This is a genomic window from Thioalbus denitrificans, from assembly GCF_003337735.1.
In the GTDB taxonomy this organism is placed as follows: Bacteria; Pseudomonadota; Gammaproteobacteria; order DSM-26407; family DSM-26407; genus Thioalbus; species Thioalbus denitrificans.
This window is the reverse complement of the sequence record NZ_QPJY01000004.1, coordinates 146,658-202,187: the sequence shown is the minus strand read 5'-3', so window position 1 is coordinate 202,187 and position 55,530 is coordinate 146,658. Positions and strand designations below refer to the sequence as shown.

At 69.0% G+C, this 55,530-nt stretch carries 52 protein-coding genes (1 of these 52 cut by a window edge); 28 read left to right on the top strand and 24 right to left on the bottom strand.

Annotated features, from left to right (window positions below; genetic code table 11):
* The 3 genes in view from DFQ59_RS10880 to DFQ59_RS10870 are tightly spaced (at most 22 nt apart) and all read left to right on the top strand, a layout consistent with a single transcriptional unit that may run on beyond the window.
* A protein-coding gene (locus tag DFQ59_RS10880; protein ID WP_114279726.1) for an ABC transporter ATP-binding protein crosses the window boundary here: on the top strand, positions 1-653 show its 3' portion. The gene continues 235 nt to the left of window position 1, outside the view; 653 of the gene's 888 nt are visible here — the last part of the coding sequence; the start codon falls outside the window, past its left edge; its stop codon occupies positions 651-653.
* Positions 628-1,242, top strand: coding sequence for a hypothetical protein (locus DFQ59_RS10875; RefSeq protein ID WP_211314887.1), 615 nt, complete (start codon positions 628-630; stop codon positions 1,240-1,242). The genes DFQ59_RS10880 and DFQ59_RS10875 overlap by 26 nt, the downstream gene beginning before the upstream one ends.
* A 22-nt stretch (positions 1,243-1,264) precedes the next feature.
* Positions 1,265-2,092: an ABC transporter permease gene (locus DFQ59_RS10870; RefSeq protein WP_114279725.1), complete on the top strand. Its 828-nt coding sequence runs from the start codon at positions 1,265-1,267 to the stop codon at positions 2,090-2,092.
* 126 nt (positions 2,093-2,218) lie between these two features.
* On the opposite strand, the gene DFQ59_RS10865 is transcribed toward DFQ59_RS10870, so the two are convergent.
* Complete coding sequence (locus DFQ59_RS10865) at positions 2,219-2,965, bottom strand: glycerophosphodiester phosphodiesterase (RefSeq protein ID WP_114279724.1); 747 nt, start codon at positions 2,963-2,965, stop codon at positions 2,219-2,221.
* A gap of 187 nt (positions 2,966-3,152) precedes the next feature.
* Here DFQ59_RS10865 and DFQ59_RS10860 point away from each other — a divergent pair, with 187 nt between their 5' ends.
* From DFQ59_RS10860 to DFQ59_RS10810, 9 genes are all read left to right on the top strand, one after another.
* Complete coding sequence (locus DFQ59_RS10860; RefSeq protein WP_114279723.1) at positions 3,153-3,404, top strand: hypothetical protein; 252 nt, start codon at positions 3,153-3,155, stop codon at positions 3,402-3,404.
* Between the two features lie 18 nt (positions 3,405-3,422).
* Complete coding sequence (locus DFQ59_RS10855) at positions 3,423-3,935, top strand: RNA polymerase sigma factor (protein ID WP_114279722.1); 513 nt, start codon at positions 3,423-3,425, stop codon at positions 3,933-3,935.
* Positions 3,932-4,705: an anti-sigma factor family protein gene (locus tag DFQ59_RS10850; RefSeq protein ID WP_114279721.1), complete on the top strand. Its 774-nt coding sequence runs from the start codon at positions 3,932-3,934 to the stop codon at positions 4,703-4,705. The genes DFQ59_RS10855 and DFQ59_RS10850 overlap by 4 nt, the downstream gene beginning before the upstream one ends.
* Positions 4,706-4,919: 214 nt before the next feature.
* Entirely contained in the window at positions 4,920-5,660 is a 741-nt protein-coding gene (locus DFQ59_RS10845) for an ABC transporter ATP-binding protein (protein WP_114279720.1), read from the top strand.
* 4 nt (positions 5,661-5,664) lie between these two features.
* Positions 5,665-8,028, top strand: a complete 2,364-nt coding sequence (locus DFQ59_RS10840; RefSeq protein ID WP_114279719.1) for an ABC transporter permease — start codon at positions 5,665-5,667, stop codon at positions 8,026-8,028.
* Positions 8,029-8,032: 4 nt separating this feature from the next.
* The gene (locus DFQ59_RS10835) at positions 8,033-9,226 is read left to right on the top strand and encodes an efflux RND transporter periplasmic adaptor subunit (RefSeq protein WP_114279718.1); all 1,194 of its coding nucleotides are present in this window, start codon (positions 8,033-8,035) and stop codon (positions 9,224-9,226) included.
* Positions 9,227-9,447: 221 nt separating this feature from the next.
* A complete protein-coding gene (locus DFQ59_RS20060) occupies positions 9,448-10,713 on the top strand; it encodes a c-type cytochrome (RefSeq protein WP_245937255.1) in 1,266 nt (421 codons plus the stop codon).
* Between the two features lie 231 nt (positions 10,714-10,944).
* Positions 10,945-11,268 (top strand): PepSY domain-containing protein, encoded by a 324-nt coding sequence (locus tag DFQ59_RS10815; RefSeq protein ID WP_147275229.1) that lies wholly within the window; start codon positions 10,945-10,947, stop codon positions 11,266-11,268.
* 97 nt (positions 11,269-11,365) lie between these two features.
* A complete protein-coding gene (locus DFQ59_RS10810; protein ID WP_114279716.1) occupies positions 11,366-11,815 on the top strand; it encodes a hypothetical protein in 450 nt (149 codons plus the stop codon).
* Between the two features lie 48 nt (positions 11,816-11,863).
* Here the strand turns inward: DFQ59_RS10810 and DFQ59_RS10805 are convergent, their stop codons facing one another.
* Together DFQ59_RS10805 and DFQ59_RS10800 are read right to left on the bottom strand one after the other, a co-directional pair.
* The gene (locus tag DFQ59_RS10805; RefSeq protein WP_114279715.1) at positions 11,864-12,409 is read right to left on the bottom strand and encodes a hypothetical protein; all 546 of its coding nucleotides are present in this window, start codon (positions 12,407-12,409) and stop codon (positions 11,864-11,866) included.
* A gap of 5 nt (positions 12,410-12,414) precedes the next feature.
* Positions 12,415-14,466, bottom strand: coding sequence for an elongation factor G (locus DFQ59_RS10800; protein ID WP_114279714.1), 2,052 nt, complete (start codon positions 14,464-14,466; stop codon positions 12,415-12,417).
* 397 nt (positions 14,467-14,863) lie between these two features.
* Between DFQ59_RS10800 and DFQ59_RS10795 the strand changes: the two genes are divergently transcribed.
* The 5 genes from DFQ59_RS10795 to DFQ59_RS10775 all read left to right on the top strand — a co-directional run bounded on the left by DFQ59_RS10795 (position 14,864) and on the right by DFQ59_RS10775 (position 20,738).
* Positions 14,864-16,006, top strand: a complete 1,143-nt coding sequence (locus DFQ59_RS10795) for a P-loop NTPase family protein (RefSeq protein WP_211314886.1) — start codon at positions 14,864-14,866, stop codon at positions 16,004-16,006.
* The gene (locus tag DFQ59_RS10790) at positions 16,003-17,709 is read left to right on the top strand and encodes an ABC transporter ATP-binding protein (protein ID WP_114279713.1); all 1,707 of its coding nucleotides are present in this window, start codon (positions 16,003-16,005) and stop codon (positions 17,707-17,709) included. Before DFQ59_RS10795 ends, DFQ59_RS10790 begins: the two co-directional genes overlap by 4 nt.
* A gap of 11 nt (positions 17,710-17,720) precedes the next feature.
* Complete coding sequence (locus tag DFQ59_RS10785) at positions 17,721-18,587, top strand: alpha/beta hydrolase (RefSeq protein WP_211314885.1); 867 nt, start codon at positions 17,721-17,723, stop codon at positions 18,585-18,587.
* A gap of 369 nt (positions 18,588-18,956) precedes the next feature.
* The gene (locus tag DFQ59_RS10780; RefSeq protein WP_245937254.1) at positions 18,957-20,174 is read left to right on the top strand and encodes a DNA polymerase Y family protein; all 1,218 of its coding nucleotides are present in this window, start codon (positions 18,957-18,959) and stop codon (positions 20,172-20,174) included.
* Between the two features lie 153 nt (positions 20,175-20,327).
* Positions 20,328-20,738 (top strand): hypothetical protein, encoded by a 411-nt coding sequence (locus DFQ59_RS10775; RefSeq protein WP_114279711.1) that lies wholly within the window; start codon positions 20,328-20,330, stop codon positions 20,736-20,738.
* A gap of 22 nt (positions 20,739-20,760) precedes the next feature.
* Here DFQ59_RS10775 and DFQ59_RS10770 read toward each other — a convergent pair whose 3' ends face one another.
* The 8 genes from DFQ59_RS10770 to DFQ59_RS10735 form a co-directional block, all read right to left on the bottom strand.
* Positions 20,761-22,374, bottom strand: coding sequence for a GGDEF domain-containing protein (locus tag DFQ59_RS10770; protein ID WP_114279710.1), 1,614 nt, complete (start codon positions 22,372-22,374; stop codon positions 20,761-20,763).
* Positions 22,375-22,416: 42 nt separating this feature from the next.
* Entirely contained in the window at positions 22,417-23,244 is an 828-nt protein-coding gene (locus DFQ59_RS10765) for a transporter substrate-binding domain-containing protein (RefSeq protein WP_114279709.1), read from the bottom strand.
* Positions 23,245-23,428: 184 nt separating this feature from the next.
* Entirely contained in the window at positions 23,429-23,953 is a 525-nt protein-coding gene (locus tag DFQ59_RS10760) for a protein disulfide oxidoreductase (RefSeq protein ID WP_114279708.1), read from the bottom strand.
* 76 nt (positions 23,954-24,029) lie between these two features.
* Complete coding sequence (locus DFQ59_RS10755) at positions 24,030-24,419, bottom strand: hypothetical protein (RefSeq protein ID WP_147275228.1); 390 nt, start codon at positions 24,417-24,419, stop codon at positions 24,030-24,032.
* Between the two features lie 424 nt (positions 24,420-24,843).
* Positions 24,844-27,960, bottom strand: coding sequence for an efflux RND transporter permease subunit (locus DFQ59_RS10750; RefSeq protein ID WP_114279706.1), 3,117 nt, complete (start codon positions 27,958-27,960; stop codon positions 24,844-24,846).
* A 24-nt stretch (positions 27,961-27,984) separates the two neighbouring features.
* Complete coding sequence (locus DFQ59_RS10745) at positions 27,985-29,091, bottom strand: efflux RND transporter periplasmic adaptor subunit (protein ID WP_114279705.1); 1,107 nt, start codon at positions 29,089-29,091, stop codon at positions 27,985-27,987.
* A gap of 171 nt (positions 29,092-29,262) precedes the next feature.
* Complete coding sequence (locus DFQ59_RS10740; RefSeq protein WP_147275227.1) at positions 29,263-29,547, bottom strand: hypothetical protein; 285 nt, start codon at positions 29,545-29,547, stop codon at positions 29,263-29,265.
* Between the two features lie 344 nt (positions 29,548-29,891).
* On the bottom strand, positions 29,892-30,503 hold the full coding sequence (locus tag DFQ59_RS10735; RefSeq protein WP_211314884.1) for a LysE family translocator: 612 nt from the start codon (positions 30,501-30,503) through the stop codon (positions 29,892-29,894).
* A 160-nt stretch (positions 30,504-30,663) separates the two neighbouring features.
* Here DFQ59_RS10735 and DFQ59_RS10730 point away from each other — a divergent pair, with 160 nt between their 5' ends.
* A complete protein-coding gene (locus DFQ59_RS10730) occupies positions 30,664-31,101 on the top strand; it encodes an Lrp/AsnC family transcriptional regulator (protein WP_211314883.1) in 438 nt (145 codons plus the stop codon).
* Positions 31,102-31,219: 118 nt separating this feature from the next.
* On the opposite strand, the gene DFQ59_RS10725 is transcribed toward DFQ59_RS10730, so the two are convergent.
* Positions 31,220-32,398 carry a trans-sulfuration enzyme family protein gene (locus DFQ59_RS10725; RefSeq protein WP_114279702.1) on the bottom strand — a complete coding sequence of 393 codons (1,179 nt, stop codon included), beginning with the start codon at positions 32,396-32,398 and terminating at the stop codon, positions 31,220-31,222.
* Complete coding sequence (locus tag DFQ59_RS10720) at positions 32,395-33,285, bottom strand: sterol desaturase family protein (RefSeq protein WP_114279701.1); 891 nt, start codon at positions 33,283-33,285, stop codon at positions 32,395-32,397. Before DFQ59_RS10720 ends, DFQ59_RS10725 begins: the two co-directional genes overlap by 4 nt.
* 405 nt (positions 33,286-33,690) lie before the next feature.
* Here DFQ59_RS10720 and DFQ59_RS20535 point away from each other — a divergent pair, with 405 nt between their 5' ends.
* The gene (locus tag DFQ59_RS20535) at positions 33,691-33,822 is read left to right on the top strand and encodes a hypothetical protein (protein WP_281268251.1); all 132 of its coding nucleotides are present in this window, start codon (positions 33,691-33,693) and stop codon (positions 33,820-33,822) included.
* 95 nt (positions 33,823-33,917) lie between these two features.
* Entirely contained in the window at positions 33,918-34,139 is a 222-nt protein-coding gene (locus DFQ59_RS10715; protein ID WP_114279700.1) for an RND transporter, read from the top strand.
* On the opposite strand, the gene pdsS is transcribed toward DFQ59_RS10715, so the two are convergent.
* From pdsS to DFQ59_RS10665, 10 genes are all read right to left on the bottom strand, one after another.
* On the bottom strand, positions 34,105-36,246 hold the full coding sequence (pdsS, locus tag DFQ59_RS10710) for a proteobacterial dedicated sortase system histidine kinase (RefSeq protein WP_170142130.1): 2,142 nt from the start codon (positions 36,244-36,246) through the stop codon (positions 34,105-34,107). The two genes, DFQ59_RS10715 and pdsS, sit on opposite strands and share 35 nt — an antisense overlap.
* Position 36,247: 1 nt before the next feature.
* Entirely contained in the window at positions 36,248-36,943 is a 696-nt protein-coding gene (gene pdsR / locus DFQ59_RS10705) for a proteobacterial dedicated sortase system response regulator (RefSeq protein WP_114279698.1), read from the bottom strand.
* Positions 36,944-36,951: 8 nt separating this feature from the next.
* Entirely contained in the window at positions 36,952-37,713 is a 762-nt protein-coding gene (locus tag DFQ59_RS10700) for a secretin N-terminal domain-containing protein (protein WP_147275226.1), read from the bottom strand.
* A 73-nt stretch (positions 37,714-37,786) separates the two neighbouring features.
* Positions 37,787-38,299, bottom strand: a complete 513-nt coding sequence (locus DFQ59_RS10695) for a DUF7931 domain-containing protein (RefSeq protein ID WP_114279696.1) — start codon at positions 38,297-38,299, stop codon at positions 37,787-37,789.
* A 335-nt stretch (positions 38,300-38,634) separates the two neighbouring features.
* Positions 38,635-40,005, bottom strand: coding sequence for an adenylosuccinate lyase (gene purB / locus DFQ59_RS10690; RefSeq protein WP_114279695.1), 1,371 nt, complete (start codon positions 40,003-40,005; stop codon positions 38,635-38,637).
* A gap of 99 nt (positions 40,006-40,104) precedes the next feature.
* Complete coding sequence (locus tag DFQ59_RS10685) at positions 40,105-40,959, bottom strand: DMT family transporter (protein WP_114279694.1); 855 nt, start codon at positions 40,957-40,959, stop codon at positions 40,105-40,107.
* 324 nt (positions 40,960-41,283) lie between these two features.
* Positions 41,284-41,916, bottom strand: a complete 633-nt coding sequence (gene hflD, locus DFQ59_RS10680; protein WP_170142129.1) for a high frequency lysogenization protein HflD — start codon at positions 41,914-41,916, stop codon at positions 41,284-41,286.
* Entirely contained in the window at positions 41,913-43,019 is a 1,107-nt protein-coding gene (gene mnmA, locus DFQ59_RS10675; RefSeq protein ID WP_114279692.1) for a tRNA 2-thiouridine(34) synthase MnmA, read from the bottom strand. Before mnmA ends, hflD begins: the two co-directional genes overlap by 4 nt.
* Complete coding sequence (locus DFQ59_RS10670) at positions 43,016-43,606, bottom strand: hypothetical protein (protein WP_147275225.1); 591 nt, start codon at positions 43,604-43,606, stop codon at positions 43,016-43,018. The genes mnmA and DFQ59_RS10670 overlap by 4 nt, the downstream gene beginning before the upstream one ends.
* Positions 43,603-44,229, bottom strand: a complete 627-nt coding sequence (locus DFQ59_RS10665; RefSeq protein WP_211314882.1) for a hypothetical protein — start codon at positions 44,227-44,229, stop codon at positions 43,603-43,605. Before DFQ59_RS10665 ends, DFQ59_RS10670 begins: the two co-directional genes overlap by 4 nt.
* Before the next feature lie 554 nt (positions 44,230-44,783).
* Between DFQ59_RS10665 and DFQ59_RS10655 the strand changes: the two genes are divergently transcribed.
* From DFQ59_RS10655 to DFQ59_RS10640, 4 genes are read left to right on the top strand one after another with little or no spacing between them, the layout of a single operon-like run.
* On the top strand, positions 44,784-46,010 hold the full coding sequence (locus DFQ59_RS10655) for a molybdopterin molybdotransferase MoeA (protein WP_114279689.1): 1,227 nt from the start codon (positions 44,784-44,786) through the stop codon (positions 46,008-46,010).
* Between the two features lie 20 nt (positions 46,011-46,030).
* Complete coding sequence (moaD, locus tag DFQ59_RS10650) at positions 46,031-46,285, top strand: molybdopterin converting factor subunit 1 (RefSeq protein ID WP_114279688.1); 255 nt, start codon at positions 46,031-46,033, stop codon at positions 46,283-46,285.
* A 14-nt stretch (positions 46,286-46,299) separates the two neighbouring features.
* Positions 46,300-47,001, top strand: coding sequence for a transglutaminase-like cysteine peptidase (locus DFQ59_RS10645; protein ID WP_114279687.1), 702 nt, complete (start codon positions 46,300-46,302; stop codon positions 46,999-47,001).
* A gap of 38 nt (positions 47,002-47,039) precedes the next feature.
* Entirely contained in the window at positions 47,040-48,977 is a 1,938-nt protein-coding gene (locus DFQ59_RS10640) for an EAL domain-containing protein (RefSeq protein WP_170142128.1), read from the top strand.
* A gap of 176 nt (positions 48,978-49,153) precedes the next feature.
* Here the strand turns inward: DFQ59_RS10640 and DFQ59_RS10635 are convergent, their stop codons facing one another.
* Entirely contained in the window at positions 49,154-49,489 is a 336-nt protein-coding gene (locus DFQ59_RS10635) for a hypothetical protein (protein WP_114279685.1), read from the bottom strand.
* Positions 49,490-49,777: 288 nt separating this feature from the next.
* Between DFQ59_RS10635 and DFQ59_RS10630 the strand changes: the two genes are divergently transcribed.
* The 4 genes from DFQ59_RS10630 to DFQ59_RS19850 form a co-directional block, all read left to right on the top strand.
* Positions 49,778-51,961, top strand: a complete 2,184-nt coding sequence (locus DFQ59_RS10630) for a type I secretion system permease/ATPase (protein WP_114279684.1) — start codon at positions 49,778-49,780, stop codon at positions 51,959-51,961.
* A gap of 11 nt (positions 51,962-51,972) precedes the next feature.
* A complete protein-coding gene (locus tag DFQ59_RS10625; RefSeq protein ID WP_245937253.1) occupies positions 51,973-53,364 on the top strand; it encodes an HlyD family type I secretion periplasmic adaptor subunit in 1,392 nt (463 codons plus the stop codon).
* A gap of 10 nt (positions 53,365-53,374) precedes the next feature.
* Positions 53,375-54,010: a response regulator transcription factor gene (locus DFQ59_RS10620; RefSeq protein WP_211314881.1), complete on the top strand. Its 636-nt coding sequence runs from the start codon at positions 53,375-53,377 to the stop codon at positions 54,008-54,010.
* A gap of 551 nt (positions 54,011-54,561) precedes the next feature.
* Positions 54,562-55,530, top strand: a 969-nt coding sequence (locus tag DFQ59_RS19850; protein WP_170142127.1) for a retention module-containing protein, incomplete at its 3' end; no start/stop codon positions are given.

Genomic DNA, 55,530 nt, shown 5'->3' with positions numbered 1-55,530 from the left:
CGCAGCTGCCGCCGCCGCTGAAGATGCCGGTGGGCCAGCTCATCCGCTTCGCCGCCAGCGTCTGCGACAGCGATCCCGAGCGCATGCGCGGGATAGCCCGGCGCCTTGGCCTGGATCCGGACGCCTTCCGGCGCCAGCCTTTCGTCAAGCTCTCCGGCGGTCAGAAGCAGAAGCTGCTCATCAGCATCGCATTGGGGCGTGACGCGGACATCCTGGTGCTGGACGAGCCGGCGGCCAATCTCGACCCGGAAGCCCGTCACGTCTTCTTCCAGATTCTCGCCGAGAAGAAGGACCACGCCGTGATGCTCATCTCCAGTCACCGCCTCGACGAGGTGGCCTCCCTGGTGAACCGCGTGGTGGAGCTGGACCGGGGCCGGGTCGTGCTCGACGACCGGGTGGCCGACACCGTGGACATGGACAGCGTGCTGGAAGTGCGCCTGAGCATTGCCCGTCCCGAAGAGGCGTTTGCCCGTACGATTACCGAGTGGGGGTTCCTCGATGGGGGCGATGGCCGGGTCTGGGAGGGGCGGGTGGCCGGCCCCGACCGCCTCCGTTTCCTCGGCATGCTCTCCCGCTATGCGGGGCTGGTGAACGGCATCAACATGGAGGAGGAGGGGGAGGACGCCGATGCGCGCGTCACGCGTCTGGCCTGAGCGCCTGGTCGCATCCCTGCTGCTCTCCGCCGCCTTCGCCATTCTCTCCGCCTGTGGTGGCGATCCCGGTACCGGACCCGCGGAGGTCAAGTGGGACCGGGATATCTGCGAACGGTGCCTGATGATCCTGAGCGACCGGCGTTTCTCCGCCCAGATCCGGGGCTGGCCCAAGGGCGATCGGAGCCGGGTCTACTACTTCGACGACGTGGGCTGCGCCATGCTCTGGCTCGACCAGCAACCCTGGAAGGATGATCCCCGGGTGGAGATGTGGGTCAACGACCACCGCGACGGGCACTGGATCGAGGCCCGCAAGGCCTGGTACGTGCGGGGATTCACCACCCCTATGGAGTACGGGCTGGGCGCCCAGGACGAGCCGGCCGAGGGGGCACTCAACTGGGAGGAGGCAAGGAAACTCGTCTACGAGATAGAGGAGCGTTTCACCCAGGAGGCGGGGGTAAGCCTCGATCCATCCCGGCTGGCGCCCTCCATCTATGGTCGTGATCGGTACGCAGAAGATCCCGAACACGACCATGACCATGACCATGGCCCAGGGGAAGGCGAGCCTGCCGCCCCGCCGGTTCGGCAATGACGTTATTATCCACGGAGCTCAAATGAAAAGTCTCTGGCTCACCGCTCTCGCCGACATCACCGAGTCCCTGCGTGCCCGCTGGTTCATGGTCTACACGGCCATCTTCGGCGGCCTGGTGGTGCTGCTGTTCGTCTTCGGCCTGACCGAATCGCGCATCATGGGTTTCCTGGGGCTCTCGCGCCTGCTGACGGTCTTCATCCAGCTCACCATGGCCATCCTGCCGGTGTTCGTGCTCATCACCACCGTGCGCTCCGTGGCCGGCGATCGCGAGGCGGGAGTATTCGAATACCTGCTGTCCCTGCCCATCACGTTGAGCGCCTGGTTCTGGGGCAAGATCATCGGCCGTTTCACGGTCATCTTCCTGCCGGTGTTCCTGGCCATGGCGGGAGCAGCCGCCTGGGCGACCATCAAGGATATCCCGGTGCCCTGGGACGATTTCTTCTACTACACCGGCCTGCTGCTCGCACTGGCCTGGTGCTTCCTCGGCATCGGCATGCTCATCTCCACCGTGGCCCGTTCCGCCGACGTGGCCCAGGGGGCCGTGTTCATCATCTGGCTGACCCTGGTGCTGTTCCTGGATCTCATCCTGCTCGGCATCATGATCAAGGAGCACCTGCCGCCGGAATCGGCGGTGGCCATCGCTCTGGCCAACCCCCTGCAGGTGTTTCGCATCGCCGCCATGATGATGTTCGATCCCCAGCTGGTGATGCTCGGCCCGGCCGCCTATATCATCCTCGACACCTTCGGCGAACCCGGTTTCATGACCTACGCCATCGCCTACCCGATGGCCCTCGGCACGGTGGCGGCCACAGGCGGCTACCTCCTGTTTCGTCGTGGTGATCTGCCCTGAGGGGAAATCGTTCCAGGTTGCGCGTGGCGAGGATCGGACGGTAGCCGCGCGGCGCGCGCCGACCGGTTCGCTGGCAGCGGGCTGAGGGATATCGGGGGCGGTTGCCTGCAGGGGCGCTGCCCCCGCTCATTTCTGGCGACCCGCAACCCGCAATTCGTCGCGGGCCTTTCCTCCCAACCAGCCCAGTACCCGTCCCGGGTCGTTGCTGAACACGCCGTCGATGCCCATGGCCCGGACCCGTGCCAGGTGCCGGCGCTCGTCCACCGTGTAGACGAGGACCCGCAGTCCCCGGGCATGGGCCTGGCGCACCAGGACCTTGTTGACCAGTGCCAGGGGGATATGCAGTGAACGCGCGTCAAGGCGCCGTTGCAGCGTGCCCCAGTCCACGGGCAGACGGGACACCAGCGCCCCCACCGGGATGCGTGGCGCCAGGCGGTGCAGCCGCGCCAGTTCGGCGTGATCGAAAGAGGAAACCAGGAAGCGGGAGTAGTGCCAGCCGAGGTGGACATACCGGTGCACCAGCGCGGCCACCGCCGCCGCGGTACCCGGGCCCTTCAGCTCGATGTCGAGCCCCCGTTCCGGTCCCAGTGCCTCGATGATCTCCCACAGGAAGGGAATCCGTTCCCCGTCGCCGGCGTCCAGCTGAAGCAATGCCGCCAGTGGCAACGCGGTAAGCGGGCCCCGGCCGTTGGTGGTGCGTTCCAGGGTGGTGTCGTGGAACGCCAGCAGCGTTCCGGCCACGAACTGCACGTCCACCTCTACCCAGTCGGCACCGGCGGCTGCCGCCAGGCGCATGGCCGCCAGGGTGTTTTCCGGTGCGAGCGCGCTGGCGCCGCGATGGGCGATGACAGTGAATCCAGGCGTTCTGTTCATCTTGTTCGTCCGCCTCAATCCCGTTTATGAAAGCATGGACCGGCGCTGTCCGCCTGTCAGGTGCCGCCCGGAAAATAAACCGCCGGGCGGGAATAATTTCTTCACGGAGGCGTCTATACGCTTGAGCAGGCCTGTCCGGTGGGGCCTGCCGGCAGCGATACCAGACCGATAACGCGGAGGATTACCGATGAATAACGTCAAGATCCTGTTGCTGACCCTGGGCCTGCTGGCCCTCAGTGCGCCCGCCCTGGCATTCCACTGCCCGGCGGACATGAAGAAGATCGACGCGGCCCTGGAACAGGGGACCGGTCTGAGCGAGCAGCAGCTGGCCGAGGTGAAGGCACTGCGGGCAGAGGGCGAGGAACAGCACAAGGCCGGCCGCCACGCCGAGTCGGTGGCGACCCTGGCCAAGGCCATGGAGATGCTCGGGGTACAGTAATCCGGACCGGCACGGGGCATGGACCACTTCACCCGGCGCCTGGCCCTGCACGTTCCCCGCCTGCGGCGCTACGCGCGCGCCCTGGCGGGGAACGCTGCGGAGGCCGACGACCTGGTCCAGGACTGTCTGGAACGGGCCTGGCGCCACGCGCGCCAGTGGCGCGAGGCCGAGGACATGCGGCCGTGGCTGTTCGCCATTCTGCACAATGTCTTCGTGAGCGGGGTCCGGCGCCGGGTGCGGGGACCCCGCTTCGCCACCCTGGAGGAGGTCCCGGAACCCGTGGCCGGGGGTGACAGCCGGCCGGAGGGGGTGGCGGCCCTGCGGGATCTGGAACGGGCCCTGGGCGGTCTGCGCGACGAGCAGCGCGAGGTGCTCCTGCTGGTGGCGCTGGAGGGACTCAGCTACGAGGAGGCAGCGGCCGTTCTCGATATCCCCCTGGGTACGGTGATGTCCCGCCTCTACCGGGCGCGTGAGCAGTTGCGCCGGCAGCTGACGGGGGAGGAGACGATGGGATTGCGGAGGATTAAATGAGCCGGAATGCGCCTGCCGTGACCGAGGCCGACCTGCACGCCTACGTGGACGGGCTGCTGGAGCCGGAGCGGTTGGCGGTGGTGGAGGCCTACCTCGCGGGACAGCCCGCGGAGGCGGAGCGGCTCCGCGCCTACCGGCGTATCGGCCGGTTGCTGCACCAGGCCTACGACCCGGTGCTGGGCGAGCCGGTGCCTGCGGCATTGACCACCGGAGCACTGCGCCCCCCGGCGCGCCGCTGGCTCCAGGCCGCTGCCGCCGCCGCGCTGTTCGGCCTGGGCGGGCTGCTCGGCTGGACGCTACACCCACCGGATGCAGGGTCCCAGGCCGAGGCCATCGCCCGGGTGCTGGTGCGCCCGGCGGCCGTTGCACACGCGGTCTACAGCACCGAGGTGCGTCATCCCGTGGAGGTCGGCGCGGAGCAGGAGGCGCACCTGACCGCCTGGCTCACCAAGCGCCTGGGCGCCGAGGTGCGTGCGCCCAGCCTCCAGGCGGAGGGTTATGACCTGGTGGGCGGCCGGCTGCTGCCGGGCGAGGATGGGCGTCCCGCGGCCCAGTTCATGTACCAGGACGGCAGCGGCCGGCGGCTGACCCTCTACCTGCGCACCAGCCAGTGGGACAGCAAGGCCACCGCCTTCCGCTACGCCGAGACCGACGGCAACGGCATCTTCTACTGGGTGGACGGTCCCCTCGGTTATGCCCTGACCGGCCCCGCCGACCGCGCCGTGTTGCTGCGGGCGGCGCAGGCCGTGCACCACCAGCTCAACCCCTGAGCAACCGCCGCCGTGGCGGCAGGGAACGGCCGATCGTTCCCCTGCGTGGCGCATTTCCCTGCGCCGCGGCTGTCCGCTGTGCCAGAATGTTACTGAAGCAAGCGCTGGCAAGGCCCGATCCGACAGGCTGCTAGAGTCAATCCGCCGGGTGCGCCGGCTGCCCGGTGGCAAGTACAAGGGACTGTACCGAAGTGTTCAGGCAGGGCATCTGACCATGCACAGCGACCCGAAAAGGGCTGGTTCCGCATCCGAGGAGTTGGTGTTCGAGGCCCGGGGACTGACCAAGGTCTACACCATGGGCGAGGTCCGGGTGCACGCCCTGCGCGGTGTGGATCTGGATATCTACCAGGGTGAGTTCCTGGTGCTCCTCGGCCCCTCGGGAAGCGGCAAATCCACCCTGCTCAACATTCTCGGCGGCCTGGACGCCCCCACCGCCGGGGCGGTCCGCTACGGTGATCACGATCTCTCCGCCTACGACGACGGGGCGCTGACCCGCTACCGGCGCGAGCACGTGGGCTTCGTGTTCCAGTTCTACAACCTCATCCCCAGTCTCACCGCCCGCGAGAACGTGGCGCTCGTGACCGAGATCGCGCGCACCCCGCTGGCGCCTGAGGAGGCGCTGCGGCTGGTGGGGCTCGAGCAGCGCATGGACCATTTTCCGGCCCAGCTCTCCGGCGGCGAGCAGCAGCGGGTGGCCATCGCCCGGGCCATCGCCAAGCGCCCGGATGTCCTGCTCTGCGACGAGCCCACCGGGGCGCTGGACGTGCACACGGGGGTGGTGGTGCTGGAGGCCATCGAGCGGGTGAACCGGGAGCTCGGCACCACCGTGGTCATCATCACCCACAACGCCGATATCGCCCAGATGGCCGACCGGGTGATCCGCCTCAGTGACGGGCTCATCAGCGAGGAGCGCCGCAATCCGGAGCGGATCGCCGCGCGCGAGCTGTCGTGGTAGAACCATGCGCGCGCTCGACCTGAAACTGCTTCGCGACCTCTGGCACCTGCGCGGCCAGGCGCTGGCCATCGCGCTGGTGCTCACCGGCGGCGTGGCCACCTTCGTCATGTCCCGCAGCACCCTCGACGCCCTGCACGACACCCGCGCGGCCTTCTACCAGGAGACCCGCTTCGCCGACGTGTTCGCCTCCCTCAAGCGCGCCCCCGAATCCCTGCGCGGGCGCATCGCCGCCATCCCGGGGGTGGCGGCGGTGGAGACCCGGGTGGTGACCCAGGTGAACGTGGACCTGCCGGGCTTTCCCGAGCCGGTGAAGGGCCGGCTGGTGTCGGTGCCCGACAGTGGCGCGCCGCTGCTCAATGACGTCTACCTGCGCCGGGGACGCCTGATCGATCCCGCCCGCGACGACGAGGCCCTGGTGAGCGAGGCCTTTGCCGAGGCCCATGGCCTCGAGCCGGGAGACACGCTCGCGGCGGTCATCAACGGCCGCTACAAGCGCCTCACCCTGGTGGGGGTGGTGCTTTCGCCGGAAGTCGTCTACCAGCTCGCGCCCGGCGCGGTGATCCCCGATTTCCGCCGCTACAGCGTGCTGTGGATGGCGCGCCGGCCGCTGGCCACCGCCAACGACATGGATGGCGCCTTCAACGACGTCGCCCTCGGTCTCGCCGCCGGTGCCAGCGCCCGGGCCGTGATCGACCGGCTCGATGCGCTGCTCGCCCCCTACGGCGGGCTGGGCGCCTATACCCGCGAGGACCAGGTCTCCCACCGCTACCTGAACGAGGAGTTCCGCCAGCTGGAGCAGATGGCGGTGATGTACCCGGTGATGTTTCTCGGCGTGGCCGCCTTCCTGCTCAACGTGGTGGTTACCCGGCTGGTGAACACCCAGCGCGAGCAGATCGCCATGCTCAAGGCCTTCGGCTACGGCAACGGCGCGGTGACTCTCCATTACGTGAAGCTGATCCTGGCCATCACGCTGCTGGGCGACCTCGGCGGCGTCGCGCTGGGGGTGTGGATGGGGCAGGGTCTGGGCGATCTCTACATGGACTACTACCGCTTCCCGTTTCTGCTCTACCGCCTCGATCCCGCGCTGGTGCTGGTGGCGGTGCTGATCAGCGCCGCCGCGGCGCTGTCAGGCACCCTGTTCGCGGTTCGCGCCGCGGCACGGCTGCGCCCGGCCGAGGCCATGCGCCCGGAGGCGCCGCCCGTCTACCGGGCCACCCTGCTGGAACGTATCGGCCTGCAGCGGCTGCTGGCCCCGCCCAGCCGCATGATCCTGCGCCACCTGGAACGGCGGCCCTTCAAGGCGCTGCTCTCGGTGGTGGGCATCGCCTTCTCCTATGCCATCCTCATGCTGGGCAGCTTCTTCGGCGACGCGGTGGACTACCTGGTGGACGTGCAGTTCCGCCAGATCCAGCGTGAGGACATGACCGTCTCCTTCGCGGAGACCACCGGGCGCAAGGCGCTGTTCGAGCTGCAGTCGCTGCCGGGCGTGCGCTACGCCGAGGGGGTGCGTGGCGTCTCCGTGCGCCTGCGCAACGGCTACCGCACCTACCGCACCGGCATCCAGGGCCTCGAGCGCAACGGCCGCCTGCAGCGGGTGCTGGACGAGTCACTGCACCCCATCCCGCTGCCGGAAGGCGGTCTGCTGCTGAGCGACTACCTGGGCGAGCTGCTGGGCGTGGGGGTGGGCGACCGGGTCACCGTGGAGATCCTGGAGGGCGAGCGGCCGGTCTACCAGGTGCCGGTGGCGCGGGTGATCACCCAGTTCGTGGGGGTGGCCGCCTACATGGACCGCACGGCCCTCAACCGCCTCCTGCGCGAGGGCGATGTCATCACCGGCGCCCTGCTGGCGGCGGACCGTCACTCCCGCAACGCCATCTACGACGAGCTCAAGGCGCGACCGCGGGTCGCGGGCGTGGAGGTGCGCGAGTACGCCATCGACAACTTCAACGAACTGATGGCCCAGTCCATCAACCTGTTCTCCTTCTTCGTGGTCATCCTGGCGGGCAGCATCGCCTTCGGCGTGGTCTACAACAGCGCCCGCATCGCCCTGGCCGAACGCGGACGCGAGCTGGCGAGCCTGCGGGTGCTGGGTTTCACCCGCGGCGAGATTTCCTACATTCTGCTCGGCGAGATGACCCTGCTCACCCTCGCGGCCCTGCCGGTGGGTTTTCTCATCGGGCAGGGCATGGCCGCGTATATGATCGAAACCATGCAGAGCGAGCTGTTCCGCATCCCCTACGTGCTGGAGGCGCGCACCTACGCGTTCGCCGCGCTGGTGGTCCTGGTGGCCTCCGCTCTGTCCGCGCTCATCGTCCGCCGCCGCCTCGACCGGCTCGACCTGGTGGCGGTGCTCAAGACCCGGGAGTGAAGTCATGAAGTGGCGCCGCAATATCGGAATCCTGCTGCTTGCCGTCCTCGTCGCCGGAGGCCTCGGCTACGGCTTCTGGCCCAAGCCGGTGCCCATGGACATGGCCGAGGTCTCCCGCGGCCCGCTGGTGGTGAGCCTGCAGGAGGAGGGGCGCACCCGGGTGCGGGACCGCTATGTCATCTCCGCGCCCATCGCCGGCTATCTCCGCCGCATCACCCTCGAGGTGGGGGACCCTGTGACCGGTGGCCAGGTCGTGGCGACGCTGGAGCCCCTGCGCTCCACCAGCCTGGATCCCCGCAGCCGCGCCGAGGCCCAGGCCCGGGTCAGCGCCGCGGAGGCGGCGGTGAAGGGCGCCGAGGAGGAGGTGCGGGCCGCCGGCGTCGATGCCGAGCTGGCCCGGCGCGAATACGATCGGCGCAAGCGGCTGTGCCAGGTGGAATGCATCTCCGAGGAGGAGGTGGAGCGGGCCGGGGCCGAGGCGCGGCGCAGCGCGGCACGGCTGCGCTCGGCGGAGTTCAACGTGGAAGTGGCCAGCTCCGAGCTGGAGGCGGCGCGCATGGGATTGCGCTTCGCCGGCACCGCTCCGGAGGGACAGGATGAGCAGGTCGCGGTCCGGGCGCCGGTGGACGGCCGGGTGCTGAAGCGCTACCTGGAGAGCGAGGGGGTGGTCCAGCCGGGCCAGGCGTTGCTGGAGGTGGGCGATCCGGCCGCCATCGAGGTGGAGGTGGATGTGCTTTCCGCCGATGCGGTGGGCATCGCCCCCGGTACGCGAGTCCAGCTGGAGCGCTGGGGCGGCCCGGAGGCGCTGGAGGCCAGGGTACGGCGGGTGGAGCCGGTGGGCTTCACCAAGGTCTCCGCGCTGGGCGTGGAGGAGCAGCGGGTGCTGGTCATCGCCGACATCACTTCGCCGCAGGCGCAGTGGCTGCGCCTCGGTGACGGCTACCGGGTGGAGGCCCGTTTCATCCTCTGGGAGGCGGAGGATGTGCTGCAGGTGCCGGCCAGCGCCCTGTTCCGCGAGGCCGGGGCGTGGGCCGTGTTCACGGTCGAAGAGGGCCGTGCCCGCCGGCGGGGCGTGGAGGTGGGCGAGCGCAACGGCCTCAGCGCCGAAATCAAGTCCGGCCTGAAGGCCGGCGAGACCGTCATTGCCCACCCCGACAACCAGACCCACGACGGCCTGCGCGTGCGATCCCGTTCCTGATTAATGGACAGGATTGACAGGATTGAGAAAAGGACTGTTTAACCGCAGATTGCGCCGAATGGCGCTTACGGATCGATGCGTTATGCTTACAGACAGTCATGGGAGACCGTCCACCAGAGCTTCGGGGCGGCGGTTGGATGCCGGATCCGAGTACTCGGCCGGGTGGGGAAGATCCAGCCCGGGGCGGCCCGCTGACTGGCCCGCACAGGGAGGCAACCAAGATGCGTAAATCGACGCTATTTCTGCTGGGCGCCGCAACGGCTTCCATCGTCCTGAGTGCTGGCGCGCAGGCCCAGGATGGTGCGGCCCTCTATGCCCAGAAGACCTGCATCGCCTGCCACGGCGCAGGGGGCAACAAACCGATCCTGCCCACCTATCCGAGGCTTGCCGGACAGAACGCCGAGTACCTCTACAACCAGATGGTCGACATCAAGAGCGGGGCCCGCAACAACGGCCAGGCCGCGGCCATGAAGGGGGTGATGCACCTGGTGAACGAGGGGGAGATGAAGGTGATCTCCGAGTGGCTGGCCACGCTGCCTGGCGTGGGTGCGGCCGCTCCGGTTGCGGCGGCCCCCGAGCCTGCGCCCGCTCCTGAAGCTGCCGCCGAGCCTGCGCCGGCCCCCGAGCCTGCGCCCGCTCCTGAAGCTGCCGCCGAGCCTGTGCCGGCCCCCGAGCCGGCACCCGCTCCTGAAGCTGCCGCCGAGCCTGCGCCGGCCCCCGAGCCGGCACCCGCTCCTGAAGCTGCCGCCGAACCTGCGCCGGCCCCCGAGCCGGCACCCGCTCCTGAAGCTGCCGCCGAACCTGCGCCGGCCCCCGAGGGATCGGCACAGGGCGATCAGGTCGCCTGGGACGTCCACAGCGGCGAAATCGACGCGGCCCTCAACCTGGAGGGCAACAAGGAAGACGGCCGTGATGTCTACGAGGTCTGCTCCGCCTGCCACCTGCCCGAGGGCTGGGGCACCGAGGACGGTACCTTCCCGCAGCTGGCCGGCCAGCACCGGAAGGTGCTGATCAAGCAGCTGTCGGACATCCGCGCCAAGAACCGCGACAACCCCACCATGTACCCCTTCGCCCTGCCGGAGTCCATCGGCGACGCCCAGGCGCTGGCCGACGTGGTGGCCTACATCGAGACCATCCCCATGAACCCGAAGCCGGGTTATGGTCCGTGGGAGCCGGGCACCCCCGAGTACGCCAAGGGCGAGCAGCTCTACAAGGACAACTGCACCCGCTGCCACGGCGATGCGGGCGAGGGCATTCCGGAGAAGTTCTACCCGCGCATCGGCGGCCAGCACTACAAGTACATCGTGCGCCAGTTCGAGTGGATCCGCGACGGCAAGCGCCGCAACGCCAACCCGGACATGGTCAAGCAGATCCAGGAGTTCTCCGACCAGGACATGAAGATGGTGATCAACTGGGTCTCCCGCCAGCTGCCGCCGAAGGAGCTGCTGGCGCCGTCCCCGGACTGGCTGAACCCCGACTTCGAGTAAGCGGACGGACCCGGTGCCGGGCGGCGGCTGGGACGCCGCCCGGTCCACTGCCCGGATTGATCACGGGAGGCAAGCCTGGCATCCGCGTGACCCGGGAATGGAAGTGCTGCCGGTCCTTTCCGGCCTGACAAGTCCAGTAAATCCTGCCTGCCGGGAATAGACGCCCCTACAACCCCGTGCCGGGAAAAGGTATCCTCCCCGCCCCGGTCGCTGATTGAAGGGAGTCTCCGTTTGGCTATGAAGAACAGCACCATCCGTATCATCGCCCTGGTCGCGGTCACGCTGGCGCTGCTGCTGCTCGTCGGAGTGCAGGGGCTGCGCTGGTTCCTGGAACGCGCCGATGAGCGCAACCTGGAGCGGCTGGCCGCCCTGCAGGTAATCGTGGACCGCGCCGAGCGGGAGCAGGGCGGGGAGGTGGTGGGGAGCCGCCTCGACGACCGGGCCGGGCGGCCGGTGTACGAGTTGACCCTGCGCCTGCCCGACGGGCGGTTGCGGCGGTTGCAGTACGACCTGGACAGCGGCGAGCCGCTCCCGGCTCAGCCCCCGGGAGAATGAGCCTGCGCTGCGGTTCCGTTCAGGGGACGTTCAGGGGTCGGCGGTTAGCCTGACACTGCCTGGAACAGCCAGGCATGTTGAAGCACAGGAGCCGACCATGAAGAAGACCACCGGAACCCTCATCGTCATCGCAGCGCTGGCCGCCGGGGCCCTGGCGCCGTTCAGCGCCAACGCCGGGATCAATGACCGCCAGGAGCGCCAGGATCGGCGCATCGAGCAGGGCGTCAAGAGCGGCGAGCTGACCCGCGGCGAGCGTCGCTACCTGGAGGAGGAGCAGCGGCGCATCAATCGCCTGGAGCGCCGCTTCCGCAGCGACGGTCGCCTGACCAAGCGCGAACGCTCCATCCTCGATGCGGAGCTCGACCGCCTGAGCCGCCAGATCAAGATCATGAAGCACAACCGCCTGGATCGGGACCGTCGGGACGACCGGCGCTACAGCTGGGACTACCGTCCCTATCGCGACTATGACCGCGACCCACGCTGGGATCGCCGCCATGACGACCATCTCTGGTGGTGGTGGCGGCAGTGGGATCATGACCGCCGCTGAATGCCGCCATGGGGCGCGCCCGGCATGCCGGGCGCGCCCCGCCCGGGCTCAGCGCCGGGGAGCGGTGTAGACGATGTAGGCCGAATCGCTGCGCACGGCGCTGGGATTGCCCTCGGGGTAGGTGATCGCCACCGTGAAGGGGGCGCTCTGGAGGCCCATGCCGGCGCTGCGGATGCGCACGCAGCCGTCGCTGGCATGGCCCACGCCCCGGGAGTCGCTGTCGGTGATGATGTCGACCCGGTTGGTCAGGGTCAGGGTGGTGATGTAGTTCTGGCGGGTTTCGCTGTTGCGGATCTCCACGTGCAGGTAGGCGCCGTGACCGGACCCGCCGTTGACGGCGTTGGACGAGCGGGCTTCGAGGCAGAAATCGACGCTGCGATCGTCATGATCGCGCAGCATGGGGAACTTCCAGCTGACCTTTTCCTGCTCGCTTCGCAGCCAGTACCAGCCCTGGTGCGGTTCCATGTCGGCATGGAAGGCGCTCGGGAGCTCCCTGCGGACCGTGTAACCACCGTCCCCGGCCCCGGCCGCGAGCGCCAGGGTTCCGCAGAGGATTGCCGCCAGGTACTGTCCGGGATGGTGGCTGCCGCGCACGGTGATTACTCCGTATCGAAGCGCTCGAAGCGCATGGTGAACTGGCCGCGGCCATGGGTGAGGCTGCGCAGATCGGTGGTATAGCCGAGCAGCCGGTCCAGGGCGCAGGTGCAGCGGGCGGTGGCGGTTCCGCCGTGGATGGCGGAGGCCTGGATGGTGGCCTGGCGGGACTGCAGATCACCGAGCACCGAGCCGAAATTCTCCTCCGGCACCACCACTTCCACGGCCATGATGGGCCGCAGCAGGATCCCGCCGGCGTTCGCCATGGCCTTGCGGATGGCCGTGCTCACCGCCTGGTAGAGGGCGGGCGGCGCCGATGGCGCGCCGTAGAGGGTGACCTGCTCCACGCGGATTTGCACGTCCTGCAGGGGGTAGCCGGCCAGTGGCCCGGTCAGGGCCGCATCGCGGGCGGCCGCGGCCACCGCCTCGGCCTGGAGCGGCGAGAGTTGCTGGCCCTCCGGCAGCACGACCGGGTTGCTCTCGGTGACGAGGCCCGCGCCGCGCTCCAGCGGCGTGACGCTGACCCGCGCATCGGCGCGCAGTTCCAGCTGCCGGTGCTCCTGCTCGAACAGGCGCTGGATGGACGCTTCTCCCTCGGCGCTGCCCGCGAGGGTCTCGCGCCGGACCACCTCCGGCCGCCCGGCGCGTACCCGCAGGCCGAACTCGCGCTCCAGGCGCTCGAATACGATCTGCAGATGCAGCTCGCCCATGCCGCGCAGCACCCGCTGGCCGGTTTCCTGATCCTCGAACAGGCGCAGGGTCGGGTCCTCCTGCTGCAGCTTGTCCAGGGCCTCCAGCAGCTTCTCCTCGTCCTGGGCCGAGGCCGGTTCGACCGCCAGCCCCAGCACCGGTTCCAGGGCCTCGATGCGCTCCAGCGTCAACGGCTCCTCGGGGCAGCACAGGGTGTCGCCGGTGCTGGCGTGGCGCAGGCCCGCGAGCAGCACGATCTGGCCGGCGCTCGCCTCGTCCATGCGGTTCTTCTGGTGGGCGTCCACGTCGAACAGCCGCGCCACCCGTTCCTGGACCAGGCTGCCGTCCGGGCGGGGAATGACCACCGGATCGCCGGGGCGGAGGGTTCCGCGGTAGATGCGGGTGAAGACATGGCGGCGGCCCTCCCACATCTGCACCTTGAACGCCAGCGCCGCCAGGCAGCCTTCCGGCTCCATGGGCAGGGTGACGGTTCCGCCGTCGGTCCGGCGCGCCGTGGCGGGGGGACGGTCCTGCGGCGAGGGCAGCAGCCGCACCACCGCGTCCAGGACCGGCTGCACGCCCAGGTTGCGCAGGGCGCTGCCGCCGAAGCAGGGGTGGATCCGCCCGCCCAGGGTGGCCGTGCGCAGTGCGCTCCAGACCTGCTCCGGCTCCGGCCGGCCGCCGGAGAGCACCACCTCGGCCAGTGCCTCGTCGGCTTCCGCCGCCGCCAGCAGCAGGGTTTCGCGGGCCCCGGCCAGGGACTCCCAGGTCGCTGGATCGCAGGTCTCCCCGGTCATGGTCTCGCCCTGGTCGCCGCCGAAGCCCAGCAGCTCGCCCGTCACCAGATTCACCACCGCGTTGCGGCCGGGGAAGGGCACGGTCACCGGGACCGGCTCTCCGCCCAGCTGCTTGCGCACCGTCTCCAGGGCATGGGCGTAATCGGCCCCGGGGCGATCCATCTTGTTGACGAAGAACAGGGTGGGAAGGTTGAAGCGACTGCGCTGGCGCCACACGGTTTCGGTCTGCGGCTCCACGCCGCGCACGCCGTCGAGCACCACGATACAGCCGTCGAGCACCCGCATGCTGCGCTCCACCTCGATGGTGAAGTCCACGTGTCCGGGGGTGTCGATGAGCTGCAGGACGTGGTCGCGCCAGGGCAGCTTGGTGACCGCCGACATGATGGTGATGCCGTGGGCCTGTTCCTCGGCCAGGTAGTCCATGTGCGCCTGGCCGTCGTGCACCTCGCCGATCTTGTGGGAGGCGCCGCTGTAGAACAGCAGCCGCTCGGTGAGGGTGGTCTTGCCGGCGTCCACGTGGGCGGCGATGCCGATATTGCGCACCCGGGACAGATCGTGGCCCTTGCTCATGGTTTCCCTGATCGAGGTTTGGTGAGTTCGCCACCGCAATGATAGCCACTTGTGTGCCTTGTGGTTAGCTCCGTTGCGCCGGCAGCCGGGATTCGCCATGGAGGGCGCGGAGAGCGCGGTGGGTGAATGGCGCGTCGAGGCGCGGTCCCGGCGGCGATGGCGGGAGTCCCGGCCGGGGTGCGGTCGTCGATCATGTCCGCCCTGGGTGTCCGGCGTGCTTCAAGGCAATTCCCGAGTTGCGTGAGTGGTTAAGGAAAGGTTAAGTCACGGACCCTATCATCCCCCACCATGGAACAACGGCGGAGCAGGATGTAATTCCGACCTTCGCACGTTGTTGTTACGAAGCACCTTTGCGTACAAGACGCAGGGGCCGCGGACCCGGAGAGGATGACCTGACATGAGCAAACCCACGGAACAGGCACGGATGGCAGCCAGGCCCGCTCCCCTGGAGCTGGCCGGTGCGGAAACTCAGCCCCTCGCGCCCGCCCGGCTGGCGCGGGCGAAGAGCGCCTATACCACCCGGCGGGTGCCGCTGGCCGAGACGGCCGCCCTGCTGCTCAGCGGCGATGTGCGGCCCCGCGCCGGCGACCTGGTGCTGGCGGAAGTGGTGCGGCCGCGTCAGCATACCCGCCTGGAGCTCGGCACGGGGCGGCGCGCGCAGCTCTATCCCGGCGACGAGATCGTGGTGTGCTATGGCGATCGCTACGCGCCGGACCAGTTCGAGGCGCACGTCCCGAAGGACCTCGGCCCCTGCCACCTGGTGGCCGCCGGCGGCGTGGCCGCCCTGGTGCGCAGTCGCCACGGCCGGATGAAGCCGGCCACCGAGATCCGCCCGCTGGGCCTGCTGGCGGATGCCGGCGGACGCCGTCTCAACCTGGCCGACTGGTCGCTCGCCGCGCCGGGATCCGGCGGGGGTCAGCCCCGGCCGTTCACGGTGGCCGTGCTGGGTACGGCCATGAACGCGGGCAAGACCACCACCGCCGGCCACCTGGTGCGGGGCCTGGTCCGGGCCGGTCTCCGCGTGGGCGCCGCCAAGGTGACGGGGACCGGGGCCGGCGGTGACGCCTGGTTCCTGACCGACACCGGCGCGCACCACGTCTACGACTTCACCGATGCGGGCGCGGCCTCCACCTACCGGCTGCCGCCCGAACGGGTCGACGCCATTCTCGATACCCTGACCGGCCGGCTGGCCGCGGACGGGGCCGAGGTGGTGGTGCTCGAGGTGGCCGACGGCCTGTTCCAGCCCGAGACCGCCGCATTGCTGGCCTCCCCCCGGTTCGCCGCGGCGGTGGACGGCATCGTGTTCGCCGCCGGCGACGCCATGGGGGCCATGGGCGGCGTGCTGCATCTCGAGCACTATGACCTGCCGGTGCTGGCGGTGAGTGGAGCGCTCACCGCCTCGCCCCTGGCCCGCCGCGAGGCGGAGACGGCCACCGGCCTGCCGGTGCTCGACCTGGAGGCGCTCGCGGCCGCCGACGTGCTGGACCGGCTGCAGGCCCAGCTCCCCGGCCGGGAGCCGGAACTCGCGGTGGCCCTGTGACCCGGGAGCTGCCCGAGATTTTCAGCGGTCGGCGGCGGCGCCTGTTCGCGACCCTGGTGGCCGTGGGCGCCGGCCAGGCGCTGGCCGCGGTGGCCACCGTCCTGCTGGTTCGGACCGGCTTCGACCGGCTCCTGGCCGGCGGCGCCGAGGCCGTGCTGTGGCCGGCGCTGGGCCTGGTGGCCGCGGCGCTGGCGGTCGCCTGGCTGCGCTATGCCGAGCGCGCCGGGGCCGAACGCCTCGGCCAGGACTACGTCGCCGATGTGCGGCTGGTCCTGTTCGACCGGCTCAGCACCCTGGCGCCGCGGGCGCTGCAACGGCGCAGCCGGGGCGGGGTGATGCTGCGCTTCGTGGGTGATCTCACTGCCCTGCGCCAGTGGGTGAGCCTGGGCCTGGCGCGACTGACCGTGGCGGGCATCAGCACCTTCGGTGCCCTGGCGGCGCTGGCGGTCATCAATCCGCTGCTGGGCGGCGTGGTGGCGGCGGTGCTGTGCATCGGCATGGTGACGGCCCTGGGGCTCGGCGCAAGGATGCGTCGCGCGGTCCAGGAGGCGCGCCGGCTGCGCACGCACCTGGCCGCCAATGTGAGCGAGAAGATCGCCACCATGCCGGTGGTGCAGGTGTTCGGCCAGGCCCGGCGCGAGCGCCGCCACCTGGCGCGCCAGAGCAACCGTCTCGGTGCCGCCGAGGTGCGCCGGGCGCGGGTGGCGGGCGGATTGCGGGCGGTCACCGAGGGCACCGCCGCGCTGGCGGTGGCCGCGTCGCTGCTGGCCGGTGCCTTCGAGGCCGCCGCCGGGCAGGCGACGGCCGGCACCGTGGTGGCCGCCATGGCCATCGTCGGTTTCCTGGTCTCGCCGTTGCGGGATCTGGGCCGGGTCTACGAATACTGGCAGGGTGCGCGGGTATCGCGGGAGAAGATCCGCCAGTTCCTGGATACGCCGGCGCTGGTGAACGAGGCGGACGACGCGGTGCGCCTGAAGGCGGGCTCCGGACGGCTCAGCTTCGACCGGGTGCGGGTACGGGGGGCGCTCCGCCGCATCAGCCTGGAGGCGGAGCCGGGGACGGTCACCGCCATCGTCGGCCCGAACGGCGCCGGCAAATCCACGCTGCTGGCGCTGGCGGCGCGGCTCATCGACCCCGATGGCGGGCGGGTGCGCCTGGATGGCCGCAATCTCGCCCGGGTCCGGTTGTCCTCCCTGCGCCGGGAAGTGGGGATGGTGAGCCCCGATCTGCCGCTGCTGCGGGGAACCATCGACCGCAACCTGCGCTACCGGTGCCCGGATGCACCGGAGGCCGAGATCGAGCGGGTCAAGGCCCTGTGCGGGCTGGACACGCTGCTGGAGGAGCTGCCGGAAGGGGCCGCGACCCGCCTGGCCGAGGGCGGTGCCAACCTCTCCCCCGGGCAGCGCCAGCGCATCGCCCTGGCCCGTGCCATCGTCGGTCAGCCGCGCCTGCTGCTCCTGGACGAGGCCGAGTCCAACCTCGACCCCCAGTCCGCGCTGGCCCTGGACCAGGTGCTGTCCGGTTACCGGGGCACGGTGCTGATGGTGACCCATCGCCCCGATCGGCTGGCGACGGCGGACCGGATCTGGCACCTGGAGGACGGGCAACTGGTGGAAGCCGGTACGCCACAGGCGCTGGCGCGCGGCGACGGCCCCACCGCGCGCCTGTTCGGCGCCGGCTGGGCCCTCCGCAATGCGTCCTGAGGGAGACGCCGATGGCCGCAGATCCCCGTGAGTTCATGCCCCGCCCGGGTGCCCCGCAGTCCGCCGGGCGCCGGGGCGCGGTGCCGCTGCGCCACCAGCGGGGACGGGTGCTGTTCCGGCGCCTGGCCGGCGATCGCGGCCAGCACTATTTCCTCTACCTGCCCCGTTCGGGAACCGTCAACGCCCGGGTGCTGGTGAGCGTCCACGGCATATCCCGCAATGCCCGCGAGCACGCCGAGGAGTTCGCCCGGCTTGCCGAGCGGCACGGCGTGGTGCTGGTGGCGCCCCTGTTCTCCGCGGATCGATTTCCCGGCTACCAGCGGCTCGGGCGGCGGGCGGACCGGGCGCTGGAGGCCATTCTCGCCGAAGTGGGGCATCTCACCGGCGCCTTCACCCGGCGCGTCTACCTGTTCGGCTTCTCCGGCGGCGGGCAGTTCGTGCACCGCTATGCGATGGCCAATCCGCGGCGGGTGAGGGCCTATGTCCTGGGTGCGCCCGGCTGGTACACCTTTCCCGACCCGGAACAGAGATACCCGCGGGGCATCGCGCCCGGCGATTCCCGAACGGGGCCGCGCTTCGAGCCGGAGGAGTTTCTCCGGGTGCCGGCGACGGTGGTGGTGGGCGAGCATGACGGCGAGCGGGATCCCAGCCTCCGGACCGATCCCCGCATCGATCGGCAGCAGGGGCTGAACCGCATCGAGCGGGGGCGGCGCTGGGTGCAGGCCATGAACCTGGCTGCCCGGGCCCGGGGCCTGGCGGCCCCGTTCCGCTTCGAGTTGCTGCCGGGCGCCGGCCATTCCTTTGCCCAGAGCGCCGCCGATCGGGGTCTGGAGGAGCGGGTGTTCCGGGCCCTGTTCGGGAAGAACGGGGGCGGATAAAAAACACCCGCACGAGGCACGCGCCGTGTGCGGGCGGGGGAGGAGAAAGGTGGAACGGGTCGCCTGCGTCTGGGCGCTCCGCGGGTGGCGACAGTGGCCACCGGCTCAGGCTACCCGCTGGCATCGCCCGCTTTCTGTGAACGGGTTCTCAGAGTGTGCGAGTGTGTCCCGCCCTTGATAGGGGGGTATTCGCGCCCGATCACTTTTCTCCCGGGGCGACCGCAATGCCGATTCCCGATTGAATGTTCTCTTTTGGTTCTCTATTCTGAAGGGGAGCCGAACGAGAAAGCCGCCATGCCCACAGCCCCGCCGTTACCGGACCCTCCCGCCCCTGATCCCGCCTTTCCCGCCGGCGCGGACGCGTGTCCGGTGCACTGGCCGCGGGCCATCATCCTGGTGGACATGAACGCCTTCTTCGCCTCGGTGGAGCAGCGGGATCGGCCGGAATGGCGCGGACGCCCGGTGGCCATCACCAACGGCCGCCAGGGGACCTGCGTCATCACCTGCTCCTACGAGGCGCGCGCCTTCGGGGTGCGCACGGGCATGCGGCTGCCCCAGGCGCGGCGGCTCTGTCCCGACCTGATCCAGTGTCCCGCCCGGCCGGAGCGCTACGCGGAGGTTTCCACCGCCATCATGGAGGCCCTGGCGGCGATCTCGCCCGACATCGAGGTGTTCTCCGTGGACGAGGCGTTCCTGGACGTCACCCGCTGTCAGCGCCTGCTGGGCAGTCCGGCGGCCATCGCCCGGCTGGCCCGGCGGCGGGTGTTCGAGGCTTCCGGCGTGTTGTGCTCGGTGGGGGTGAGCGGAGACAGGACCACCGCCAAGTTCGCCGCCAAGCAGGACAAGCCCGACGGTTTCACCGTCATTCCCCCCTGGGAGGCGGCCGCGCGTCTCCACGCTGTTCCCGTCACCGAGTTGTGCGGGGTGGCCGAGGGCATCGGCGCCTTTCTCGCCCGGCACGGGGTGCATACCTGCGGCGAGATGGCGCGGCTGCCCATCGGGGTGCTGGCGCGGCGCTTCGGCAACCCCGGCCGGCGCATCTGGTACATGGCCCAGGGGCGGGACCCGGAAAAGGTGCGGACCGGCGTCGCTCCGCCGCAGTCGGTGGGCCACGGCAAGGTGGTGCCGCCGGACACCCGCGATCGGGCCGTCCTGCTCACCTACCTGCTGCACATGAGCGAGAAGGTGGGTGCCCGGCTGCGGCGGCACGGGCTGGCGGCGCGTGAATTCTTCATCGGCCTGCGGGTCCGGGGCGGCTGGGAGGGGGCGCGCCTGCGCACGGCCATGCCCACCGACGACGGCCACCAGATCGCGGCCCTGTGCCGGGAAGTGCTCGGCCGGCACTGGGACGGGGCGGGGGTGCACCAGGTCCAGGTGACCGCCCTCGACCCCGTTCCGGCGCGGGCGCAACTGGAGCTGTTCGCCGACGAGGCGCCCGGGCATCCCGAGATCAACGGGGTCATGGACGCGGTGAACCGGCGTTTCGGCCAGTTCGCCCTGGCGCCGGCCCGCCTGCTCGAGCGTTCCGCCATGCCCGATGTGATCGCTCCCGCCTGGAAGCCGTTCGGCCATCGCCGGAGTGTATGAAATCCTTTTAAATTAGTTTGATGGCCGCCCTTTGGAGAGTCGTTCGCGGATACCGGGGCGGCCCGGCGATATTAACCGATCACTTGAATATAATATATATTATTCAGCTGATTATATGTTTTATGTAATGTTGTGTATGAGGTTTGTCCGGCCATGTGCGGCGGCGTCTATTTCGAACATGAGGAGCGGGATGTGCGGGTCTACTTCCCGAACCCGGGTGCGCGACTGCCGGTACGTCGTCGCAAAGGCGGCGTCGGCCTGCTGCCCTGGGGGCGGCGGCCGCAGCAGGCGGGGCAGCTGCCGCTGGGCGGCTGGGCGCGGCTGGAGGCCATCTACGCCGGGCGCTGGGATCGCTGGTTCCCGGTGCCGGTGAAGCTGGTGCTGAAGAGCTTCATGGAGCCCGATATCGAGGGGCATGCCCGCTGGTACGACCTGACCCGCGGGCAGTGGATCCAGGGGCTGGTGGCCCGCGAAGGGAGCGAGCGCCGGGTCTACGTGGTGGTGGTCGAGCCGGAGCTGGCCGAGGCGGTTCATGCCCGCTGGCCGCGGATCCTGAGTGGATGATGTCCGGGTGCGGGCATCCGGCTCAGTGGCCGGGCGTGCCTTCCGGTTCGCATCTCTTTCCGTCGGTCGCCGTGCAGATACGGTTGCGCCCGCTGCGCTTGGCCCGCAGCAGGGCCTGGTCGGCCGTGTCCACCAGGGCCTCGGGATCAAGCGGGTGTTCGGGGCCGGAGGCGGCCACACCCATGCTCACGGTCACATGCCCGGCCACCGTGGAGCTCCGGTGTTCGATGGCCAGGTCGGCCACCGCCGCCTGCATGCGTTCGGCGATGCGCAGGGCGCCGGGCGCGTCGGTTTCGGGCAGGACCGCGACGAACTCCTCGCCGCCGTAGCGGGCCACCACGTCGCCGGTACGATGGGCGACGCGCTCGATGGCGTGGGCGACCCGCTTCAGGCAGTCGTCGCCCTGGAGGTGGCCGTAGGTGTCGTTGTAGGCCTTGAAGAAATCGATGTCCATCATGATGACCGCGAGCGGACGGCTGTGGCGGCGGGCGAGCTTGGAGAGATTGGCGTAGGCGGTGTCGAAGCGGCGGCGGTTGGGTATGCCCGTCAGGCCGTCCCGGTCCGAGAGGCGGCGCAGCTGGGTATTGGCGTCGTGGAGCTGGGCCAGCATCCGGCCGAAGTTCTCCACCGCCCGGTTGATGGCGTCCAGCTCGCGGATGCGCACGTGGGGCAGCGCCACCGGATGGTGGGTGGACTGGACCTGCTCGAGCCCCCGGGTGGCGGCGAGGATCGGCAGGAGGATGTGCCGGCGCCAGAGCAGGGCCAGGATGAGGAGGACCGCGAGCAGGGTCAGCAGGGCGCCGGTGCCCACCAGCCGGGCCTGTTCAGCCAACTCCACGATGAGTCCCGAGCGGTCCGAGGCCCGTAGTGCCGCCCGGGTGGAGAGGCTGTCGGCCAATGCCTCCAGGGTCTGGCGGGCGGCGGCCCAGCGGGCGTCGGCGGTCTCCCCGGCGTTGATGATGGCGCGGCGCCGTTCGATCACTTCCCGCCAGCCGCTGCTCTCCTCCGGCAGGTGAATGGCCACGGCGTTGAAGGCAGCCTCGAGACGGGCCAGCTCCAGCGGGGTGGCGGCATGCTTGACGCTGGTGAGCAGGCGTTCTGCGCGATAGAGCCTCCGGATCCGTTCCGCATCGGCTTCCCGGGCCAGGGCTTCGATGCGCGCCTCGATCGTTTCCAGGCGGTTGGCGATCCATTCCTCCTCGTTTTCCTGTTCCTCCCGGGTACGGGCGACGAAGAGGATGGCCTGGTAGGCGAGCCGGATGGTCTGGTGGACCCGCGACTCCTGCTCGAATACCGAATCGCTGGCGAGGATGTAGGCGGCCAGCCGGACCCGTCGCCGCCGCTCGGCGTCGGGGGTGGTGAGGACGACCTCCCCGAAGCCCCGCAGCCGTTCGATGTTCACCGCGGTACCCTGGTGGCGGATGAGCCCCGGCAGCAGCACGTTGCGAGTGTCGGCGGCGAGTTGTTCGATGTCCATCAGCGCCTTGCCGACCAGGAGGCTGGTGCCGGTGAACAGCGCCAGGAGCAGGGCGCCGAAGACCAGTACGGCGGGCACCAGCCCGAGGTGGCCCTGTCGAGCCGGGGCGGGTGGAGCGCCGGCGGACCTGCCATCCGGTGTGGGGTTCGGTGCGGCCATGGCTTGTCTCGGTACCGGGCTCCGGTCGCGGGTTTGTTCGGCTCAGTAGATGCTGAAGGGAAAGTAGCGGTGGTTGATGCGATCGTAGGTTCCCTCCATCCGGATCCGTGCCAGGGCCCGGTTGAGCCGCTTCACCAGCGCCAGTTCACCCTTGCGCACGGCAATGTGGGCGGCGCCCGATACATCTTCGGGAGGCAGCGCGTCACCCACGAAATCGAACTCGCGGCCGCGTTCCGAATCGAGGAAATCGAGTCCGTTGAGACTGTCGGACAGGACGGCATCCACCTCGCCGGCGGCGAGCATCGCGAAGGCGTCGCCGCTGGTGGGCGGGGTCACGATGTCGGCGATGTCGGCATAGCGCCGCACGAGGTATTCGGCCTGGACCGAGCCTACCGGGGCGGCCAGCCGCTTGCCGCGCAGATTTTGGCGGTCGGGCTGCAGGCCGCTGCCACTCCGGGCGACGAAGGCGGAACGGGAGCGGTAGTAGTGTTCGGTGAAGTCGACCCGCTGTTCGCGCTCGGGCGTCCGCGCCATGCTTGCGACGATCACATCATACTCTCCGGACTCCAGGCGCGGGATCAGCTCCTCCCAGGGCACGGCGGTGAAAGTGCATTCCGTCTCCAGCGCCGCGCACAGGGCGCGGGCGAGGTCCACGTCGAAGCCGGTGAGCCGGCCCTGCTCGTCGAGGTAGTTGAAGGGCGGGTAGGCCCCCTCGGTGGCGACGCGCAACGGTCCGGCGCCATGGGCAAGGATGGGCAGGAGCATGAAGACCAGGATCAGGACGATGCCGGACCGGTTCCGCTGTGAAGTGCCGGGCAAAGAACTTCCACGGCCCGGATCGGTGCTGGCGGGGTGATGCGAAGCTTTCATCGAGCCTCCCGGCGCATCTGTTTCCAGACGCCCACCCCGAACAGGTCGGGACCCGAATGGGGCGCACCATCTGCCGGGGTGGCTTATTGCTAGGGTAACTATAGCCGGTGCCGGGCGGTTGGACAGGCAGCCGACCGCGATTGCACCGCCCGGCAGGCATGGCCGGATGGTGGGAGGCCGCGGGTCAGTCCATGACCCGCGCCAGCCAGAGTCGCAGCCGCAGCCCCGCTTCGGTGGTGAAGCCGCGCTCACGGTAGCGGATGACACCGTCCCGCACCACGAATGTCGCGGGCACCGCGCGCACGCCCCAGGCTCCCGCAATGAGTCCGTCGGGATCGTTGAGCACCGGCACGCGCAGATCGCGGGCATGGAGATGGGCGGCCACTTCGGCGGCGTTCCCCGACTGCAGGGCGACGGTGATGACGGGATGGTCCCCGGCGATGGACTCGATGCTGTCCTGTTCGAGCCGACAGACGGGGCACCACGTGGCCCAGAAGTGGACCAGGACGGGCGTGTCGCCGATCAGCGGCGCCGGCGATCCGCCACCGAGCAGCGGGCCTGCCAGCGGTGGGGCGGGGCCCAGCGCCAGATCCCGGCTCAGCCAGGCATGGACACCCAGGTAGACGGCCAGCAGCAGGACGATCTCCGCGCTCCAGCGCAGGACCCGGCCGCGACGCCGGCGGGGCGGGGGCTTCGGAGGGTGATTCATGGGCTCGGTACAGCCTGCGGTGCGGCGGAATACGCCGGAGTTGCCCCCATTTGCGGCCGGCCCCGGGTGCGGTGCCTCAATCCCAGTCGATGGTGCAGTCCAGGTTGGCCCAGACCCGGTGCAGTCCGGTGAGTCCCTCCTTGCACATCACCTCGAGCGGCGGTTCCTCGGGAAAGTACTTGCTGCGGTTGTTCAGCCACAGGAAGCCGGCACGGTGGTTCATGGGGTGGATACGGACCAGCGACTCGTTGATGCCGATGATGTGGCGGGCCCGCTCCAGCACGTCCGGGTCATCGGGCAGGGCCTGCATGCCGTCGCGGTAGCGCTTCAGCGCCCGCGGCCGGGTGTTTTCGGGCAGCCCCATGAGCTCGATCTGCAATTCGGGGGCGATGCGCCAGTCCTCCAGGGCGTCGATGGTGCGCTGGGCGAGGCGCAGGCGCTCCTGTTCGGTGTGCTGCGTGGACATGGCCGTCATATCTCCTGGTGCGGTCCGGGAGGAGTGTCATCGGCCCCCTCCCGCATCGACTTCCCGGGGCGCGCGTTACGCTAGGCCGCTGGCCGTCGGGCAATCTGGAATCATTCCAAACCACCCTAACACAGCGGGAGCCGGGGTGAATAACCCACATGGGGGGTAGGATGAGGGTGTCCGAATAAAAAACGGGGTGCCCGCGGGCACCCCGAATATCAGGGGAAAGACGCGTGGCACCGTGGAGGATGCGGTGGGGCGGGCCACACGCACTGTAGTTATTGCAGGAGTTATGCCAATTACATTAATTGATATTAATCAAATCCTTGTGTCGTCCTGGCGGGAATCCTCACGCATGGTTTTGGTGCCCTGCATCATGTCGGCGCCCCAGGATGAGGCATGCCCTGTGCGTTCGCAGAACCGCTCATGGATGCTTCCGCCGGCGATCGCCGAGTACCAGCAGGCAGGGGGTCAGCACCAGGGTCAGGACCGTGGCGAAGGTGAGACCGCCGGCGATGGCCGTGGCCAGCTGTGACCACCACTGGGTGGAGGGGGCGTCGAAGACCACCTCCCGGCCGAACAGGTCGATGTTGAGGCGCATCACCATCGGCGCGAGCCCCAGGATGGTGGTCACCGTCGTGAGCAGTACCGGCCGCAGGCGCTGGGCGCTGGTGCGCAGCACGGCGTCGAGCACTTCCCGTCCCTCGGCCCGCAGCACGTTGTAGGTGTCGATGAGGACGATGTTGTTGTTGACCACGATGCCGGCCAGGGCGATGACGCCGATGCCGCTCATGACGATGCCGAAGGGCTGGCCGGTGGTCAGGAGACCGAGCAGCACGCCGACAGTGGAGAAGATCACGGCGCTGAGGATGAGCAGCGCCTGGTAGAAGCTGTTGAACTGGGTCACCAGGATGATGGCCATGATGAACAGGGCCACGCCGAAGGCCTGGCTGAGGAAGACCTTCGACTCGCGCTGCTCCTCGTCCTCGCCCTTGAAGGCCACCTCCACCAGCGGGTTCCAGTCGGCCTGCTCCTCCAGCCAGGCCTGGATGCGCCTGACCTGGGTGTCGGGAAGGACGCCCTCGGGCACGTCGGCCTTCACCGACAGGATGCGGCGTCCGTCGGTGCGGTTGAGGGTGCCCTCCTTGGGCGCCGGGCGCCGCTCCACGAAGTTGCTGATGGGCACCTGTCCGTAGCGGGTCTCCACCCGCAGCTGATCCAGCTGATCCAGGCCGCGCTTCTCCCCGGGGAGGCGGACCAGGATGTCCACTTCGTCATCGGCGTCATCGGGCCGGTAGGAGGCCACCTTGATGCCGTTGGTGACCAGCTGCACCGCGTTGCCCACCACGGTCACATCGGCGTCGAACCGTCCCGCCTGGGTCCGATCCACCCGGACCTGCCATTCGATTCCCGGTATCGGGCGGCTGTCCTCCAGGTCCACGAAGCCGCCGAGACTCTCCAGCCCGCGCCGCGCCTGCTCCACCGCCGGCGGCAGCAGCGCGGGATCGCGGGCGGAGAGCTCCAGCTGCACCGGCTTGCCCACCGGCGGACCGGACTCCTCCTTGCGCACCTCCACCGTGATGCCGGCGAGATCCGCGGTGCGGCGGCGCGCCTCGGCCATCAGCTCCCGGGCCGGCGGCCGGGTCTGCCAGTCGGTGAACTCCAGCTGCAGGGTGCCGATGACATCCTCGGCCAGATCCTGGCCGCGCAGGGTCAGGCCGGAACGGGCGTAGACCGTCTCCACCCCCGTCATGCCGAGCACCCGCGCCTCCACCTCCCGTACCAGGGCGTCGCGCTCGTACACCGAGAGGTTGCCGCGGGCGTGCACCAGCACCAGGGCGCGCTCCGGCTCCACGTCGGGAAAGAATTCGAGACCGCGGCCGTAGAGTCCGTAGGCGCTGTAGACCCCGAGCAGCAGCAGCAGCGCCACCGCCAGCACCTTGACCGGGTGGTGGAGCAGGCGCTCCAAGAGCCGCACGTACAGCCCGGTGAACCCGCCCATCGTATGCAGGTCGCCGGACTCCGAGGCGGCCAGCCGCCGCCGCGTCGTCTCGTCCTCGTGGCTCGGCCGCCCCACCAGCGCCCCGAGGGTGGGGATGAATACCAGCGCCATCAGCAGCGAGGCGCCGAGGGTGGCCATCAGGGTGATGGGGAGGTACTTCATGAACTCGCCCACCACGCCGGGCCAGAACAGCAGGGGCATGAAGGCGGCCAGGGTGGTGGCGGTGGAGGCGGTGATGGGCCAGGCCATGCGCCGCGCCGCCTGGGCATAGGCGCGGACCCGGGGCTCGCCCTCGGCCATCCGGCGGTCGGCGAACTCGGTCACCACGATGGCGCCGTCGATGAGCATTCCCACCGCCATGATGAGGCTGAACAGCACCACGATGTTGATGGTCAGCCCCAGCGCGCCGATGATCAGGATGCCGGCCAGGAAGGAGCCGGGGATCGCCAGCCCCACCAGGCCGGCGGTGCGCAGCCCCAGGGCCGCCACCACCACCACCATCACCAGCAGCACCGCGCTGAGGATATTGTTCTGCAGGTCGTCGAGCATGGTGCGCACATCCTGCGACTTGTCCTGGATGTAGCTCACCTCCACGCCCGCCGGCCAGCCGGACTGCTCGGCCGCCACCAGGGCGCGCACCTTCTCGCTGGTCTCGATGATGTTCTCGCCCACCCGCTTGGAGACCTCCAGGCTGATGGCCGGCCGGCCGTTCACCCGGGCGAATCCGGCGGGGTCCTTGAAGGTGCGGCGCACGCTGGTCACGTCGCCGAAGGTGACCACCCGATCGCCGCTGACCTTCACCGGCAGGCCGAGCACGTCCTGCGCGCTCTCGAACAGGCCGGGCACCTTGACCGCGAAGCGGCCCTCGCCGGTATCCAGGGCACCGGCGGCCACCAGGCGGTTGTTGCGCTGGATGAAGCGGATGAGCTCCTCGTAGCTGATGCGGTAGCTGTCCAGCACCAGCGGGTCGACGATTACCTCCACCGCCTCCTCGCGATCGCCGGCGATCTCCACCTCCAGCACCTCGGTGAGCCCCTCGATGCGGTCCTTCAGCGCCCGGGCCAGGGCCAGCAGGGTGCGCTCGGGCACATCGCCCGAGAGGGTCATCACCAGCACCGGGAACAGCGCCACGTTGACCTCGTTCACCGACGGCTTGTCGGTCTCCTCCGGCAGCTCCGCCTCGGCGATGTCCACCTTCTCGCGCACGTCCTGCAGCGCCTGGTCGCTGTCGAAGCCGGCATCGAACTCCAGCAGCACCGAGGCGTGTCCCTCGCCGGCGGTGGAACGCATCTCCTTCACCCCCTCGATGGCCTGCAGCTCCTTCTCCATGGGCCGCACCAGCAGCCGCTCCGCGTCCGCCGGGGAGATGCCCTCGTGGCTCATGGAGACGTAGATGATGGGGATGGCGACGTCGGGCTCCGCCTCCTTGGGGATGGTGAGATAGGCGATGGTGCCGCTGGCCAGGATCAGCGCCAGGGTGAGCAGCACGGTCCGGCTGCGGTGGAAGGCGGCGTCGATGAGACTGGTGTGTTCCCGCATGTCAGGGGTCCGGCCGGCGCGCGGCTACTCGGCCACCGCCTCGACGCGATCGCCGTCGCGCACGAAGCCCTGGCCGACAGTGATGATGCGGGCCGGATCGGGCAGTCCGGCCACCCACAGGCTCTCGGCGTCGCTGCGGACGATGTCGACGGGGTGAAAATGGACCACCCCGCCGTCATCCACCGTCTTCACCCCCAGCCGGCCGTCGTCGTCGAGTGCGAGCAGGGCGGACGAGAGGCGGTGGGCCTTTTCGGTGCGTACCGGTATGCGCAGCTCGGCGGTGGTGCCCGCCAGCGCGCGGTGGCCGGGGTTCCCGGCCTCGAGCTCCACGGTGAAGGTGCGGGTGGCGGGATCCGCCGTGGCGGCGATATAGCGCAGCCGGCCCTCGAATTCGGTGCCGTCAATCAGCCGGGCCCTCCCCGGGCTGCCGGTTTCGAGGAGCCCCACTTCACGCTCGGAGACCTGGCCGGTGATGATCAGGGGATCCAGTTCCACCACGGTGGCGGCCGGGTCGTTGACACCGAGTGCGTCGCCCACCTCCACCGTGCGCTCCTCCAGGATGCCCCGGAACGGGGCGCGGATGCGGGTGCGCCCGAGATCGGTGCGGATGGCCTCGCGCTGGGCCCGTGCCGACTCCAGCAGCGCGCGTGAAGCGGCCATCTGGGTCTCCGCATTGAGGCCCTTCCGCTCCAGCGATTGGGCGCCCCGGTACTCGATCTCCCGCTGGGCCACCAGCGCCTCGGCCTCGCGCAGCCGGGCCGGGCGATCCGCCTCGTCGAGCCGGATCAGCACCTGGCCGGCCTCGACCACCGAGCCGCGCGGAACCTCGACGGCTACGACCCGGCCGGCGGTTTCCGCCCGCAGGGTGGCGGTGCGGGCGGGTGCGGTGTTTCCGTGCACGAGGACTTCCCGGACAACGGGGGCGGCTTCAATCCGGCGCACCCGGACTGGCCTGGCCGACGCGGCGGCCGTCTCGACGGTGGGGGGGGCGGCCGGTTCCCGCTCCCCCCGCCCCAGCTGTCCGGACAGGAGCCAGAAAGTGGTGGCCAGGGCGATGGCGAGGGCAATCCAGGCGGAGCGCTTCATGATCGGCGGCGTGTGGACAGGGTGCTCGGGGTCCGCTCTTTCCATCAACGGCGCGGGAAGGCAAGGCCCTCCGTGGCTGCGGTGGCATGTTGAGGGTGGCTATCTTCCAAGCCGGACTTTACCAGAGCGCTGCCCGCAACGGGAGGCGGGAGTTGCAAAAAAGCCGGGGGGCCGAGGCCCCCCGGGAAGGGGGTGAGGAGGAAGCGGCGGGTCTGTTCAGACGCCGTAGAGGACGTCGGTGTCGATCTCGTTGCGCTCCACCACGCGCTCGCCGGCGGGCCGGGCGGGGCTGGAGCTGAGCTGGCCGGTGCCGTACAGCACATCGGTGTCGATCTCGTTGCGCGCCACCCCGTGGCCGGGGAGGGCCATTCCGCTGCTGGCCTGGACGGCGGCGCCGCCGTAGAGGATGTCGGTATCCAGCTCGTTGCGGTTCTCCGCCAGGGCGGCGCCGGAAATGAGGGTCAGGGCCAGGGTGGCGATGCTCAGGGTCTTGGTCTTCATGGTCATCTCTCCAGTCGGTCGTCGTTGCTTGGGTGGGTAAGCCGTTCAGCGTGTTGCGCTGTCGACTGGAGCTTTGCAGAAGCCGTGCCAGTTTCTGGAGCGAGCGTTATAAATGAATCAAAACAATGAGATGCAGGGATTGATGTGTCGCGGGAGGCGCGTCGCGCGCCGCCGGCGAGGCGTGGGTGTCAATGTTTCGTTGCAACGCTTCGTTCAGGCGGAGAAGGGAAGGCCGGACGGAAGATGGCAACACCGTCGCCACCCTAGTGTACTGCGCCACTCCTGGAGGTACTTTCAGAGATCCCCGAAAGCGCCAGGACAAGGCGCAGTACACTAGACACCCATCACCCGCCACCGGACAGCAGCGCGAGGAGTCCGAAGCCGGCGAGCAGGGCGCCGGAAATCCGGTTCAGGCCCGAGGAGCCCTGCCTCAGCAGGCGCCGGCCGAGACTGTCGGCAAGACCGCTGAGGATCAGCCACCAGCATGCCGAACCGGAGAAGATGCCGAATACCAGGATCAGGGTATCGCCGCCGCTGCGCGCAAACGTACCCATGCCCGCGAAGATGGCCATGAAGGAAAGGATGGTCACGGGGTTGGCCAGCGTCAGCAGCAGCGTCGAGAGATAGGTGCCCCCCATCCCCGTGTCTCCGACCCTCGCGGCCTGTGCCCCGGTGTCCGCGGTGAAGGTGCGATAGCCCAGGTAGCAGAGAAACAGCCCGCCACCCAGTTGGATCGGGGTTCTGGCTTCCAGCAGCAGGTGGGTCAACGCTGTGATGCCGAGCCCTGCCAGCAGGCCGTAGAGGGCATCGGCCGTTGCCGCTCCGAGGCCCGCCGCGAGGCCGTGGAGACGATTCCTGGCCAGGGTTTTCTGGATGCAGAGTACGCCGATGGGCCCCACCGGTGCGGCTATGGCCAGCCCGATCAGACCGCCCTGCAGGAACAGATCCGTTGCCACTGCTTCCAACTCCGTGCCGCAGAAGTGCTTGCCTGTATTCAAGATTAATAGCGAATATGGGAAGGGGCTATTATTGAAGGCGAGTCAGGATGCGGATCTTGATTAACAATTAAGGCGAATATCCATAATGACCTTAAAAGCGACATACCATCCCGATGCGGTGAGCTGGCGGCTTCTGGAGGTGTTGCAGGCAAACGGACGGGCGAGTTTCGCCGAACTGGCCCGTGCCGTGGGCATGTCGGTTCCGGCGGTTTCCGAGCGGGTGCGGCGGCTGGAGGAGGCGGGTGTCATTCGCGGCTATCACGCGGAGGTGGATCCGGCCCGCATCGGACTGCCCGTGACGGTGTTCATCCACCTGAAGACACCGGCGAGCCAGTACGATCGATTCCTGGCCATGGCCCGGGCAACAGCGGAGATACGCGAGTGTCACCACATTACCGGTGAGGATGCGTTCATCATCCGGGCGGTGGTGGCCTCCATCGGCCGCCTGGAGGAATTCATCCGGCAGCTGAGCCCGTTCGGAACCACCCGGACCTCAATCGTGATGTCCACCCCGGTTCTCAAACGGGCGTACGGGGCACCGGACGAGGAGCGCTGAGCCGGATCCGGCGCGGTGACTCATGGAAAAAAGCCAGGGGGCGAGCCCCCGGTGGAGAGCAAGGAGGCCGCGGCGGATCCGCCCGGACGCCGTAGAGGGCGCCCACGCACTCACGCACTCAATCCAGCGCCTGCAGCAGGTCGTCCACCAGGTCGTCCACGTCCTCCAGCCCCACCGAGAGGCGGACCATGGACTCGGTGATGCCGCGCCGCTCACGCTCCTCGGCGGCCATCGTATAGTGGGTGGTGGTCACCGGCTGGGTGACCAGGCTTTCCACGCCGCCGAGGCTGGGGGCGATGGTGAACAGCCGCAGGCGGTCCACCACGTCGGCGGTCTCGTCCCCGTCCCCGTCCACCTCGAAGGTGACCATTCCGCCGAAGCCGTGCATCTGCTTCCGGGCCAGGGAGAAGCCGGCGAATTCCGGCAGGCCCGGGTAGAGGACGCGGGTCACCCGGGGGTGTTCGCAGAGGGTCTCGGCCACGGCCCGGGCACTGGCGTTGTGCTGGCGCACCCGGATGGCGAGGGTGCGCAGGCTGCGCATCAGCAGCGCGGCGGTCTCCGGCGCCGGAACCTGGCCCAGGTTCTTGCGCCAGGACCAGATCGGTTCGAGCAGATTGCGGGAGCCCATGACCGCGCCGGCGGTGATGTCGCTGTGGCCACCGAGATACTTCGTGGCGCTGTGCACCACCAGGTCCGCTCCGAGCGCCAGGGGCTGCTGGTTGATGGGGGTGGCGAAGGTGTTGTCGACGGCCACCAGGGCACCCGCGGCATGGGCGCGGTCGCTGATCCCGGTGATGTCGAACACCTCCAGGGTGGGATTGGTGGGGGTCTCGAAGAAGACCAGGTCCACCCCCTGGTCGAGCACCTCCTCCAGGCTGTCGAGTTCGTCGGCGAGGAGGAAGCGGGTGGGGATGCCGAGCAGGGGCAGTTGCGCGGAGAGCAGTTCGATGGTGCCGCCATAGGCATCGCCGATGCAGAGTATGCCCCCGCGCCCATGGGTCAGGAACAGGGCCGACTGGGCGGCCATGCCGGCTCCGAAGGCGAGCGCCGACTCCGCCCCCTCCAGCACCGCCAGCTTGGTTTCGAGGGCCTGGATGGTCGGGTTCATGCCGTAGCGGGTGTAGAAGGCGCCGCTGTGCCCCCCCTCCAGCGTCTCCAGGAGTTCGGCCGTGGAGTCGAACCGGAAGGTGGTGCTGTTGTAGACCGGGCCGTGGACTGCGCCCTGGGGATCACCGGCTTCGCCGGCGTGGACACAGTCGGTCTCCAGGCCGTCGAACTCCTCCTCGTAGTCGTTCATCGTTCACCCTCCCGGGGCCCCGGCCCCGAATCGTCGGTAAGGTCGGATGCGTTCCAGCGTCGGTTGATGGCGTAGGCGCCCACGTCCGGCACGAAAGGCAGCGACAGCAGACCGGCCAGGTTCACGCAGCGGCGCGGCTCACGGATATGGTCGAGACCGATGGTCATGCCCCCATGGCCGGCGGCGGGCTGCGCCTTGTAGGTGCCGAGCAGACGATCCCACCAGGGGAGATTGAAGCCGAAGTTGCTGTTGGTTTCGCTGGCGACGATGGAGTGGTGCACCCGGTGCATGTCGGGCGTGACCAGGAACCAGCGCAGTACCCGGTCCAGGCCCGGGGGCAGGTAGGCGTTGGCGTGGTTGAACATGGCCGTGGCGTTGAGCACCACTTCGAACAGCAGCACCGCCAGGGCCGGCGGGCCGATGACCGCCACCAGCGCCAGCTTGATCACCATCGAGAGCAGGATCTCCACCGGGTGGAAGCGGGCCCCCGTGGTGACGTCGAAATCGAGATCCGCGTGGTGCACCCGGTGCAGACGCCACAGTGCCGGGACCGCGTGGAACATCACATGCTGCAGGTAGATGGCGAGATCGAGGATCAGGAAGGCGAGAATCCCGGCCACCCAGACGGGCGGTTCGAGATTGTTGAACAGCCCCCAGCCGCGCTCGCCCGCCACCACCGCCATGCCCACGGCGGCGGCCGGAAAGATCAGCCGCAGCACGAAGGTGTTCAGAACCACCAGGCCGAGGTTGTTGAGCCAGCGCCGGAGCTTGGACTGGGTCAGGGGACGGCGCGGCGCCGTGACTTCCCACAACGCCATCACGGCGAAAATGCCGAAGAAGAAACCGAGACGGATGGCGGCCTCGTGCTGGCTTATCCATGCGGTCACGGCTGTGTCTCCTCCTCGACCATGGCGATGCAATTCCGGCGTCGGACCTGGTGAATCCCGCACCTCGCCCGAAGCGCCCGCAGATCCACATGCGGCCCCGGTCCGCGTAGGTGGGGGCGCCACTCCAGCCGGAAGAGTACGGGTTGGGACTATCGTGACACCGTCGCGGTGAAGGCGCCAGCATGCCGTCTGGTCCCCTGCCGCGGCCGTTCCGGAAGCGGGCTGCCATATTTTTGCCACATTTCTTCACCGTATCGCCACATCGGCTGCCGCTGGCTGCCCGCTGCCGGGTCTGTAATGTCAACAACGGAAATCTCCGCTGCTGTTCTGCAGTTCCGGCGCGTGCAGGAGGCTCGAACCGGCCAGGGACGGCGCGCTGGGCCAGGTTTCACGGGAGCGCAATTGATGAACACACGGGCGAATCACACCTATGGACTGGCGGAAACGGTGGGCGAGGGGCTGGTGATCAGCCTGCTCCTGGGAACCGGGGCCGGATTGCTGTTGATCCTGCTGGTGTTCCTGATCGCGGCGGTCTGAGCCGCTTCCCGCACCCGTCGACACGGGATTCCGGCGCGGCAACGGGCGGTAGCGGGTAAACTGGCCATATCCTTCCCCTTGCCGGAGAGATTTCCGTGAACTGGCTGGATCGGCTGCCGCTGGGGCCGCTCGTGTTCGGGGCCCTGCTCCTGGGGCTGGCGCCGTTCGCGCCCGAGCCGCACCTGTGGGAGAAGCTGAAAATGCTTGCCGCCGGCGAGCTCGGCCGTCCCATCGATATCTTCGACCTGCTGCTGCACGGGACCCTTCCGGTCCTGCTGCTGGTCAGGCTCCTGCGTCTCGCGGCAGCCAGACGCTGAAGCGCGCGCCACCTCCCCCCGCGCGGTTCTCGGCGCGTACCGAGCCGCCGTGGAATTCCGCCACCAGCCGGACGATGTAGAGCCCCAGGCCCAGGTGCGGCGCGGGATCCCGGCGGGAGCGCACGGAAACCATGGAGTCGAACAGGCGGCCCTCCATGTCCGCGGGCAGCTCCGGCCCGGTGTTCTCCACGCTCAACACGATGCTGCCCGGCCCGGCGGCGAGGCGGACCCGCACCGGCTCGCCGGCGTCGCTGAACTCCACCGCGTTGGCCACCAGCTTGTCCAGCATCTGGGCCACCAGGTCGGGGACACCGATGAGGGCGACGGGCGAACCGGGCAACTCCACGCTGATCGACTGCCCCGGGTAGACGTCGAGATAGCCCGCCACGCACCCCTCCACCAGGGCCCGCAGGTCGAAGTGCTCCCGTTCCGCCTGCTGCAGGGCCTGTTCCAGGCGCGTGGCCTCGCTCATGCGGGCGAGCAGGGTACTGAGCCGGGTCACGCCCTCGCGGGCGCGCTCGGTGTAGACCCGGGAAGCCTCCGGCAGCTCGGAGAGCTCGAGATTCTCCAGCGAGGAGCGCACCACCGCCAGCGGCGTGCGCAGTTCGTGGGAGAGCCGGCCGGTCATGCCCTCCAGGTAGCGGGTGTACTGCTGCAGCCGGCCGAGCATGTTGCCGAAGCTGCGCGCCAGGTCACCGATCTCGTCACCCGCATCATGCCCGCCCACGCGGGTGACCAGGACCCGGCCGTCGCCGCCGATGGCCTGCTCCGCCTCGTTGCGCAGCCGGCGGATGCGCGCGGAGAGCCGCGAGGCGAACCAAAGCAGCCCGAGGATGGCGGCCAGGAACACCGCCAGGGTGACGTTGAAGAGGTTCTCCAGCGCCCGGTTTTGCAGCGTCAGGATGTCGCTATTGGTCTCCTCGACCACCACCGCGCCCAGCACCTGGTCGCCGCTCCTCACCGGGTAGGCGGCCGAGAGGATGCTCAGGCCGCGGACGCTGACGCTGCGCCAGCGGGTCTCCGGACGTCCCTCGAGCGCCCGGTCCACCTCCTGTCCTTCCAGCCGCGCCGCCCCCACCGGGGCGTCATCGAACCCGGCAGCGGGTGGGCTGAGGATGAGCCGGTAGAGACCTGAGAGCAGCTGGCGGGGCAGCGAGGCCGGTTCCGGCTGCGCGCCGGGCCGGGGTTCCTCCGTCGCCGGGCCGAGGCTGCCGGCGAAGGCCAGCACCCGGTGGCGCGGGTCCACCACCCAGATTCGGGCCTGGCTGCGCTCCAGTCCGCGCAGGATTGCCTTGATCTCGGGGGAGGGGAGGGAGAGGCTGCCGAGCGTGTCCGGGGCCCGCGGATCGGCGCTGCCCACCACCGTCTCCACCCGCCGGGTCTGCGGGTCGTCGGCGTCGGCCACGGCGAAGCCGAAGCGGTCTCCCGCCAGGGCCAGGGGCAGCCGCAGCTCGATGTTGTAGCCTTCCGTCGTCTCCTGCCATTCGCCGCGGATGCGCGGTTCGGCCCACGCCCCGCCCGGCGGGGCATCCAGCCGCCGGGCGCTGATCCAGCCGGGCGCGGGGGTGGCGAGCCGGTAGCCATGGTAATGGCCGTCGGGGTCGCGGAAGGCCAGGAGCAGGTGGTCGCCGCCACGGCCTTCGCGATCGCGGGCGGCGGGGTAGACCACCCGGTCGTCCCGCACCTGCAGCAGGACGTAGAGGTGATCGCCGCGCACGCCGAGCAGGAACCTGATGTCGAGGTCAGCCGCGTCCGGCGGCGTCCAGCCGGGCAGCGTCTGGGCCGGGCCGTAGGGCACGCTCAGCCCCTGGTAGGGCAGCCAGTCGTCGGCATAGCCATCGACCACCAGCGGCGTGCTGAGGGGATGGGCATAGGGATTGGCGTGTTCGTCCACGCCGGGGGCGGCGACGGCGGCGCGGAACAGCTCGGTTCGCTCGTGGAGCACCGTGGCGACCGCGCGGGCCGTGCCGAGCAGGGCGTTCTCCTGGCCCTGGCGGAGGAACGCCTCCATCTCCTGGACGTACTGGTAGCCGGCCCAGGGGATCGCCAGCAGCCCCAGGGCCGTCAGCAGCAGCTTGCTGCGCAGGCTCAGGCCGCGGGCGGACATCTCAGCCGGGGCACTTCCAGCGGTAGCCCAGGCCGTGGACCGTCTCGATGCAGTCGAACGCGGGGTCCAATGCGGCGAACTTGCGCCGGATGCGCTTGATGTAGGAGGTGATGGTGGTGGCATCCACCACCGTGCTGGCGTCCTCCATCAGCCGGTCCCGGCTGCGCACGTGGCCGGGATGGCGCACGATGGAGTGGACCATCCAGAACTCGGTGAGCGTCAGCTCCAGGGGCCGGTCCCGCCAGTGGGCCGCCATCCGCTTCAGGTCCAGCCGCAGGGGGCCGCGCTCGAGGACCTCCTCCGCCACGGGCGGAGCGGCGAGCGCCTCCATGCGCCGGAACAGCGCGGCGATGCGGGCGGTGAGGTGGGGCAGGCTGATGTCCTTGGTGAGATAGTCGTCGGCACCCAGCCGCAGGCCCGATACGGCGTCGAGATCGCTGTCGCGGGCGGTGAGGAAAATGATGGGAACTGTGGGGGAGAGCGAACGCAGCTCGCGGCAGAGATCGAACCCCCCCTCGGCCTCGTCCTCCAGTCCGATGTCGATGAGCGCCAGGTCCGGCAGCCGGGTGCGGAATGCCGCCAGGGCGTCGGGCCGGTTGGCGTAGGTACTGACCTGGTAGCCCTGCCGGGAGAAGACGTCGGCGTAGTTTTCGCGGATGGCCGGTTCGTCCTCCACGATGGCGATGCGGCGTCCCATGGCTGCAGTTACTCCCCGATGACCTCGACCCGCAACCAGACGCTGCCGCCACGGCTGCCCGCCATGCGACCGTAGCCGCCGCCTCCGGCCACGCCCGGCGTGCCGGCCGCAATCCCGCCCGAGCCCGCTCCCCCGGAGGCGTATTCAGCGCTGCCTCCCACCTCCACCCATTCACCCAGGGGAGCGCTGATCGTGGTGGCGATGGTGCGCGCCTCCAGCGCCCCGCCGGAAAGGCGGGCCTGGCGCGGACTGATGTCGATGATCACTCCGTCCCCCGTGACCCGGGCCCGGGCGTAGAAGCCGCTGTCGGCGGAGAGGTAGCGGCTGCTCTCCCGGATCGTTCCGCTGCGGGGGTCGTAGCTGTGCTCCCGCACGGGCACGGCGGTGCCGGTACGGATGAAGGCCCAGCCCCCCTCCAGCACCCGCACCTTTTGCCCGGCCTCGTCATGGCGCTCCCCGCTCCGGCCGGAGAGCCGGCCGCGCAGGGATGGCTCCCCTTCCCCCAGGCCCCCGGCGATGTCGCCCCGATCCATGCCGTAGCCCTGGTCCGTGGTCTGGCGCACGCTCACCAGCAGTGTGCGGAGGGGACGGTCCACCTCGGCCAGTACCCCGCGCAGACGGGCGATCTCGGCCGGCTCGGCGCGCACGATGAGCTGGTTGTTGTAGTGGCTGAGCCCCACGCCCGGCCCGGCCAGCGGGCGCAGCAGCGCTTCCGCCTGGGCGCCGGTGAGGTGGCTGAGCTCGATGACCTCCAGGCGTGATTCGGCCATCGCGCCGCTCCAGGCCAGCCACAGCAGCAGCCACAACAGCACGGGTGAGAGGGAGCGGCGGGCGGGCACGGGATCAGAGATGGAGGCGGTTGAGGTTGGGATCCCGCTCGCCCACGTCCCAGGCCTTGTGGAACAGGGCGGCGTACTCGCGGGCCGCGTGGGGCGCGTAGAAGTTGACGCTGCCGCTGTAGCCGCGCGCGGTGTCCCGCAGCAGCAAACCGGTGTCGTCCACCACCAGGTAGGCCTTGTTGAAGCTGCGGTGATCGGGATGGGCATGGCGGATCTCGATGCGGCTGGTGAGCCGCCCTGCCAGTTCCACCAGCCGGTGGCGGCCGTGGATCACCGGCTCCATGTCCTGTACCAGGATCCGCACCCAGGAGAGGTGATGGCGGCGGGCCAGGGCGCTGACCGCGTCGATGAAATCGGCGTCGTCGTAGACCTTGCGGTCCAGGTCGTGAGTGAAGATGAGCAGGGTGCGATGGCCCTGCCGCACCAGCTCGGTCGCCGCAGCGCGGCAGTCGTCGCTGGTTTCGAGGGGCACCGGCGTGTCGGTCTCCCCGAGGACATGGCGGCTGAGATCCAGCATGGCGCGTTCTCCTTTCCGGCCCCGTGAACGTTGAAATTACACCACGAAGGCACGAAGGACACGAAGAAAAGAGTAAAGACAAAAACCATGTAACCGCAGATTGCGTTGATTTTCGTGGATGGGCATGTGCGGTTGTTCAACCGGCAGTCAGATTTGATCCGCGCACGGGACTTACCAAAGGCGGCGCCAGGACGGTATCCGCTGCAACATGACGGCTGTCCGGTTTGCACACAAAGAAATCTGCGTTAATCAGCGTAATCTGCGGTTAACTTCATCATTTCTTCGTGTCCTTCGTGCCTTCGTGGTGAAAAGAAAAACGTTCTGGCCACCTGGCCTCAGCAGTTGCGGGCCTGTTCGGCGGCGTTGCCGGTGTAGGTGGCGGGGGTGAGCTCGAGCAGGCGCGCCTTGGCCGCGTCGGGAATCTCCAGGCCGCGGATGAAGGCCCGGACCGAGTCGCGGTCGATGCCGCCCCGGCCGCGGGTGAGTTCCTTGAGACGCTCGTAGGGCTTCTCCACGCCGTAGCGGCGCATGACCGTCTGGATGGGCTCGGCCAGCACCTCCCAGGCGTTGTCCAGATCCTCGGCCAGGCGCGGGGGATTCACCTCGAGCTTGCCGATGCCCTTGAGGCTGGACTGGTAGGCGATGAGGGAGTGGGCCACGCCCACGCCCAGGTTGCGCAGCACGGTGGAATCGGAGAGATCGCGCTGCCAGCGGGAGACCGGCAGCTTGCTGCCGAGGTGCTGGAACAGGGCGTTGGCCACGCCGAGGTTGCCCTCGGAGTTCTCGAAGTCGATGGGGTTGACCTTGTGGGGCATGGTGCTGGACCCCACCTCGCCGGCCACGGTCTTCTGCTTGAAGTAGCCGAGCGAGATGTAGCCCCAGACGTCGCGGTCGAAATCCAGCAGCACGTTGTTGAAGCGGGCCACGGCGTCGAAGTACTCGGCGATGTAGTCGTGGGGTTCGATCTGGGCGGTGGAGGGGTTCCACTCCAGGCCGAGGCTTTCCACGAAGTCCTTCGCGACCACCGGCCAGTCCACCTCCGGGTAGGCGGAGAGGTGGGCGTTGTAGTTGCCCACCGCGCCGTTCATCTTGCCCAGCAGCGGTACCTGCACCAGGGTTTCCCGCTGGCGCCGCAGGCGGTGGACGAAGTTGGCCATCTCCTTGCCCAGCGTGGTGGGAGAGGCCGGCTGGCCATGGGTGCGGGCGAGCATCGGCTGGTCGGCCAGGTCGTGGGCCAGCGCGGTGAGGGCGTCGATCAGCGTGTCCATGGCCGGCAGCAGCACCTGGGTGCGGGCCTCGGCCAGCATCAGGGCATGGGCCAGGTTGTTGATGTCCTCGGAGGTGCAGGCGAAGTGGATGAACTCGCTCACCGCCGCGAGCTCCGCGTTGCCCGCGATGTGCTCCTTGATCAGGTACTCCACCGCCTTCACGTCGTGGTTGGTGGTGCGCTCGATGTTCTTGACCCGGCGCGCATCCTCCTCGGTGAAGTTTTCCGCCAGCTCCTCCAGCAGCTGGCGGGCATGGGCGCTCAACCCGGGCACCTCGGGAATGCTCTCCAGTCCGGCGAGCAGTTCCAGCCAGCGGACCTCGACCCCGACCCGGTGACGGATCAGGCCATACTCGCTGAAGATGGGGCGCAGCTCCGCCGTCTTGCTGCCGTAGCGGCCGTCGATGGGGGACACGGCGGTCAGGGTGGAGAGTTCCATGGGCACTCCTTGGATCACGTGAATCGGTCGCCACACGCCCGGGACGGATCGGCCGGGCCGGAAAACCACTAATGATACACCAAGGTCCCGGAGGCCGTCTCACGCCACCGCCTTGCGCCGCAGGGCCAGGATGCCGGCCAGGCATACCAGCACCATGCCGGCCAGGGTCACGGGGCCGAGGGTCTCGTCCCAGAGCATCCGGCCGTAGAGAGCGGCGAAGACCACGGCGGTGTAGGTGAAGGGGCCGATGCGGCCCACCGGGGCCAGCGAATAGGCCCGGGTGAGCAGCAGCTGGCCGATGGTGGCGAGCCCGCCCACCCCCATCAGCAGCAGCCATTCACGGGGTTCGGGCGCACGCCAGTACCAGGCCAGCGGCAGCGCCGCGACCGCGGTGGAGAGCAGGCTGTAGTAGAAGACGATGCGGGTGGGCGGCTCGATGCCCGCCATGCGGCGGATGCCGACGAAGGCCAGCGCCGCCAGCACGCCGGAGGCCAGTCCGGCGAGGGCCGCCGGCTGGAAGACTCCGAAGCCGGGCTTGAGTATCAGTAGGATGCCGGTGAAGCCCGCGGCGATGGCGATGTAGATGCCCCGGGTCACCGGTTCACGCAGCCAGAACCAGGCGATGAGCGGGGTGAACAGCGGTGCGGTGTAGTTGAGCAGCACCGCCTCGCCGAGGCGCAGCTCGGCGATGGCGTAGAAGAAGCAGAACATGGCCGCCACGCCGCTCAGGCTGCGCCCCAGGTGGAGCCGGAGATGGGGCGTGGCCAGGCCGCGGACCCCGTGGCGCAGCATCCACGGGGTCATGGCCAGCAGGCCGAACAGGCTGCGGAAGAAGACCACCTGGGTGTAGTGCAGTTGGCCGGTGGAGATCTTGATGACCGCGCCCATGGAGGCGAAGGCGAGGGCCGCGCCCACCAGCAGCAGGGCGCCGCGCTGGATGTCCCGGTGGTTCATCGTGGCAGCAGGTCGCGGGTTGGGTGTCGGGGTGGTCGGCTCGGACGAGGGGGAACTAGTGTACTGCGCCGCTCTTGGAGGCCCATTCAGCGAGTCGCCGGCCGGTCAGATGCAAGGCGCGTTTGCGCAGGAAGGGCAGGCCCCCTTTCAAGCGAGCGCAACACCGCAGATGGCCGGCCGGCGGCTCGCCCGCAGGGAGCCCCCCGAAAGCGCCATGACTGCGTTGCAGTGCTTGACAAGGGAACAACCATTGCCTGCGCGCTGCGCCTTGTCCTGGCACTTTCGGGGGGGCTCTGAAAGTGCCTCCAAGAGTGGCGCAGTACACTAGTGTACGGGTCCCCCGATCTCGGCCAGCAGCGCCCGGGTCGTGGCCAGGATGCGGCGGCGCTGGAGGAAGAGCTGCAGGCGGCTGCCGCCGCGCTGGCGCCACAGGAAGGCGGCCCGGACCCCGGCCAGCAGGAGCGCCCGGACCCGGGCGGCGTTGTCCGGGTTTTCCAGGTAGACCGGTTCGCCCCGGACCAGGATCCGGAAGCGCAGGCGACTCAGGGTGTCGCCGTAGGTGCCGCCCAGGTTGGCGATGACATTGGTGTGGGTGGCGCCGAAGGTCTCGGCCTGGGCGCTGGCGCGCTCGATGCCGGCGCGCAGGGTCGCGAGCATGTCCCGGTCGCGGTGCAGGCGCCTCTCCAGGTACATGAGGCTCACCACGTAGCGGGTGATCTCCGCATCCTGCGGGCTCTGGGCGAGCTGCGAGGCCAGGGTCTCCAGCCCCAGGCGCACGCCCGCTGTGCCGTCGAAGACCGCGGGAACGTCCGGCGCATCGATGCGCAGGAGACTGCCGATGCTGGACCGGTAGGGCGTCTCCGGCACGCGCCCCTCGCGCGCCTGGAGCTGCACCAGCAGCGCGGCCTGGAACACGCCGGCCAGCGCCAGGGTGATGTCCCGCAATCGTTCGCTCAAAGGCCCACCTCGGTTTCGCTGCGCTGGAAAGATTCGATGATGCCACCGCCCAGGCACACCTCGCCCTGGTAGAAGACCACGGACTGGCCCGGAGTCACCGCCCGTTGTGGTTGTCCGAACACCACCCGGAGCCGATCGCCGGCCGCCTCGATGCGGCACGGCTGGTCGGTCTGCCGGTAGCGGACGCGGGCGGTGCAGTCGCAGGGCAGCGGCGGCGGCCCGCCCGCCACCCAGTGCAGATCGGCGGCGCTCAGTGATCGGCTGAAGAGCAGGGGGTGATCGTGGCCCTGGGCCACCACCAGGACATTGCGCTCGAGCGCCTTGTCCACCACGTACCAGGGTGCGCCGCTGCCCTCGGGCAGGCCGCCGATGCCCAGCCCCTGGCGCTGGCCCAGGGTATGGTACATCAGCCCGGCGTGGCGCCCGATGATCCGGCCCTCGGGCGTCTCGATGTCGCCCGGCCGGGCGGGCAGGTAGCGGGCCAGGAAATCCCGGAACTTGCGCTCGCCGATGAAGCAGATGCCGGTGCTGTCCTTCTTGGCGTGGTTGGGCAGGCCGGCCGCCGCGGCGATGCGCCGCACCTCCTCCTTGCGCAGGTCGCCCACGGGGAACAGGGTGCGGGCCAGCTGGGACTGGCCCAGGGTATAGAGGAAATAGCTCTGGTCCTTGCCGGGGTCGGCCCCGCGCAGCAGGCGCCAGCGGCCCTGCAGGTGGTCGCTGCGGGCGTAGTGGCCGGTGGCGATGGTATTGGAGCCGAGAGCGGCCGCGTGGTCGAGGAAGGCCCGGAACTTGATCTCCTTGTTGCACATCACGTCGGGATTGGGGGTTCGGCCCGCGGCGTACTCGCGCAGGAAATACTCGAACACCCGGTCCCAGTACTCGGCGGAGAAGTTGACCGTGTGCAGGCGGATGCCCAGCAGGCTGCACACGGCCTCGGCATCGGCGAGATCCTCGGCCGCGGCGCAGTACTCCCCGCGGTCGTCCTCCTCCCAGTTCTTCATGAACAGGGCTTCCACGGCGTAGCCGCGCTCCAGCAGGCGCAAGGCGGAGACCGCGGAATCCACGCCGCCGGAGAGCCCGACGATGACCCGCTTTCCGCTCATCGACCGCCCCGTTCCGGCGCCGGGCAGGCGGGGGTGACGCTCGCGGCCTTCCTGCGCCACAGCTCCAGCGGCGCCACCAGCGGCAACTCGCCGTTGGCGCCGTACCAGGAATCCACCGCGTAGCGCTGTCCGCTGCCGCGCTCCCCGATGACCGCCGTCCAGTGGATATCGAACAGCCACGGGTTGCGCCGGACACGGCCCACGCTCCGGTGCCAGCGCAGCAGGCCGGAATCATCGAGCAGATGCAGGTAGGTGGCGGTATTGGTGGACTCGTCGATGCAGTCCTGCTGACCCCGGACCCAGGAGCCGGCGCTGTTGCAGGCCCGATCGGCGCTGGTGCCGGAGCGCCGCCCCGCCAGGCTCTCCAGCAGCGCCACCGCCGCGGCGATGCGGCTGCGTTCCGCGGCGGCATCGACCGGCGGCCGGCGGAACAGTCCCCGTACCGACGACCACTCCGCGGCGGTGAGCCGGATTTCAGTCTGGTGCCGGCAGCCGTAGCCGTGGCAGATGTTGAAGGGCGGGGGGGTGGCCGCCGGGGCGAGGGCGGGGAGCAGCCCGAGCAGCAGCCCGCCGGCGAGTCCTTTCATGGCCCGGGCCTCCAGCCGTCGCGCCACACCTCGAGTGGGAGGATCTCCGGCGCCGCGCCATTGGGGTGGAACCAGCTGTCCACGGCATAGGCGGTGGCGCCCGGGATCTCGCGGATCACCGCGGTGGTGTGTGGCCAGCGGCCGATGAACAGGCCGCGGGTGGCGCGTGGGGCGACCGCGTGGTGGCGGAGCAGCCCGCCGGACTCCAGCAGGCGCAGGTAGGTGGTGGTGTTGGTGGACTCGTCGATGCAGTCGAGCTGATCGGGGCCCGTCCGGTCGAAACGGGTCATCGCGAGGTCGCCGGCCGTGCCGGTGCGCGCGCCGCTGAGGCGCTCCAGGTAAGCGACCGCGGTGGCGATCCGGCGCCGTTCGGCTGCTGCGTCGGGGGCGGGCGGTTCGAACAGCCGACGCACTTCCAGCCACTGTTCCGGGGTGAGCCCCACCGTGTCCAGCCACCGGCAGCCGTGGCCATGGCAGACCGAGAAGCGCTCGGGCACCGGCGCGGTGATGATATCCCCGCGCACGAAGGTGTCCCGTGCCGGGGTGCAGCCGAGAGCCAGCACCGCGGCGAGCACCGGGATGGCCTGGGTCCTGGAACGTAGATGGTGCTGTCGTCGGGGCACGGTGCCGCTCATGTGTCGTCGCAGGCGGGAATCGTAGCGAAAAACACCGGTCGAGTGTGAATTCCCGGTCAGGCATATGGAGCAGGCTCCGATTCGGCCGCCACCTGGGCGGGGCATTGTTCCATGCCCGGCGCATTCAACGGCACAGCGTGCGGGATTTGCCGGGGCCTTGCGGTTCGCGGGGATTTGATGCCCACTCCGTTCACGGGCGTATGAAAACGCTTCCCCACGTTTATACAATGTTCCCGATACTAGTGTACTGCGTCACTCTTGGAGGTACTTTCAGAGCCCCCCGAAAGTGCCAGGACAAGGCGCAGTGCGCAGGCAATGGTTGTTCCCTTGTCAAGCGCTGCAACGCGGTCATGGCGCTTTCGGGGGGCTCCCTGCGGGCGAGCCGTTGGTCGGCCATCTGCGGCGTTGCGCTTGCTTGAAAGGGGGCCTGCCATTCCTGCGCAAGCGCGCCTTGCATCTGACCGGCCAACGACTCGCTGAATGTGCCTCCAAGAGTGACGCAGTACACTAGCGCCTATGCCCGGATCCTTTGAGGAGATTCCATGAACGAGAAAGCCCGCGGACAAGGCCTGTTGAGCGTGGAGCAGGCCCTGGAGGCCCTGCTGACACGGGCCGAGCGTATCGTTGACAGGGAGGAGGTTGCGCTCGACGAGGCCCTGGGGCGGGTGCTGGCCCACGGCCTCGCATCGCCCCAGAACGTCCCGCCCCACGACAACAGTGCCATGGACGGGTATGCCGTACGCTGCGCCGACCTGGCCGGTGGCGCCCTGCGGGTGGGCCAGCGCATTCCGGCCGGCAGCCAGGGAGTGCCGCTCGAGCCCGGCACCTGTGCCCGCATCTTCACCGGAGCGCCGATCCCCCCCGGGGCCGATGCGGTGGTGATGCAGGAGCACTGCCGGGTGGCGGGCGATCAGGTCACGGTGGAGCAGCCCGCCAGTCCCGGACAGCACGTCCGCCGGGCCGGCGAGGACATCACCGCGGGGGCGGAGATTCTTGCCGCCGGCACCCGGCTGCGCCCGCAGGAACTGGGGCTGGCCGCCTCGGTGGGGCTGGCGCGGCTGCCGGTGGTGCGCCGTCCGCGGGTGGCGCTGTTCTCAACCGGCGATGAGCTGGTGGCGCCCGGGGAGGCCCTGGGTCCGGGCCAGATCTACAACTCCAACCGCTATACCCTGGCCGGCCTGCTCCGCAACCTGGGCTGCGAGGTGCTCGACCTGGGGGCGGTGGAGGATACCCTGGAGGCGACCCGCGAGGTGCTGCGGCGCGCCGCCGGGGCGTGCGATCTGATTCTCACCAGCGGCGGGGTGTCGGTGGGGGAGGAGGATCACGTGAAGGCGGCGGTGGAATCGCTGGGCGCGCTGGAGCTGTGGCGCATCGCGGTCAAGCCGGGCAAGCCGCTCGCCTTCGGCAGCGTGGACGGCACACCCTTCATGGGACTGCCCGGGAACCCGGTCTCCAGCTTCGCCACCTTCTGCCTGTTCACCCGCCCGTTCCTGCTGCGCCGCCTGGGCGTGCAGGCGGTGATGCCCCGGGTCATTCCGGCGGAGTCAGGATTCGACTGGACCCGTCCGGGGGACCGGCGCGAGTACCTGCGGGCACGCCTGGAGCCTGACGCCGCGGGGCGCACCGTGGTTACCCTCTACCCGAACCAGGGTTCCGGCGTGCTCACCTCCACGAGCTGGGCCGAGGGTTTCGTCATCGCCCCCGAGGGCCAGGTCATCCGCCGCGGTGACCCGGTGAGCTATATTCCATTCGCGGAGCTGTTGTCCTGAACCGCACGGGAGCCATGCCGATGATCCGGATTCTCTATTTCGCCCGCCTGCGGGAACAGCTCGGCACCGGCGCCGAGACCCTGCCGCTTCCCGAGGGTGTCACCGACGTGGCCGGACTGCGTCATCTGCTCCAGGCACGGCAAGGTGTCTGGAGCGAGGCCCTGGGGGGCAGCGCCCGGGTGCTGGTGGCGGTCAACCAGGAGATGGCTGAAGACGCCACGGTGCTCAGTGACGGCGACGAGGTGGCTTTCTTCCCGCCGGTGACCGGGGGCTGAGGCGTCTCCCGGCCATGGGTGCGCCGGCCGCCACTACGGTGCTGTTCCGAGCCGCTGGATGGCTGGTGCCGGTGCTGGCGCTGCTGCTCGGTGCGGCCGGCACGGCCGAGGTGCCGTTCGTCGATGATGAGCTGGTGGCGCGCATCGGCGCGGAGTTCGGCGACGAGGCCGGTGAGCGGCTGGTGAAGTGGCGCGAACTGATGGAGACGGCGGGTGATGTCGGGGAGGAGGAGAAGCTCGAGCGGGTGAACCGTTTCTTCAACCGGCTCAACTTCGTTTCCGACCTCCAGCACTGGGGCCAGGAGGACTACTGGGCCACCCCGGTGGAGTTCCTCGCCACCGACGGTGGCGACTGCGAGGACTTTTCCCTGGCCAAGTACTTCACTCTCAAGGCGCTCGGCGTGCCCGAGGAGAAGATGCGGCTGACCTACGTCAAGGCGCTGCGGCCCAACGCGGTGAGCCAGGCCCACATGGTGCTCACCTACTACTCCAGCCCCGAGGCGGTCCCGCTGGTGCTGGACAACCTGATCCAGCCCATCCGGCCCGCCACGTCGCGCACCGACCTGGTGCCGGTCTACAGTTTCAATGGTGCGGGGCTGTGGATCGCGAAGCAGCGTGGCCGCGGCGTGCGGGCAGGGGACTCCAGCCGGCTCAGCCGCTGGACCGAACTGCTGCAGCGATTCAACTCCGGTGACGTGCGCAAATCCCGGGAATGACCATACGCGGTACCCTCGATCATGGGAGAGCAGCGGACATGACACTTTTCAGGCAGCTGGTGGCCACCATCCTGATGCTTTTCCTGGTGGTGTTCTCCGTGACCCTGCTGGTGAACCTCAACAGCTCCCGCACCTTCCTGCAGGAGCAGCTGGTCTCCCACGCGCAGGACACGGCAACCTCCCTGGGGCTGTCCATCTCCACCCACCTGCGCGCCGACGATCTGCCGGCCATGGAATCGATGGTCAACGCGGTGTTCGACCGGGGCTACTACCGCAGGATCGAGCTCCGGCGCATGGACGGCGCCCCGGTGGTGGTGCGGGAGCTTGAAGTGCGCATCGAGGGGGTGCCAGAGTGGTTCATCCGCTGGCTGCCGCTGGAGGCGCCCAGTGCCGATGCCCTGGTCATGTCGGGCTGGAACCAGGTCGGTACCGTCACGGTACAGAGTCATCCCGGCTATGCCTACGCCGCCCTGTGGGATACGGCCCGGCAGCTGTTCGCCTGGTATGCCGGGCTGGCCTTGGCGGCAATGCTCACCGGCTGGCTCGTTCTGCGGCTGCTGTTCCGGCCGCTGCTGGATGTGGAGCGCCAGGCCGAGGCCATCTGCGCACGCAACTACGATATGCGCATCCCTCTGCCGCACACCCGTGAGCTGCGCCGTGTCGTGGTGGCGATGAACAACATGACCGGCAAGGTGAAGGCCATGTTCGAGGAACAGGCCCGGGCGACCGGCCAGCTCCAGCGCCAGGCCTACAGCGACCCGGTGACCGGACTGGGCAACCGCCGCTACTTCAGCAGCCAGGCGGAGAGCCGGCTCGGCTCCGGCGACGAGGCGGGCGGTGTGCTCTTCATCGTCCAGCTCGAGGGGGTGGAGGAGATCAACCAGTCCCGCGGCTATGCCGCCGGCGACGAGTTCCTGCGCGCCGCCGCAGGCGTTGTCTCCGCCTGCCTGACGGGGCAGCCCGGCGCCCTGGCGGCACGCCTGTCGGGCGCCGCCTTCGGAATGATGCTGCCGGGGCTCGAGCGAGCCGATGCGGAGTCGGCGGCCGTGGACATCAGCACGGCCCTTGCTTCACTGCACACCCAGGGGTTGACCGAATCCTCGTCCGTGGCGCACCTGGGCGGGTGTCTCTACCGCCCGGGGGGCAGCTACCACGACATCATGGCCGAGGCGGACCGGGCGCTCAGCCTCGCCCAGTCCCGGGGCGCCAACACCTGGCACTGCACCACGCTGCCCGTGGACAGGGGGGCGGAGGTGCATGGCGGACAGGAGTGGCACGCCTTCCTCGAAGCGGTAGTGCGGGAGGGACGCTTCGAGCTCCACAGCCAGCCGATCGTGGCCGCGGGCGATCCGGGTCGGGTGCTCCACCGCGAGGTCCTGGTCCGCGTCGCCGCCGCCGACGGCAGTCTCAGGAATGCGGGCATCTTCATGCCGATGGCGGAGCGCCGGGGGCTGGCCACCGCTTTCGACCGGGCCATCGTGGAGCGTGTGCTCGGACTGATGAGCCCGGGCGGGGTGCTGGCGGTGAACCTCTCGCCGGTCTCCCTGGAGGATGGGGCGTTCCTCGGCTGGCTGGAGGCACGGCTGGAGCCGGCGGCAACCGGCGGCCGGCTGATCTTCGAGGTGCCGGAATTCGGCGCAACCCGATCCCTGGAGGCCCTGCTGGCGTTCACCCGCGTGCTCCAGGCCCGGGGCCACGGCATCGCGGTGGACCATTTCGGCCGCGGTTTCGCGAACTTCGGCTATCTGCGGTCCCTGCGGCCGGAATACGTCAAGATCGACAGCGCCTATACCCGCAACGTCGGTGCGAGCCAGGACGACCAGTTCTTCGTGGGTTCCCTGTGCCGGGTGGCCCACAGCCTGGATATCGACGCCATCGCCGAGGCGGTGGAGTCGGAGGCGGAGTGGGCGGTGCTGCGGGATCTGAACGTGGACGGCATCCAGGGCTACGCGGCGGGCCGTCCGGCGCCGATGTAGGATCTCCCGGCCGGGAGGCAGGTTGACGGGAAACGGATGAAGGGGGACAGATGCGGTGATGGGTGATGAGAACCGCGGCGCCTGGCATCCATCACGCGCTCACGCGCTCACGCACTCACGCACTCACGCACTCACGCACTCACGCACTCACGCACTCACGTATTTACGCTTCACCCTCAGAGGAGCTCCTCCTCGCTCAGGGAAAAGCCGGGGGCGCCGCCTTCGCGCAGCCGTTCGCGGGCACTGCGGCGGGCCGTGAGCTTGCGCTGGGCCTCCACCGGCAGCTCGGTGATCAGGATCAGGTTCTTGTCGATGAGCAGGTGGATGAGGTCCTCCACCACCCGCACCAGCTCCAAATCGCTCAGCTCCAGGTAGCCCTCGGGACTCGAGTCGTCCCCGATGAACTCCCGCAACTGGTGATCCCCCGCCGCCAGCCACTCGTCCGCATCCGCTTCGGGCTGCTCGAACAGGGCCACGATTCGTCCTTCAGCGTCACGTCGCACGTAGGGCATGTGATGGAGTTCTCAATTTTGACAAATATCTACAATTTTCCGCCCCAGGTATCCAGACTCTCTGGATGCCTGTCACCTCATCCACTCATAATGCGATTCAGCAGGCATGAGGCGTCTTGATTCCTACTGTATGGCAATTTTACCGCTGTACAGCAAGGGAAAATGTGCCATGGACGCCCTATCCTTATATAGAGTGTCGATGTAGCCGCAACATTGCGGCTCTTCATCAGGGCCGGTCCACGGCAACCCCATCGACAGCGGTGAGGTCTCAGGCGTAAAAATAACACCATGCACGCCCAACCCAACCCCACAGGCAACGAAACGGAGCCGTCTGCGCCCGGTATCGAGGAGCGCAGTTTCGACGATCCCCTGCTCGACTGCCTGGTGCTGCTCACCCAGCACCACCACCGGCCCATCAGCGTCGAGGCTCTCCGTGCCGGTCTGCCGCTGGTCCAGAACCGCCTCACCCCCGAACTGTTCGTCCGGGCCGCCGCCCGGGGCGGGCTCTCGGCGCGGCTGGTGAAGCGCCCGCTGCGGCGCATCAGCCCCCTTACCCTGCCGGCGGTCCTGCTGCTGGAGGACAACCAGGCCTGCCTGCTGTTGGCGCTGGACAACCGCAACGGGAAGGCGCAGGTGGTGCAGCCCGAGTCCGGCACCGGCGTGGCGGAGGTGGCCCTCGCCGAGATTGAGCCCCTCTACACCGGCTATGTCATCTTCGTGCGGCCCGAGTACCGGTTCGACGCCCGGGCCCCCGAACTGCTCGGCATCCGCAGCCGGCACTGGTTCTGGGGCACCCTGGCCCGGTCCTGGCGCATCTACCGCGATGTGCTGGTGGCCTCGTTCCTCATCAACCTGTTCGCCCTGGCCAGCCCGCTGTTCATCATGAACGTCTATGACCGGGTGGTGCCCAACAATGCGGTGGAGACCCTCTGGGTGCTGGCCATCGGTGTCGCCATCGTCTACGGCTTCGACCTGCTGCTGCGGGCGTTGCGCGGCTACTTCATCGATATCGCCGGGCGCAAGTCGGACGTGATTCTCTCGGCCATGATATTCGAGCGGGTACTGGGCATCCGGATGATGGACCGGCCCGTCTCCGTGGGGGCCTTCGCCAACAACCTGCGCGAATTCGAGAGTGTCCGCGATTTCATCACCTCGGCCACCATCTCGACCGTTGTGGATCTCCCCTTCGTGGTCCTGTTCCTGGTCGTGATCGCCTTCGTGGGCGGCCCCATCGTGCTGGTGCCCGCGGTGGCCATTCCCATCGTCCTCATCTACGCCCTGTTCGTGCAGGGACCCCTGCGCGAGGCGGTGGATCACTCCATGCGCATGGCCACCCAGAAGAACGCCACCCTGGTGGAGAGCCTCACCGGGCTGGAGGCCATCAAGACCCTGGGCGCGGAGGGGGTGATACAGCGGCGCCTGGAGCAGGCCACCGGCTACATGGCCCGGTGGGGCGTGCGCGCGCGGATGCTCTCGGCCTCGGCCCTCAACATCGCCGTGCTGATGCAGCAACTGGCCACGGTGGGCACGGTCATCTTCGGCGTCTATCTGATCGGGGAGGGCGAGATCAGCCTCGGCGGCCTCATCGCCAGCGTCATTCTCACCGGCCGGGCGGTCGCGCCCACCGGCCAGGTGGCCAACCTGGCCACCCGCTACCACCAGGCACGGGCGGCCCTGCAGAGCCTGAACTCCATCATGGGCCTGCCCCAGGAGCGGTCCACGGGACAGGATTTTGTCCACCGGCCGGTCCTGCAGGGCGATATCGATCTGCGGGACGTCAGCTTCTCCTACCCCGGGCAGAGCGAGCGGGCACTGACCGGCGTCAACCTGCGCATCCGCGCCGGGGAGAAGGTGGCGCTCATCGGCCGGGTCGGCTCCGGCAAGACCACGGTGGAGAAGCTCATCCTCGGACTCTATGCGCCCACGGACGGGGCGGTGCGCATCGACGGCATCGACCTGCGCCAGATAGACCCGGCGGATCTGCGCCGCAACACCGGTTACGTTCCCCAGGACACACTCCTGTTCTATGGCAGCGTGCGGGATAACATCCGTCTCGGGGCGCCATTCGCCGATGATCGGGAAGTTCTGCGGGTGGCGGAGCTGTCCGGGGTGACCGATTTCGTCAACCTGAATCCGGCCGGGTTCGACATGATGGTGGGCGAGCGGGGCGAAACCCTCTCCGGCGGCCAGCGCCAGGCCATTGCCATCGCCCGCGCCCTGCTGCTGGAACCGCCGATCCTGCTGCTGGACGAACCCACCAACTCCATGGACAACACCACCGAGGAGCAGTTCAAGACCCGGATGGTGCAGGTGCTGGCCGGAAAGACCGTGGTGCTGGTGACCCACCGGGCCTCCCTGCTCAACCTGGTGGACCGGATCGTGGTCATGGACAGCGGTCGCATCGTCGCCGACGGACCCAAGGAGCAGGTCCTGGAGGCGCTCAAACAGGGCAAGCTGCGCGTGGCGCGCTAGAACGGGCGGACATGGACGAGGAAAGACGAGACATAGAGCGCAGCGGCGCGGCGGGTGAGCCCCGGACCCCGGCCAACCCTTCCATGATCAAGGAGCCGGAGGATCTGGACTTCGTTTCGGATGCCGCCGCCGCCGTGCTCGAGGACGCTCCGCGGGGGGGGCGTTTCATCGTCTGGTCGATCCTGCTGTTCATCGCCCTCGCCGGGGTCTGGGCCAGCCGCGCCGAGCTGGACGAGGTGACCCGCGGCGTGGGCAAGGTGATCCCCTCCCGCCAGGTCCAGGTCATCCAGAATCTCGAAGGCGGTATCGTTGGCGAGCTCCTGGTGCATGAAGGCGACATCGTCGACAAGGGCCAGGTCCTGATTAAGATCGACGACGTTCGGTTCTCCTCCTCGTTCCGGGAGAGCCGGCTGCGCTACCTGGCCCTCGCCGCCAAGGCCGCCCGCCTGCGCGCCGAAGCCCTGGGGGAGGAGTTCAAGGCCCCGGAGGAGGTGGTCAAGGAGCAGCCCGAACTGGTGGAGCGGGAACGGGAGCTCTACGACACCCGCCAGCAGCAGCTGGAGGCCAGCATCCGCATCCTGCGGGAGCAGGAGACCCAGCGCCGGCAGGAGCTGGCGGAGCTGGAGGCGAAAAAGGGCCAGGTGGGGCGCAGCTACAACCTGGCCTACCGCGAACTGGTAATGACCCGCCCGCTGGTCAAGGACGGCGCCATTTCCGAGGTGGAGGTACTGCGGCTCGAGCGCCAGGTCAACGATCTGCGCGGCGATCTCAAGGCCACCGAACTGGCCATTCCCCGGGTCCAGTCGCGCCTGGATGAGGCCCAGCGCAAACTGGAGGAGGCGCGGCTGGCGTTCCGCAACGATGCGCGCACGGAACTCAACGAGACCACCGCCGAGATGGGACGGCTGTCGGAGTCCAACATCGCCCTCGAAGACCGGGTGGAGCGGACCCTGGTGCGTTCACCTGTGCGTGGCGAAGTGAAACGGCTGCTGGTGACCACCGAGGGCGGTGTGGTGCAGCCGGGCATGGATCTCGTGGAGATCGTGCCCCTGGAGGACAGCCTGATGGTGGAAGCCAAGATCTCCCCGCGGGACATCGGCTTCCTCCATCCGGGCCAGGCGGCCATGGTCAAGTTCACCGCCTACGATTTCGCCATTTACGGGGGGCTGCCGGGCAAGCTCGAGCAGATCAGTCCCGACAGCCTCACGGACGAAAACGGTGAGACCTACTATCTGGTACGGGTCCGCACGGACAAGAACCATCTGGGCAGTGAACAGAAGCCGCTGCCCATCATCTCCGGGATGCAGGCCGGGGTGGACATCCTCACCGGGAAGAAGACGGTGCTCGAATATCTCCTCAAACCGGTATTGAGGGCCAAGGAGTATGCACTCAGGGAACGTTGAGAGCGCCACCATGGTGGTTATCGGCACGAACCGGGACGAACTCGCCGGACGCTGGCGCGATGCGCTGGGCTCCGGCTTCCAGACGGGCACTGTCGCCAACCTCGATCTGCTGCGCCAATGGCTTGCCGCCCGTCCGGCCGGATTGCTGCTGCTACATCACCGGCTGCCGGGTCTGAACGGTCGCGATGGGGTCGTGCAGCTGCACAAGGCCCACCCCAACCTGCGCATCATCCTCTTTTCGGATCGACCTGGAGACGACGAGGGACTGACCTTCCTGATGGCCGGGATCCGCGGCTACTGCAACACCTACATGGCCCAGCCGCTGCTGGCCCAGGCGGTGCGGACGGTGCTCGACGGCGAGGTCTGGGTGGGCTGGAGCCTGATGCAGCGCCTCATCCGCGCGGCCGGAGCCGGCGCCGTGCCCGGGGCCAGCGGAAACGGTCTGGAGGGGTTGACCGCGCGGGAGCTGGATACCGCCCGGCTGGTGGCCGGCGGTGCCAGCAACAAGGTCATCGCCTCCGAACTCGGCATCACCGAACGCACGGTCAAGGCCCACCTCGGCTCCATCTTCCAGAAGACCGGGACGAAGGACCGTCTGCAACTGGCCCTGCTGGTGAACGGCCAGCCCGGACGGACGGTCCATTGACGGATAACGGCGAGTTCCGGGTGGCTGGGAGCCTGTCGGACTTGAGACTGATCTACTGCGCCGGCGGGACAGCGGTCCATATGGGTCCGATTTTTCGTTACATAGACCCACTATGCGCCTCAAAATCGGCCCCATCTGTCCTCGCTCTCCCACTCGGCTCGCTACGATCGCTCAAGTCCGACAGGCTCCTAGGGAAGGCGGGTGACGGAGCCGTTTTCCCATCACTCATCACCATGAGTGCGTAGGGCCGGATTCATCCGGCCAGGCACGGCGCCGAACCCCGGCACCCTGTGCGGATGAATCTGCACCTGGGATCCCGTCTCCCCACCCACCCGGGCCGTAGGGCCGGATTCATCCGGCCAGGTAGTGGCAGTCCCTCGTTCGTTCGCAGTTCCCCGCCCCCCGAACTCTGCCAACCCCGTCACGAATTCCCCCGACCTGTACCAAGGTCCAATGGTGGGCCCGCCCAGCAGGTCTAGCCTTAATACAGAAGCGGCGGGTCCATGTCCGGGCCCGACATGGACCTATGTGAAAGAATCAGGAGACACACCATGGCAACCAGCGCGCAGGTAATCGGCTTCGTCACGGCCCTGAAGGGGTCGGCCACGGCCATCTCCACCGACGGTGTATCCCGCATTCTCGCGCTGGGAGATGCCGTCCATCTAAATGAGGTCATCCAGACCGGCGATGCCTCCGCGGTGATGGTCGAATTCACCGACGGGACCCGTCTGGACCTCGGCCGCAATGCCGAGGCGATGCTGGACAGTTCGGTCTTCACTCCGCCAGGCGCGGAGCAGGCCGCCGAGGCGATTGCTTCGGTAGACGCCATCCAGCAGGCCATCCTCGCCGGCGAGGACCCCACCGCGCTACTGGCGCCCACCGCCGCGGGACCGGGTGCGGGAGAGGCCGGTGCGCCCGTTGACGAAGGCGGCACCAGCTACGCCGTTGTGGAACTCACCGGCAACAGCATGACCCCGGACAGCGGCTTCGAGACCACGGGGCTGGGCTTTGAATTCCTCGAGCCGCAGCCGGCACTGGTCATCGAGGAGGAACCGGTGGTCAATATCGTCTTCGTCGGTGACGAGGGCGATGCCGTCGAGGAGGGCAATCCCGCGGAATTCCTGGTGACACTCAGTGGTCCGGCGGGTCAGCCGGCCACCGTGGCGCTCTCGGCAACCGACGGTACGGCTGACAGCACCGATTACAACGGTGTCCAGTTCTACTATGACGCGGCCCTGACCCAGCCCATCCCCGGTAATGTTCTCACCTTCGCGCCGGGCCAGACCGCCATCAACGTCTACGTCCAGACCTACAACAATGACCCGCCCTACGGCGAGGCGAACGAGAACTTCACGGTGACGGCGGAGGCCCTCACTGGTGCCCAGGGCACCGGCGCGGCCATCGGTGTCATCATGGACAGCGACCTGCCGACCATCAGCATCGCCGATGCCGGGACGGTGTCGGAAGGCACGACGCTGGCCTACGTGGTGAGCCTGAACGGGGCGAGCGACCAGGCGGTG

What these genes read in the sequence shown, in the direction of transcription:
- mnmA (WP_114279692.1), bottom strand. Translation starts at nt 43,019, where the DNA reads ATGAGCGGAAAGCGGGTCATCGTCGGGCTCTCCGGCGGCGTGGATTCC.
- DFQ59_RS10740 (WP_147275227.1), bottom strand. Translation starts at nt 29,547, where the DNA reads ATGAAGACCAAGACCCTGAGCATCGCCACCCTGGCCCTGACCCTCATT.
- DFQ59_RS10850 (WP_114279721.1), top strand. Translation starts at nt 3,932, where the DNA reads ATGAGCCGGAATGCGCCTGCCGTGACCGAGGCCGACCTGCACGCCTAC.
- DFQ59_RS10870 (WP_114279725.1), top strand. Translation starts at nt 1,265, where the DNA reads ATGAAAAGTCTCTGGCTCACCGCTCTCGCCGACATCACCGAGTCCCTG.
- purB (WP_114279695.1), bottom strand. Translation starts at nt 40,005, where the DNA reads ATGGAACTCTCCACCCTGACCGCCGTGTCCCCCATCGACGGCCGCTAC.
- DFQ59_RS10640 (WP_170142128.1), top strand. Translation starts at nt 47,040, where the DNA reads ATGACACTTTTCAGGCAGCTGGTGGCCACCATCCTGATGCTTTTCCTG.
- DFQ59_RS10695 (WP_114279696.1), bottom strand. Translation starts at nt 38,299, where the DNA reads ATGCTGGATCTCAGCCGCCATGTCCTCGGGGAGACCGACACGCCGGTG.
- DFQ59_RS10800 (WP_114279714.1), bottom strand. Translation starts at nt 14,466, where the DNA reads ATGAGCAAGGGCCACGATCTGTCCCGGGTGCGCAATATCGGCATCGCC.
- DFQ59_RS10865 (WP_114279724.1), bottom strand. Translation starts at nt 2,965, where the DNA reads ATGAACAGAACGCCTGGATTCACTGTCATCGCCCATCGCGGCGCCAGC.
- DFQ59_RS10840 (WP_114279719.1), top strand. Translation starts at nt 5,665, where the DNA reads ATGCGCGCGCTCGACCTGAAACTGCTTCGCGACCTCTGGCACCTGCGC.
- DFQ59_RS10700 (WP_147275226.1), bottom strand. Translation starts at nt 37,713, where the DNA reads ATGGCCGAATCACGCCTGGAGGTCATCGAGCTCAGCCACCTCACCGGC.
- DFQ59_RS10855 (WP_114279722.1), top strand. Translation starts at nt 3,423, where the DNA reads ATGGACCACTTCACCCGGCGCCTGGCCCTGCACGTTCCCCGCCTGCGG.
- DFQ59_RS10810 (WP_114279716.1), top strand. Translation starts at nt 11,366, where the DNA reads ATGAAGAAGACCACCGGAACCCTCATCGTCATCGCAGCGCTGGCCGCC.
- DFQ59_RS10755 (WP_147275228.1), bottom strand. Translation starts at nt 24,419, where the DNA reads ATGTCCACGCAGCACACCGAACAGGAGCGCCTGCGCCTCGCCCAGCGC.
- DFQ59_RS10765 (WP_114279709.1), bottom strand. Translation starts at nt 23,244, where the DNA reads ATGAAAGCTTCGCATCACCCCGCCAGCACCGATCCGGGCCGTGGAAGT.
- DFQ59_RS20535 (WP_281268251.1), top strand. Translation starts at nt 33,691, where the DNA reads ATGAACACACGGGCGAATCACACCTATGGACTGGCGGAAACGGTGGGC.
- DFQ59_RS10670 (WP_147275225.1), bottom strand. Translation starts at nt 43,606, where the DNA reads ATGAAAGGACTCGCCGGCGGGCTGCTGCTCGGGCTGCTCCCCGCCCTC.
- DFQ59_RS10745 (WP_114279705.1), bottom strand. Translation starts at nt 29,091, where the DNA reads ATGGAAAGAGCGGACCCCGAGCACCCTGTCCACACGCCGCCGATCATG.
- DFQ59_RS10725 (WP_114279702.1), bottom strand. Translation starts at nt 32,398, where the DNA reads ATGAACGACTACGAGGAGGAGTTCGACGGCCTGGAGACCGACTGTGTC.
- DFQ59_RS10845 (WP_114279720.1), top strand. Translation starts at nt 4,920, where the DNA reads ATGCACAGCGACCCGAAAAGGGCTGGTTCCGCATCCGAGGAGTTGGTG.
- DFQ59_RS10835 (WP_114279718.1), top strand. Translation starts at nt 8,033, where the DNA reads ATGAAGTGGCGCCGCAATATCGGAATCCTGCTGCTTGCCGTCCTCGTC.
- DFQ59_RS10750 (WP_114279706.1), bottom strand. Translation starts at nt 27,960, where the DNA reads ATGCGGGAACACACCAGTCTCATCGACGCCGCCTTCCACCGCAGCCGG.
- pdsS (WP_170142130.1), bottom strand. Translation starts at nt 36,246, where the DNA reads ATGTCCGCCCGCGGCCTGAGCCTGCGCAGCAAGCTGCTGCTGACGGCC.
- DFQ59_RS10860 (WP_114279723.1), top strand. Translation starts at nt 3,153, where the DNA reads ATGAATAACGTCAAGATCCTGTTGCTGACCCTGGGCCTGCTGGCCCTC.
- DFQ59_RS10645 (WP_114279687.1), top strand. Translation starts at nt 46,300, where the DNA reads ATGGGTGCGCCGGCCGCCACTACGGTGCTGTTCCGAGCCGCTGGATGG.
- DFQ59_RS10630 (WP_114279684.1), top strand. Translation starts at nt 49,778, where the DNA reads ATGCACGCCCAACCCAACCCCACAGGCAACGAAACGGAGCCGTCTGCG.
- DFQ59_RS10625 (WP_245937253.1), top strand. Translation starts at nt 51,973, where the DNA reads ATGGACGAGGAAAGACGAGACATAGAGCGCAGCGGCGCGGCGGGTGAG.
- DFQ59_RS10620 (WP_211314881.1), top strand. Translation starts at nt 53,375, where the DNA reads ATGGTGGTTATCGGCACGAACCGGGACGAACTCGCCGGACGCTGGCGC.
- DFQ59_RS10770 (WP_114279710.1), bottom strand. Translation starts at nt 22,374, where the DNA reads ATGGCCGCACCGAACCCCACACCGGATGGCAGGTCCGCCGGCGCTCCA.
- moaD (WP_114279688.1), top strand. Translation starts at nt 46,031, where the DNA reads ATGATCCGGATTCTCTATTTCGCCCGCCTGCGGGAACAGCTCGGCACC.
- DFQ59_RS20060 (WP_245937255.1), top strand. Translation starts at nt 9,448, where the DNA reads ATGCGTAAATCGACGCTATTTCTGCTGGGCGCCGCAACGGCTTCCATC.
- pdsR (WP_114279698.1), bottom strand. Translation starts at nt 36,943, where the DNA reads ATGGGACGCCGCATCGCCATCGTGGAGGACGAACCGGCCATCCGCGAA.
- DFQ59_RS10795 (WP_211314886.1), top strand. Translation starts at nt 14,864, where the DNA reads ATGAGCAAACCCACGGAACAGGCACGGATGGCAGCCAGGCCCGCTCCC.
- DFQ59_RS10775 (WP_114279711.1), top strand. Translation starts at nt 20,328, where the DNA reads ATGTGCGGCGGCGTCTATTTCGAACATGAGGAGCGGGATGTGCGGGTC.
- DFQ59_RS10785 (WP_211314885.1), top strand. Translation starts at nt 17,721, where the DNA reads ATGGCCGCAGATCCCCGTGAGTTCATGCCCCGCCCGGGTGCCCCGCAG.
- DFQ59_RS10655 (WP_114279689.1), top strand. Translation starts at nt 44,784, where the DNA reads ATGAACGAGAAAGCCCGCGGACAAGGCCTGTTGAGCGTGGAGCAGGCC.
- DFQ59_RS10635 (WP_114279685.1), bottom strand. Translation starts at nt 49,489, where the DNA reads ATGCCCTACGTGCGACGTGACGCTGAAGGACGAATCGTGGCCCTGTTC.
- DFQ59_RS10875 (WP_211314887.1), top strand. Translation starts at nt 628, where the DNA reads ATGCGCGCGTCACGCGTCTGGCCTGAGCGCCTGGTCGCATCCCTGCTG.
- DFQ59_RS10760 (WP_114279708.1), bottom strand. Translation starts at nt 23,953, where the DNA reads ATGAATCACCCTCCGAAGCCCCCGCCCCGCCGGCGTCGCGGCCGGGTC.
- DFQ59_RS10685 (WP_114279694.1), bottom strand. Translation starts at nt 40,959, where the DNA reads ATGAACCACCGGGACATCCAGCGCGGCGCCCTGCTGCTGGTGGGCGCG.